This is a genomic window from Pseudomonadota bacterium (assembly GCA_039818985.1).
Lineage (GTDB): Bacteria > Pseudomonadota > Alphaproteobacteria > Sphingomonadales > Sphingomonadaceae > Alterisphingorhabdus.
The window spans coordinates 453,829-511,499 of record JBCBSU010000002.1 but is presented as its reverse complement, the minus strand read 5'-3'; the positions used below and the strand labels follow the sequence as shown (position 1 = coordinate 511,499).

54 protein-coding genes and 1 tRNA gene (2 of these 55 only partly in view) are annotated in these 57,671 nt (G+C 59.4%); 28 read left to right on the top strand and 27 right to left on the bottom strand.

Going from position 1 to position 57,671, the window contains the following annotated elements:
* A protein-coding gene (locus AAFX04_14185) for a metalloregulator ArsR/SmtB family transcription factor (protein MEO1046584.1) crosses the window boundary here: on the bottom strand, positions 1–70 show its beginning. It extends 299 nt beyond the left edge of the window; the window shows 70 of its 369 coding nt (coding positions 1–70); it begins with the start codon at positions 68–70; its stop codon lies beyond the left edge, outside the window.
* Between the two features lie 164 nt (positions 71–234).
* The gene (locus AAFX04_14180; GenBank protein MEO1046583.1) at positions 235–1,584 is read right to left on the bottom strand and encodes a DcaP family trimeric outer membrane transporter; all 1,350 of its coding nucleotides are present in this window, start codon (positions 1,582–1,584) and stop codon (positions 235–237) included.
* 219 nt (positions 1,585–1,803) lie between these two features.
* On the opposite strand from AAFX04_14180, the gene acs reads away from it, so the two are divergent.
* Positions 1,804–3,819, top strand: a complete 2,016-nt coding sequence (acs, locus tag AAFX04_14175) for an acetate--CoA ligase (protein ID MEO1046582.1) — start codon at positions 1,804–1,806, stop codon at positions 3,817–3,819.
* A complete protein-coding gene (locus AAFX04_14170) occupies positions 3,816–4,460 on the top strand; it encodes a response regulator transcription factor (protein MEO1046581.1) in 645 nt (214 codons plus the stop codon). The genes acs and AAFX04_14170 overlap by 4 nt, the downstream gene beginning before the upstream one ends.
* A gap of 12 nt (positions 4,461–4,472) precedes the next feature.
* On the opposite strand, the gene AAFX04_14165 is transcribed toward AAFX04_14170, so the two are convergent.
* The 6 genes from AAFX04_14165 to AAFX04_14140 form a co-directional block, all read right to left on the bottom strand.
* Entirely contained in the window at positions 4,473–7,931 is a 3,459-nt protein-coding gene (locus AAFX04_14165) for a PAS domain-containing hybrid sensor histidine kinase/response regulator (protein ID MEO1046580.1), read from the bottom strand.
* A gap of 170 nt (positions 7,932–8,101) precedes the next feature.
* Positions 8,102–9,877 (bottom strand): sodium:solute symporter family protein, encoded by a 1,776-nt coding sequence (locus AAFX04_14160; protein MEO1046579.1) that lies wholly within the window; start codon positions 9,875–9,877, stop codon positions 8,102–8,104.
* A gap of 11 nt (positions 9,878–9,888) precedes the next feature.
* Positions 9,889–10,182: a DUF4212 domain-containing protein gene (locus AAFX04_14155; GenBank protein ID MEO1046578.1), complete on the bottom strand. Its 294-nt coding sequence runs from the start codon at positions 10,180–10,182 to the stop codon at positions 9,889–9,891.
* Positions 10,183–10,319: 137 nt separating this feature from the next.
* Positions 10,320–11,012, bottom strand: coding sequence for an exonuclease domain-containing protein (locus tag AAFX04_14150; protein ID MEO1046577.1), 693 nt, complete (start codon positions 11,010–11,012; stop codon positions 10,320–10,322).
* Positions 11,009–12,802, bottom strand: coding sequence for a DUF294 nucleotidyltransferase-like domain-containing protein (locus AAFX04_14145; protein ID MEO1046576.1), 1,794 nt, complete (start codon positions 12,800–12,802; stop codon positions 11,009–11,011). The genes AAFX04_14150 and AAFX04_14145 overlap by 4 nt, the downstream gene beginning before the upstream one ends.
* A gap of 172 nt (positions 12,803–12,974) precedes the next feature.
* Positions 12,975–13,871 (bottom strand): CoA ester lyase, encoded by an 897-nt coding sequence (locus tag AAFX04_14140; protein ID MEO1046575.1) that lies wholly within the window; start codon positions 13,869–13,871, stop codon positions 12,975–12,977.
* A 135-nt stretch (positions 13,872–14,006) separates the two neighbouring features.
* Between AAFX04_14140 and AAFX04_14135 the strand changes: the two genes are divergently transcribed.
* Entirely contained in the window at positions 14,007–14,675 is a 669-nt protein-coding gene (locus AAFX04_14135) for a putative 2OG-Fe(II) oxygenase (protein MEO1046574.1), read from the top strand.
* Between the two features lie 321 nt (positions 14,676–14,996).
* On the opposite strand, the gene AAFX04_14130 is transcribed toward AAFX04_14135, so the two are convergent.
* A complete protein-coding gene (locus AAFX04_14130; GenBank protein MEO1046573.1) occupies positions 14,997–15,410 on the bottom strand; it encodes a hypothetical protein in 414 nt (137 codons plus the stop codon).
* An 83-nt stretch (positions 15,411–15,493) separates the two neighbouring features.
* On the opposite strand from AAFX04_14130, the gene AAFX04_14125 reads away from it, so the two are divergent.
* A complete protein-coding gene (locus tag AAFX04_14125; GenBank protein ID MEO1046572.1) occupies positions 15,494–16,546 on the top strand; it encodes a tetratricopeptide repeat protein in 1,053 nt (350 codons plus the stop codon).
* Positions 16,547–16,602: 56 nt separating this feature from the next.
* Here AAFX04_14125 and AAFX04_14120 read toward each other — a convergent pair.
* A tRNA-Gln gene (locus AAFX04_14120) sits at positions 16,603–16,676 on the bottom strand.
* A gap of 362 nt (positions 16,677–17,038) precedes the next feature.
* On the opposite strand from AAFX04_14120, the gene AAFX04_14115 reads away from it, so the two are divergent.
* From AAFX04_14115 to AAFX04_14090, 6 genes are all read left to right on the top strand, one after another.
* Positions 17,039–18,115, top strand: coding sequence for a Ppx/GppA phosphatase family protein (locus AAFX04_14115; protein MEO1046571.1), 1,077 nt, complete (start codon positions 17,039–17,041; stop codon positions 18,113–18,115).
* Positions 18,116–18,119: 4 nt separating this feature from the next.
* On the top strand, positions 18,120–18,803 hold the full coding sequence (locus AAFX04_14110; GenBank protein ID MEO1046570.1) for an RlmE family RNA methyltransferase: 684 nt from the start codon (positions 18,120–18,122) through the stop codon (positions 18,801–18,803).
* 294 nt (positions 18,804–19,097) lie between these two features.
* Positions 19,098–20,720 carry an NAD(P)/FAD-dependent oxidoreductase gene (locus AAFX04_14105; GenBank protein MEO1046569.1) on the top strand — a complete coding sequence of 541 codons (1,623 nt, stop codon included), beginning with the start codon at positions 19,098–19,100 and terminating at the stop codon, positions 20,718–20,720.
* A gap of 39 nt (positions 20,721–20,759) precedes the next feature.
* Positions 20,760–21,191 carry a GtrA family protein gene (locus AAFX04_14100; protein ID MEO1046568.1) on the top strand — a complete coding sequence of 144 codons (432 nt, stop codon included), beginning with the start codon at positions 20,760–20,762 and terminating at the stop codon, positions 21,189–21,191.
* Positions 21,192–21,205: 14 nt separating this feature from the next.
* Positions 21,206–23,002, top strand: a complete 1,797-nt coding sequence (locus tag AAFX04_14095) for a hypothetical protein (GenBank protein ID MEO1046567.1) — start codon at positions 21,206–21,208, stop codon at positions 23,000–23,002.
* A gap of 43 nt (positions 23,003–23,045) precedes the next feature.
* Positions 23,046–23,414 (top strand): VOC family protein, encoded by a 369-nt coding sequence (locus AAFX04_14090; GenBank protein ID MEO1046566.1) that lies wholly within the window; start codon positions 23,046–23,048, stop codon positions 23,412–23,414.
* 3 nt (positions 23,415–23,417) lie between these two features.
* On the opposite strand, the gene msrB is transcribed toward AAFX04_14090, so the two are convergent.
* From msrB to AAFX04_14070, 4 genes are all read right to left on the bottom strand, one after another.
* On the bottom strand, positions 23,418–23,927 hold the full coding sequence (msrB, locus tag AAFX04_14085) for a peptide-methionine (R)-S-oxide reductase MsrB (GenBank protein ID MEO1046565.1): 510 nt from the start codon (positions 23,925–23,927) through the stop codon (positions 23,418–23,420).
* Positions 23,928–24,021: 94 nt separating this feature from the next.
* On the bottom strand, positions 24,022–25,335 hold the full coding sequence (locus AAFX04_14080; GenBank protein ID MEO1046564.1) for a cytochrome P450: 1,314 nt from the start codon (positions 25,333–25,335) through the stop codon (positions 24,022–24,024).
* A 139-nt stretch (positions 25,336–25,474) separates the two neighbouring features.
* Complete coding sequence (locus tag AAFX04_14075; protein MEO1046563.1) at positions 25,475–26,719, bottom strand: ABC transporter permease; 1,245 nt, start codon at positions 26,717–26,719, stop codon at positions 25,475–25,477.
* On the bottom strand, positions 26,716–27,675 hold the full coding sequence (locus AAFX04_14070) for an ATP-binding cassette domain-containing protein (GenBank protein MEO1046562.1): 960 nt from the start codon (positions 27,673–27,675) through the stop codon (positions 26,716–26,718). Before AAFX04_14070 ends, AAFX04_14075 begins: the two co-directional genes overlap by 4 nt.
* Positions 27,676–27,845: 170 nt before the next feature.
* Here AAFX04_14070 and queG point away from each other — a divergent pair, with 170 nt between their 5' ends.
* The 3 genes from queG to dapD are packed head-to-tail and all read left to right on the top strand — an operon-like array spanning position 27,846 to position 30,679.
* Entirely contained in the window at positions 27,846–29,015 is a 1,170-nt protein-coding gene (gene queG / locus AAFX04_14065) for a tRNA epoxyqueuosine(34) reductase QueG (GenBank protein ID MEO1046561.1), read from the top strand.
* A gap of 50 nt (positions 29,016–29,065) precedes the next feature.
* Positions 29,066–29,776 carry a pyrimidine 5'-nucleotidase gene (locus tag AAFX04_14060; GenBank protein ID MEO1046560.1) on the top strand — a complete coding sequence of 237 codons (711 nt, stop codon included), beginning with the start codon at positions 29,066–29,068 and terminating at the stop codon, positions 29,774–29,776.
* A gap of 51 nt (positions 29,777–29,827) precedes the next feature.
* Complete coding sequence (dapD, locus tag AAFX04_14055) at positions 29,828–30,679, top strand: 2,3,4,5-tetrahydropyridine-2,6-dicarboxylate N-succinyltransferase (protein MEO1046559.1); 852 nt, start codon at positions 29,828–29,830, stop codon at positions 30,677–30,679.
* A 193-nt stretch (positions 30,680–30,872) separates the two neighbouring features.
* On the opposite strand, the gene AAFX04_14050 is transcribed toward dapD, so the two are convergent.
* The 10 genes from AAFX04_14050 to AAFX04_14005 all read right to left on the bottom strand — a co-directional run bounded on the left by AAFX04_14050 (position 30,873) and on the right by AAFX04_14005 (position 37,590).
* A complete protein-coding gene (locus tag AAFX04_14050) occupies positions 30,873–31,571 on the bottom strand; it encodes a cell wall hydrolase (GenBank protein MEO1046558.1) in 699 nt (232 codons plus the stop codon).
* A gap of 177 nt (positions 31,572–31,748) precedes the next feature.
* Positions 31,749–32,093 carry a DUF1491 family protein gene (locus tag AAFX04_14045; protein MEO1046557.1) on the bottom strand — a complete coding sequence of 115 codons (345 nt, stop codon included), beginning with the start codon at positions 32,091–32,093 and terminating at the stop codon, positions 31,749–31,751.
* Positions 32,094–32,131: 38 nt separating this feature from the next.
* Positions 32,132–32,611 carry a PaaI family thioesterase gene (locus tag AAFX04_14040; protein ID MEO1046556.1) on the bottom strand — a complete coding sequence of 160 codons (480 nt, stop codon included), beginning with the start codon at positions 32,609–32,611 and terminating at the stop codon, positions 32,132–32,134.
* A 13-nt stretch (positions 32,612–32,624) separates the two neighbouring features.
* Positions 32,625–33,077 (bottom strand): PTS sugar transporter subunit IIA, encoded by a 453-nt coding sequence (locus AAFX04_14035; protein MEO1046555.1) that lies wholly within the window; start codon positions 33,075–33,077, stop codon positions 32,625–32,627.
* Positions 33,078–33,257: 180 nt separating this feature from the next.
* The gene (raiA, locus tag AAFX04_14030) at positions 33,258–33,836 is read right to left on the bottom strand and encodes a ribosome-associated translation inhibitor RaiA (protein ID MEO1046554.1); all 579 of its coding nucleotides are present in this window, start codon (positions 33,834–33,836) and stop codon (positions 33,258–33,260) included.
* Between the two features lie 32 nt (positions 33,837–33,868).
* Complete coding sequence (dnaQ, locus tag AAFX04_14025) at positions 33,869–34,606, bottom strand: DNA polymerase III subunit epsilon (protein MEO1046553.1); 738 nt, start codon at positions 34,604–34,606, stop codon at positions 33,869–33,871.
* Positions 34,607–34,623: 17 nt separating this feature from the next.
* Positions 34,624–35,286 (bottom strand): dephospho-CoA kinase, encoded by a 663-nt coding sequence (coaE, locus tag AAFX04_14020; GenBank protein MEO1046552.1) that lies wholly within the window; start codon positions 35,284–35,286, stop codon positions 34,624–34,626.
* A complete protein-coding gene (gene aroE, locus AAFX04_14015) occupies positions 35,283–36,119 on the bottom strand; it encodes a shikimate dehydrogenase (GenBank protein MEO1046551.1) in 837 nt (278 codons plus the stop codon). Before aroE ends, coaE begins: the two co-directional genes overlap by 4 nt.
* Positions 36,116–36,712 (bottom strand): nucleoside triphosphate pyrophosphatase, encoded by a 597-nt coding sequence (locus AAFX04_14010; protein MEO1046550.1) that lies wholly within the window; start codon positions 36,710–36,712, stop codon positions 36,116–36,118. Before AAFX04_14010 ends, aroE begins: the two co-directional genes overlap by 4 nt.
* On the bottom strand, positions 36,709–37,590 hold the full coding sequence (locus AAFX04_14005) for a pyruvate, water dikinase regulatory protein (GenBank protein MEO1046549.1): 882 nt from the start codon (positions 37,588–37,590) through the stop codon (positions 36,709–36,711). The genes AAFX04_14010 and AAFX04_14005 overlap by 4 nt, the downstream gene beginning before the upstream one ends.
* A 350-nt stretch (positions 37,591–37,940) precedes the next feature.
* Between AAFX04_14005 and hemE the strand changes: the two genes are divergently transcribed.
* The 4 genes from hemE to AAFX04_13985 all read left to right on the top strand — a co-directional run bounded on the left by hemE (position 37,941) and on the right by AAFX04_13985 (position 41,731).
* A complete protein-coding gene (gene hemE, locus AAFX04_14000; protein ID MEO1046548.1) occupies positions 37,941–38,981 on the top strand; it encodes a uroporphyrinogen decarboxylase in 1,041 nt (346 codons plus the stop codon).
* A 73-nt stretch (positions 38,982–39,054) separates the two neighbouring features.
* Positions 39,055–39,495, top strand: a complete 441-nt coding sequence (locus tag AAFX04_13995; GenBank protein ID MEO1046547.1) for a CopD family protein — start codon at positions 39,055–39,057, stop codon at positions 39,493–39,495.
* Positions 39,496–39,714: 219 nt separating this feature from the next.
* On the top strand, positions 39,715–40,971 hold the full coding sequence (gene rho / locus AAFX04_13990; protein MEO1046546.1) for a transcription termination factor Rho: 1,257 nt from the start codon (positions 39,715–39,717) through the stop codon (positions 40,969–40,971).
* A 28-nt stretch (positions 40,972–40,999) separates the two neighbouring features.
* Positions 41,000–41,731: a YjbE family putative metal transport protein gene (locus AAFX04_13985; GenBank protein MEO1046545.1), complete on the top strand. Its 732-nt coding sequence runs from the start codon at positions 41,000–41,002 to the stop codon at positions 41,729–41,731.
* 14 nt (positions 41,732–41,745) lie between these two features.
* On the opposite strand, the gene AAFX04_13980 is transcribed toward AAFX04_13985, so the two are convergent.
* From AAFX04_13980 to AAFX04_13970, 3 genes are all read right to left on the bottom strand, one after another.
* On the bottom strand, positions 41,746–42,204 hold the full coding sequence (locus AAFX04_13980; protein MEO1046544.1) for an aspartyl protease family protein: 459 nt from the start codon (positions 42,202–42,204) through the stop codon (positions 41,746–41,748).
* On the bottom strand, positions 42,179–42,427 hold the full coding sequence (locus tag AAFX04_13975; protein MEO1046543.1) for a hypothetical protein: 249 nt from the start codon (positions 42,425–42,427) through the stop codon (positions 42,179–42,181). The genes AAFX04_13980 and AAFX04_13975 overlap by 26 nt, the downstream gene beginning before the upstream one ends.
* A gap of 87 nt (positions 42,428–42,514) precedes the next feature.
* Positions 42,515–43,210 (bottom strand): dienelactone hydrolase family protein, encoded by a 696-nt coding sequence (locus tag AAFX04_13970; GenBank protein MEO1046542.1) that lies wholly within the window; start codon positions 43,208–43,210, stop codon positions 42,515–42,517.
* Positions 43,211–43,297: 87 nt separating this feature from the next.
* Between AAFX04_13970 and AAFX04_13965 the strand changes: the two genes are divergently transcribed.
* From AAFX04_13965 to AAFX04_13915, 11 genes are all read left to right on the top strand, one after another.
* A complete protein-coding gene (locus tag AAFX04_13965) occupies positions 43,298–43,621 on the top strand; it encodes a DUF6489 family protein (protein MEO1046541.1) in 324 nt (107 codons plus the stop codon).
* Positions 43,587–44,927 (top strand): tRNA uridine-5-carboxymethylaminomethyl(34) synthesis GTPase MnmE, encoded by a 1,341-nt coding sequence (gene mnmE, locus AAFX04_13960; GenBank protein MEO1046540.1) that lies wholly within the window; start codon positions 43,587–43,589, stop codon positions 44,925–44,927. Before AAFX04_13965 ends, mnmE begins: the two co-directional genes overlap by 35 nt.
* Positions 44,928–44,995: 68 nt before the next feature.
* Complete coding sequence (locus AAFX04_13955; GenBank protein MEO1046539.1) at positions 44,996–45,892, top strand: aminoglycoside phosphotransferase family protein; 897 nt, start codon at positions 44,996–44,998, stop codon at positions 45,890–45,892.
* Between the two features lie 89 nt (positions 45,893–45,981).
* Positions 45,982–47,829, top strand: a complete 1,848-nt coding sequence (gene mnmG, locus AAFX04_13950; GenBank protein MEO1046538.1) for a tRNA uridine-5-carboxymethylaminomethyl(34) synthesis enzyme MnmG — start codon at positions 45,982–45,984, stop codon at positions 47,827–47,829.
* Positions 47,830–47,834: 5 nt separating this feature from the next.
* Positions 47,835–48,491: a 16S rRNA (guanine(527)-N(7))-methyltransferase RsmG gene (gene rsmG / locus AAFX04_13945; protein MEO1046537.1), complete on the top strand. Its 657-nt coding sequence runs from the start codon at positions 47,835–47,837 to the stop codon at positions 48,489–48,491.
* A gap of 64 nt (positions 48,492–48,555) precedes the next feature.
* On the top strand, positions 48,556–49,341 hold the full coding sequence (locus AAFX04_13940) for a ParA family protein (GenBank protein MEO1046536.1): 786 nt from the start codon (positions 48,556–48,558) through the stop codon (positions 49,339–49,341).
* The gene (locus AAFX04_13935) at positions 49,338–50,330 is read left to right on the top strand and encodes a ParB/RepB/Spo0J family partition protein (GenBank protein ID MEO1046535.1); all 993 of its coding nucleotides are present in this window, start codon (positions 49,338–49,340) and stop codon (positions 50,328–50,330) included. The genes AAFX04_13940 and AAFX04_13935 overlap by 4 nt, the downstream gene beginning before the upstream one ends.
* 256 nt (positions 50,331–50,586) lie before the next feature.
* A complete protein-coding gene (locus AAFX04_13930) occupies positions 50,587–51,084 on the top strand; it encodes a DUF4402 domain-containing protein (GenBank protein MEO1046534.1) in 498 nt (165 codons plus the stop codon).
* 243 nt (positions 51,085–51,327) lie between these two features.
* Entirely contained in the window at positions 51,328–52,155 is an 828-nt protein-coding gene (locus AAFX04_13925; GenBank protein ID MEO1046533.1) for a molecular chaperone, read from the top strand.
* A 90-nt stretch (positions 52,156–52,245) separates the two neighbouring features.
* Positions 52,246–54,990, top strand: a complete 2,745-nt coding sequence (locus AAFX04_13920; protein MEO1046532.1) for a carboxypeptidase-like regulatory domain-containing protein — start codon at positions 52,246–52,248, stop codon at positions 54,988–54,990.
* Between the two features lie 351 nt (positions 54,991–55,341).
* Positions 55,342–57,671: the beginning of an AMP-binding protein gene (locus AAFX04_13915; GenBank protein MEO1046531.1), read on the top strand. Its footprint extends 3,130 nt past the window's final position; only the first 2,330 of its 5,460 coding nucleotides appear in the window; its start codon is at positions 55,342–55,344; the stop codon falls past the right edge of the window.

The window sequence follows — 57,671 nt, the reverse complement described above, 5'->3', positions numbered from 1 at the left end:
GCTGGCCGACATTATGACGGCTCCGGTAAAGTTCTTCGAGGATTGCGATCCGGTCGGGATGGCCGATCAGCCGGAAAAATGTCCCGAGTTCCCTGGCAACAATATGACGGCTGGGAATGGTCCTTCTCCCTTGGCTCGACCGCGTCCGCCGAGAATCTTCCTCACGGAGCCCCGGCGGCCTTTTATGGGCCCAGCCTAGACCGCATTGGCGGCTTTGCCTAGCGCGCTATCACGTCAGAAACTATATTGTGCCGACACCTGAATCTTCTGCAGATTGCCCGACAGGCCATTTTCCAGCTCGCGATCGGCGATCAGATACTCGATACCGAGATTGAGCGGTGGCACCGGCGAATAGACAAGGTTGATGAAAGCATTCCAGCTCTGGTCGGTCACGCCATCGGTGGTCAGGTTGATCGGATTGTCAGCCTTGAAATAGCTGCCGGCAATGGTGGTGCGGATGGTGTCGGTCCAGAAATGACGATAGGCGGCAAAGCCGGAATAGGTGCGGATCGGCTCCAGTGTGCCATCGGGCCGCACAGCCGCATCATTGACAATATTGAGACCGATATAGCGTCCAACGCCATCGCCATAGGTACCCATGAAGCGCAGATCGTCGCGCTCGCCAATATTGATCTTGCCCGACAGGCTGATGCCATAGCCAAAAGCGCTATCCGAGGGCAGATTGAACACATCCGGGCCGACGCTGAGTGTACGGGCAATCCCGGCTATGGTCAGACGGCCCCAGTCCTGGGTATAATTATAGCGCAGCACAAAATCAGGCAGTGTATCATCATTGCCGATCACGCGTGCGCCGGTGGGGCTGGTGATTGTGGTTTCCGGTTGCTCGACAGCGATCTGCAGCCCGCCCTTGGTATAGCGGATCAACGGCTGACGGTCGAAGGTGGTGCCTGGGGTGACACCGATAAAGTCGAGCGTCTCGGGCAGAGCACCGACATCCTGAAAAGTCGACCAGGTCTGGCCCAGCAGCCATTCGTCATAGGTTATGAACGCCTGACGGACGCGCGGTATGAAGCTGTTGGAAATGCGCTCATTGCCGCCTGCAGTGACCATGAAATCCAGCTCGATAACCGAAGACAGCTTATGGTCATCACCGACATCGGTCGCGGTCTTGAAGAAGAACCGCGTCTGGCGAATGTTGAAATCCGTGTCGAAGCCCGATGCCTGACCACCGACCGGGATCAGCCCGGGTATCAGAAAATCGCGTGCGATGCTGCTCGACGGCACGGTGCCGCCGCTCGTCCGCTCACTGATCGCATCCATTTTGACATAACCGCCATAGGTTACCTGGGTGTTGCCAATGGCGAAACCGTCGCGCCCGTCATTGCGATTGGCGATCAGCTTGTCATTGACCTCGATAATGCCCTGCTCCACCGCGTCGGTGCGCTCGGCAAGCTCGCGAGTCTCCTCGACCGCCTTTTTCGCTTCTTCCATGACCTCACGGTCTTCCTGGCTGGCGACTTCTTTTTCATCCATCCGCTCAATCAGGGCGCCGACCAGCGCCTCGAGGCGATCCAGACGCTCCTCGATATCCGAATCCTGCGCCTGGGCGACCGTCGGGGTCATGCAGGTTGCGGCCATCAACAGGCCATATGTCATTGTTTTTATGCTCTTTGGCATATCTCTGTCCTCCCCTACAAGGTTCGGACGAATAGGCCATAAGCGCAGCCCGTGATAAATTAGCCAATGGTCTATGCGACGAAGGTCTGAGTCGCGCTTGCGCCGCGCTTGGCGCATAATCGAAACCATGTCATGTTCTGCACATAGGCCGAGGGAGAAGACGCCATGAATGCACCCAGTCCCGCTCTGAGCGAAACCCCAAATCCGAGTGAAGCTGGCGCTGCCAATGCCGCCGAAGCGCCGGTTGCGCGACCGCAATCCGACCCAACCCATTGCACCGCCGAACAATATGACGCACTCTACGCCCAGTCGCTGAGCGACCCGGACAGCTTCTGGATGGAGCAGGCCAAGCGGATCGAGTGGTTCACCGCGCCAACCAAAGCCGGCAACTGGTCATTCGATCCGGTGACAATCAAATGGTTCGAAGACGGCGTACTCAATATCTGCCACAACTGTGTCGACCGGCATGTCGAAGCGGGCAAGGGCGGCATCGATGCGCTGATATGGGAAGCCGATGAGCCGGGAACGGTGCGGCGGCTGACCTATGCCGAGCTGCTCAGCGAAGTGCAGCGTTTTGCCAATGTCCTGAAAAAACTCGGCGTCAAAAAGGGTGACCGCGTCACCCTGTATCTGCCGATGATCCTCGAGGGCGCCATCGCCATGCTGGCCTGTGCCCGTATCGGCGCGGTCCATTCAATCGTCTTTGGCGGCTTTTCACCCGAGGCTCTGGCCGGACGGATCGTCGATTGCGACAGCCGCTTCGTCATCACCGCCAATGAGGGCCTGCGCGGCAGCAAGAAGGTTCCGCTCAAGGCCAATGTCGATGCCGCATTGGCGGAGCATGCCGGTGATCAGCATGTTGAGGCAGTGCTGGTGGTGCAGCATACCGACAGCGATACCGCCCTGGTCGAGGGCCGTGACCATATATACGCCGATGTTGCGGCCACGGTTGACGCCGATTGCCCCTGCGAACCGATGAACGCCGAGGACCCGTTGTTCATCCTCTATACCTCGGGCTCGACCGGCCAGCCAAAGGGCGTGTTACATACCACCGGCGGCTATGCCGTATGGACCGCCACCACCTTCCACTATGCATTTGATTACCAGCCGGGTGAGATTTACTGGTGCACCGCCGATATCGGCTGGGTCACCGGACACAGCTATATAGTCTACGGCCCGCTGCAGAACGGTGCCACCAGCCTGATGTTCGAAGGCGTGCCCAACTATCCCGATGTCAGTCGCTTCTGGGATGTCTGCGAACGGCATAAGGTCAATATCTTCTACACCGCGCCAACCGCAATCCGTGCGCTGATGCGCGAGGGCGATGCGCCAGTGGAGAAGCATGATCTGTCGTCGATCCGGCTGCTCGGCAGCGTCGGCGAACCGATCAACCCGGAAGCCTGGCGCTGGTATCATCGCGTCGTCGGCAAGGAGAACTCGCCGGTGATCGATACCTGGTGGCAGACCGAGACCGGCGGCATCATGATCACCACTCTGCCGGGCGCGCATGACATGAAGCCGGGCAGCGCCGGGCGACCATTTTTCGGCATTTCGCCGCAGCTGGTCGACAATGATGGCGATGTGCTCGCCGATGAGCATATTGGCGGCGCCACCGAAGGCAATTTGTGCATCACCGCCAGCTGGCCCGGCCAGGCGCGCACTGTCTATGGCGATCATGAGCGCTTCGAGCAGACCTATTTCACCACCTATAAAGGCAAATATTTCACCGGCGACGGCTGCAAGCGTGACGAGGACGGCTATTATCGCATCACCGGCCGTGTCGATGACGTGATCAACGTCTCGGGCCATCGCATGGGCACTGCCGAGGTAGAAAGCGCGCTGGTGCTGCACGACAAGGTCGCCGAGGCTGCCGTCGTCGGTTATCCGCACGACATCAAGGGCCAGGGCATTTACTGCTATGTTACGCTCAATGCTGGCGAGGCGATGGACGAGGAACTGGCCAAGGCGCTCAAGGCCCATGTGCGCAAGGAGATCGGCCCGATTGCGACACCGGACCATATCCACTTCACTCCCGGCCTGCCCAAGACCCGCTCGGGCAAGATCATGCGGCGGATATTGCGCAAGATTGCCGAGAATGACTATGGTTCGCTGGGCGACACATCGACGCTTGCCGATCCCGGCGTTGTCGATACCCTGATCGAAGGACGCATGAACCGGTGACGCAAACGGTCCTGATTGCCGATGACCATCCGCTGTTCCGCGCTGCGATGCGGCAGGCGGTCGAGCAGATATGGTCCGATACCGCCATTATCGAGGTCTCCAATGTCGCTGCAGCGCGGCAGGAGATCGACAAGCAGCTACCGCTGCTGCTGCTGCTCGACCTGCATATGGAGGACAGCGATGGCCTCAGCGCGCTGCTCGACTTTCGCCAGGACTTTCCCGCCATGGCAGTGGCGGTGGTATCGGCGAGCGAGGAAAGCCGCGTATGGCAGGCGGCGCGCAATCTCGGCGCCGCCGCCTTCATCCCGAAATCGGCCGAGCTCGGCAGCATGCGCGAGGCGCTGGCGGCGGTGCGCGAGGGCGATATCTGGTTCCCGGAAATGGATGCGACCATCGACGCCGCCGAAAACGAGGAATTGCTGCGGCTGGCCAGCCTGACTCCGGCACAGCGGCGGATCCTCAATCATCTGACCAAGGGGCTGCTCAACAAGCAGATCGCCTATGAAATGGATATCAGCGAGGCGACAGTAAAGGCGCATATCACCGCGATTTTCCGCAAGCTCGGTGTGGTCAACCGCACCCAGGCGGTGCTCGTCGCCGGGCGGCTGGTGGTCGAGCAGCCGGTCACCGCGTCGCAATAGTCCGAAAAATCGCTATTCGGCGGCCTGGCACTGCGCCTGCGCCGCATTGGCGAATTGCTGGCTCAGCCAGGCGCGCAAGGCGATGGGCGGCACCGGCTTGAGCAACCGGTCCGAACCGATCCGGTGCGCTGCAGCGGCGGTTTCGGCACTGTCCTCGGCGGTAATCAGCAGCACCGGCGGATGGTAGCCCCAATGGCTCACCAGCTCGGGCACCAGCACGTCCCCTGTCAGGCCATTATCGAGCTGATAATCCATGATCAGGATATCGGGGCAGGGTTGCTTCAGCGCCTCCTGCCTGCCCCCGACTGTGGTTACCGCATGGCCCCAGCGCGTCAGCAGGGCGGATAGAGATTCGCGCGCCGCCGGGTCATTATCGACGCACAAAATATGATGCTGTGCCTGTGTTCCGGCGGGTTTCAGGCTGGTGCGCAAGGTTTTTGCCAGGGCACCGCGATCCTGCTGCGGTTCGCCCTTATGCTCCAGGTGCAGCGCAAAACGGCTGCCGCTGCCCGGTTCTGATTCCAACGACAATTGGCCGCCGAGCATCGGTGCGATCCGGCGGGCAATGGCCAGGCCGAGGCCCAGCCCCTCGCCATCGGAACGGGCAATCTGCTCGAACTCCTCGAAAATCCGCTCCTGTTCCGCCTCGGCAATACCCGGACCGGTGTCGCACACCTGTATCTCGGCAACACCTCCCGCACGACGACGCACACCAACGATGATGCGGCCGCTATCGGTATAACGAATGGCGTTGGTGAGCAGGTTCTGCAGCACAGACAGCAATAGCCCGCGGTCGCTTTCGACCATCAGCGAACAGGGCATGACCCTCAGCTTCAGGCCCTTGGCTTCGGCCGGGGCCTGATAGGCGGCTTTCAGCTCATCGAGTACATCCTGCAGCGCAAAGGTCGACAGCTTGGCAGTCATCTGTCCGCCATCGAGACGCGAAATATCGAGCAGGGCGCGCAACAGCCGGTGCGCCGTCCCGATCGAGCGGTCGATCTGGTCGAGCAGCGCCAAGGCATCCTTGCCGCCACCGGGATCATCCGTTGTGCCGCCATGACCGACATCGTCGCGCGCTGTCAGATCCTCGCGCAGCGCCGATCCGAAAAGCCGGGCGGCATTCATCGGTTGCACCAGATCATGGCTGGCCGCAGCCAGGAAACGTGTCTTTGAGCGCGTCGCCTTTTCCAGCGCCGCATTGGCTTCGGTGAGCTGCTGCGTCCGTTCCGCAACCTTCGCCTCAAGCGCCTGTTCGGCACGACGGTCGGCGGTGATATCAGTATAGCTGGTGACATAACCGCCCTCGGGCGCAGGATTGCCCTGGATGCGAAGGATCCGGCCATCGGCCTGTTCACGCTCCTGAAAATGCCGCGTCCCCTGACGCATATAGTCGATGCGCTTGTCCACCTCGCGGGTGATGTTGGCGCCATCGACGCCATTCTGCTCCAGATTATAGCGGATCAGATCCGCAATCGGGCGACCGACCACCGACAGATCATCGGGCAGGTCGAACATCGAGACATAGCGCTCATTCCATGCCACCAGCCGCATTTCACGGTCCACCAGCGCCACGCCCTGATCGATATTCTCGATCGCTATCTGCAACAGCTCGCCACTGAATTTAAGCTTTTGTGATGTCTCACCGAGCAACGCCAACACCTCTTCGGGCGGTAGCGGTTCGCCATCGAGCACCGACTGCATCAGCGTCGCTGCCGAGGCTGAGCCCAGCACCCCGGCAATCTGGCGCTCGGCCATGCGCACCAGCGGTCCATCAGCCGGATCGCGATCGGCATAGAACTGGCCATGCGCATCGCGCATCGCGGACAGCGCCTCATGAGTGCGCTCAGGACCAACAAACTGGCGCAGCAACAGCCGGATATCGGCGACCCGCAGTTGCGATTGCTCTGCCACCGCCTCGGGCAATTCCGGGCCGGTGGCGAAGGCCACGGCCTGGGCACGGTCGACCACGGTATCGCGCGCCAGCAGCGAAACCGCGACATAGAGCGCCACATTGAGGCCGGTGGCCAGCACCACGCCCGAAACCAGCGGATCGGCATGAATGGAAACCGGTGGTGACCAGCCGCTGAGCGATGGCAGCAACAGCAGCACCGCCCAGGCGACGAACCCCCCAGCCAGACCGGCGAGCATGCCCTGGCGCTTGCCACCGCGCCACAAAAGGCCCCCGACCAGTCCGGGCATGAACTGGGTCACCAGCGCGAAGGACAATGTGCCGAGGCTCGCCAGCAAAGCCCCCTGCTCGACCACCAGATAATAGCCATAAGCCAATACCAGCAGCACCAGCATGATGACCCGGCGCAAAGGCTGCACCGCAGTGGCGATGCGGCTGGCGCGCATATTGCTGTCACGCACCGAACGCAGCATCACCGGCAGCACCAGATCATTGGCGATCATCCCTGACAGCGCCACCGTGGAGACGATGATCATGCCGGTAGCGGCGGAAATGCCACCGAGAAATACAAACAGCGCCAGCGCCTCGGCGCCCTCGGCCAGCGGCAGCGTCATCATGATCATATCGGGCGCCGCCATCGCACCGGGGAGCAAGGTGAGGCCGGCCATGGTGACCGGGATCACCGTCAGGCTGATCAGCAGCAAATAGAGTGGAAACACCCAGCGTATCGGTCGTCGCGGTGCATCATGCGGTGCTTCAACAACGGTCATGTGAAACTGGCGCGGCAGGCACAGCGCCGCCGAAGCTGCGATCAGCGTTAATATCGCAAAGCGCGCATCGATCTGGTCGAGGGTGAAGATTGTGCCGAAGCTGCCACCGCTTGCCACAGCGACCAACGCTGTTCGGTCTGTCGAGAATAGCAGCCAAAGGGCAAAACCCGCCATCGCCACCAGTGCCAGAAGCTTGACCAGCGATTCAATCGCAATCGCCGCGACAAGGCCGCGATTCTGGTCGCTGATATGCGCCCGTCGGGTACCGAACAAAATGGCGAACAGCGCCATCACCACCGTCACCGCCAGCACCAGCACATCGGTGGGCAGCAGCCGGGTCAACATGGTCCCCGGCGCCAGCGCGGTCAGCGCATCGCCAACCGATTTGAGCTGCAGTGCCATATAGGGCAGCGCACCGATGGCGGCAATCAGCGTCACGGTGGCGGCTACGGTGGGGCTCTTGCCGTAACGGGCCGCGAGAAAGTCGGCGATCGAGGTGCTATGCTGAGCCTTGGCGACGCGCAGCGTCTGGCGGATCAGGCCATAGCCCAGGGTGAACAGCAATATCGGGCCGAGATAGATGGGCAGGAACTGCCAGCCCGAGACCGCAGCCGAACCGACCGCACCGAAAAAGGTCCAGCTTGTGCAATAGACCCCGATCGACAGAGCATGGACCAGCGCCACTCTGTGATCGGGCTGCCTCAGGGCATCGGAACGGTCTTCGCGATGCGCCACCCAGAACAGCGCCGCGATATAGGCTGCGGTCAATGATAGCGCGACCCACAGGATCATGCCGGACACCCTTTCCCCAAATCAGCCGGCGCTCATTTTGCGGCACCGGTTCTGACATGGTGACCAAGCCTAAACGCTGCGGCACGCAAAGAAAAGGGGCACCCGAAGATGCCCCTTTACGCGACCCGGGGAGATACCGGGATCAGGGTTTGAACCCTGGGTCATGGCCATCAATGTGCGTGTGCATCTCCGGCACCGCGCGGTACCCTGATCGAGTCGATCAGCTTGCGCACTTCCAGCGGCGGTGAGTCGGTCATCCGCGACACCGCAATCGCGATGGCGAAATTGACCAGCATGCCGATCACGCCGATGCCTTCGGGTGAGATGCCGAACAACCAATAGTCGGCAGTATTCAGATCGGGCGCTACGAATTTGAAGTAGACAATATAACCGAAAGTGAACACCAGACCGCTGACCATGCCGGCAATCGCGCCTTCCTTGTTCATGAACTTCCAGAAGATGCCCATGAAGATGGCCGGGAAAAGCGACGCCGCAGCAAGGCCAAAGGCAAAGGCGACCACCTGCGCCACCCATCCGGGCGGATAGATGCCGAGATAGCCAGCCACTATGATAGCCGCGGTCGCAGCGACCCGCGCGGCCAGCAGCTCGCCCTTCTCGCTGATCTGCGGTCGGAATGTCGATTTGAGCAGGTCATGGCTGATCGATGACGAGATCACCAGCAACAGCCCCGCCGCAGTCGATAGCGCCGCAGCGAGCCCGCCGGCAGCGACCAACGCCACCACCCAGCCGGGCAGATCGGCAATCTCCGGATTGGCCAGCACCATGATGTCGCGGTCGACATAGACCTCGTTGGCGCTGTCGCTGTTGGCGGCATTGGCCACCAGCCGCTCACCCGATGCCCCGGTTTCGCCGGTGAATTCGGGTTTGCCGGCAAAGGCATCGCCTGCCTCATAGGTCATCACGCCATCGCCATTCTTGTCCTGCCATGCGATCAGGCTGTTCGCCTCCCAGTTGCGGAACCATTCGGCGCTTTCGCTATATTCGACATTGTTGACGGTCTCGACAAAGTTGAGCCGGGCAAAGGCACCGACCGCCGGGGCCGTGGTGTAAAGCAGGGCGATGAATACCAGCGCCCAGCCCGCCGATTTGCGCGCATCCGATGCCTTGGGCACGGTGAAGAAACGCACGATCACATGCGGCAGGCCAGCGGTACCGACCATTAGCGCCATGGTGATGCAGAATATATCGATGGTCGCCTTCGACCCGTCGGTATAGGCCCCGAAGCCCAGATCCTGCAGCACCAGATCGAGCTTTTGCAGCACATACATCCCCGACCCGTCATTGACCTGGCTACCCAGGCCGATTTGCGGGATCGGGTTGCCGGTGATCAGGAAGCTGATGAAAAAGGCCGGAACCATATAGGCGAAGATAAGCACGCAGAATTGCGCCACCTGGGTGTAGGTGATGCCCTTCATGCCCCCGAGCACGGCATAGACGAAGACGATCGCCATGCCGATGATCACACCCATGGTGATGTCGACATCGAGAAAACGCGAGAACACGATCCCGACGCCGCGCATCTGGCCGGCAATATAGGTGAAGCTGATAAAGATCAGACAGATCACCGCGACCACCCGCGCCGCCTTGGAATAATAGCGCGTGCCGATGAAATCGGGCACGGTGAACTGGCCGAACTTGCGTAAATAGGGCGCAAGCAGCAGTGCCAGCATGACATAACCGCCGGTCCAGCCCATGAGATAGACCGAGCCGTCATAGCCGAGAAAGGCGATGAGGCCTGCCATCGAGATAAAGCTGGCCGCGCTCATCCAGTCGGCGGCGGTGGCCATGCCATTGACCACCGGGTTTACGCCGCCACCGGCGACGTAAAATTCCTTGGTCGATCCGGCCCGGGTCCACAGCGCAATGCCAATATATAGCGCGAAGGAGAGGCCGACAAATATATAGATCAGGGTTTGCGTTTCCATCGGTCCCCTCCTCAGTCGTCGAGATCATATTTGCGTTCGATCTGCTTCATCCGGACGGTGTAGAAGAAGATCAGCGCGATAAAGACGTAGATCGCGCCTTGTTGCGCGAACCAGAAACCAAGCGGGTAACCACCAAGCGAAAACTGGTCGAGAAACGGGCGGAACAATATGCCGGCACCGAAGGAGACGAGGAACCAGATTGTCATCAGCGATATCAGCAGGCGGATATTCTCCTTCCAATACGCCGCTTCATTGGCGCTGGTATCGCCATCGCCCTGCTGTGTTTCATCGTCATTCTCTGCCATATTACCCTCCCGCTTTATTGGCATTGCCGATCACGCATCGGGCGCTATCCGGCTTATGCTTGGGTCAAAGGCTAGCGACTTTCGTGACCAGCGATAGCGAGACTTTGGTATGAGATGCGCTGACAGCAGAGACGCGGCTACCAGCGGATCAGCTCGGCCAGCGACACCCTGTCGCGCCGGGCCGCGGCAATCTGGGCCAGCAGCAATTCGCCCGATGCCATCGCATCGACCAGCCCGTCATGCGCGTGATAGGCGGGCAGTCCATGACGTGCGCGCAGCGTGCCGAGGCGCAGACCGTCATGGGTGCGCTCGCGCGGGAACCAGCGCATTTCGATATCCATGGTGCAGATGGCCGGCAGCAGCAACGGTGCGCCGAAAACGCGGCGGCAGGCCGCATCGAGAAACGCCTGCTCGATCACCGCATTGTGCGCAACGATCACCGCGCCGCCCAGCAACGGCAGCAGTGCTGCCAGCATATCCGCTTCGCTGCTGCCCTTCTGTGCCGCGTCATCGGTGATACCATGAATCACCACGCTGGATGCACGCAGATCAGACTGTGCCGAGATGCGCAGCCGCTGCGCCGTCGCCAGCCGCACGGCGCCATTGCTGAGCGCGACCCAACCGGCTTCGAGCAACATGTCGCTGCGCGCATCCAGTCCATCGGTTTCCAGATCGATGGCGATCAATGGCGCGGACTGCCAGGGCACATCCATGTCGGGCGGCCCGGCGGCGTAATAATCGGCAAGCGCAGAACCCGATGCCGCCCGATGCGCTGTTTCAGCCGCCTTTTTCCAGCGCCGCATCCAGCGCCAGCGTGCGTCACCGATCATGTAATCGACCCGGCATAGCGGCTGCGCAACGCATCGAGCCGGTCGCGTATCAGCTTGAAGGCATCTTTGAGATGCGTCTGTTCGAACTGCGACAGGTTTTGCGGGTCGAGCTTGTTGTCCGGTGTCTTGCCTGCTCCCACCTGCCGCGCCTGATGACGGATGCGCACCTCGCGGATAAAATCAAAGGCATCGCTGACATTGGCGACGATCGCGCTTTCAAACCCCTGGCGTTCGCGCAACGCCGCCATGCGTGCATGGGTGTTGACCGCTTCCAGCCGCTCGGCCAGCGCATGGCAACGCACCAGATCGATCACCGGGTTGATCGCCTGCGCCTTGAGATCGAGGACCCGGCCATGCACTGCATCATCCTTGAGCAGGAAATTGCGGAAGAAACCGAGTGGGATTTTGGTTGCCGCCGCGGCGCGGGCAACAAAAGAGAGGAAAATCCTGTTCTCTGCCGCACGCGCGAATACCCGCCGTCGCAGCCCGTCGACCAGCGCCACATCGCCGGCAAGCGCGCGCATGTCGAAAAAAATGCCCGAGCGCATCACCGCATCGGGATCGGGCGCGTCGATCCAGCCGTTGAAAATGGCTTCCCAGCCGGCGACATCGTGACGCCATGCGCTGTTGGTCGCCATAATATTGCCCGGACAATAGACATAGCCCGCTTCATGCAGCCCGTCGCAAAGCAACTGCGCCACTGCGGAGAAATATTCGTCATGCTGCGCCGGGTCATAACCGTCACCAAAGACAAAGCCATTATCCTGATCCGACCCCAGCGACTGTTCATTGCGGGCCAGCGATCCGAAGGCGACCAGCGCATAGGGCACCGGCGGGGGCCCGAGCTTCTCCTCGGCCAGCTGCAATAGCTGGCGATGTGCGGTTTCACCGATCGACGAAGTGAACCGCGCGACATGTTCGGCATCGACCCCTGCCTCGACCAGTGACGCAAAACAGGCCGGCAGTCGCGCCGCCGCCTGGGCGACATCATGCGCATTACGCGCCAGCCGTACTTCGCCGGCAATATGCAACGCATCGGCACCAAGCCGTCCCAATATGTCGCTGGCGCCGACGATACCGATCAGCTCGCCGTTCGGATCGGTGACGGGAAGATGGTGGATATGCCGATCCATCAGCGTCAGCAGTGCGCCGAGCAGCGGATCCTGCGATGATGCGGTTATCGGATCGGGCGTCATCACTTCTGACAAGAGCGTATCGGGATCGCGCCCGGCGGCCAGCACCCGCGCCCGCAAGTCACTGTCCGAAACAATGCCGACCAGAGCTTTGTCATCGAAAATCGGCAGGGTGGTGACATTTTCGCGCGTCATCATTTGCGCCGCATCGAACACACTCATCGCCGCCTGCGCTGTCACCAGCCGGTCGCGGCTGATCAGGTCGCCCATGCGCGCCTGGCTGTGCGGCGAGATTTCCGCACCGCCATTGTCTTCGCGCAGCGTTCGCAGCGCGCGCTTGAGGCGCAACTGGCTGTCGGCAATGCAATAGCGCTGCAATGGCGGATGCGCCGCGTGCAACGTCAGAAAGCAGTCGCCATCGACCTGATAGATCAGGCTGTCTTCCAGCGCCTGTACAGCGTTGCGGGTAATGCCCTCGGCAAGCAGCGAAGGATAGCCATAGCATTCCCCCTCCCCCAGCCGGGCGTGCATCATGTCGCCATCGAGCCGCAGCTCGACCGCACCGCTGCGAACGATGCTGAGTTTGTCATTGGACTGGCCGGCGATGATGATGTCGCTGCCCTTACGGAAATAGCGCACCTCTATGGCGCGTGCCATTTTCGCCTGTGCCTCATGCGGCAACAGCGAAAACGGCTCATGCTGAGCCAGAAACCCGGTTATCTCGGCTAGCTCGGTCAGCGGCCGCCTCCTCCAGTCACGGTTTCAGCATAGGCTGATCGTGCCAGCGATGCCATGCGACTTTAGCCGTAATGGCGCGGCCGCGGCTTATCTATCCCCGCGCCACGATAGCCTCGGCCTGCGCCACCAGTTGCTCGGCTTCGGCGAGATGTAGCCGCTCGACCATCTTGCCGCCGAGCCGGATCACGCCCTTGCCGGCATTGTCCGGATCGGCAAAGGCGGCGATAATCGCGTGCGCGCCGGCCAATGCATCGGGATCGGGGGCGAAAATGCGATTGCAGGGGGCAATTTGCGACGGGTGGATAAGCGTCTTGCCATCGAAACCCAATAGCCGCCCCTGCACCGCCTCATGTTCCAGCCCTGCAGCATCGCCAATAGCATTATACACGCCGTCCAGCGCCACCAGTCCATGTGCCCGCGCCGCCATCACCAATGTCGACAGCGCCGTACGAAACGCTGTGCGTTCGGCATCGGCGGTGACCCGCATCTCCTTGGCGAGATCGTTGGTCCCGGCGACCAGAGCGGTCAGCGGCACCTCGCGCGCCATGGCGGCAATGTCGCCGAGCGCCAATATCGCCGCCGGTGTCTCGATCATCGCCCACAGCGCCATGCCATCGGCGACACCCATGGCCTGCATGCTCTCCGCAAAGACGCGCACATCTTCCTCGCTATCGGCTTTGGGCAGCAGCAGCGCATCGACGGGCAACGTCGCCGCCAATGCCAGATCATCGGCAAACCATTGCGTGGCGCGGCCATTGACCCGCAGCACCAGTTCGCGATGACCATAGCCCGCATTGTCCGCAAGCGCCGCCGCCAGCGTTTCGCGCGCTGCGGCCTTGGCATCGGGCGCAACCGCATCTTCAAGGTCGAAAATCACTATATCGGCATCGAGGCCGCGCGCCTTTTCCAGTGCCCGGGCATTGCCCGCCGGCATATAGAGCGCGCTGCGACGCGGGCGATGGTCATGGGCGGCTAGTGTATCGGCCATGCGCCACTTCTGACCCGCATAAACAGCGCGGTCAATCGAAAGCCGCACCACCGCACCAGCAAGGTCAGGGTTAAACCAAAAGTTAAACGCTTGTCGTTAATCCGTTGGTGAGGATGCGAGTTGAGGAAAATGCCCATGACCCATATGTCGCCGATCGAGCTGCCCGGTCTGATTTCATTCGAGCAAGACCCGTTTGCCTATTACGAACCGTTGCTCTCGGTCGGGCATCTGCGCGTTCCGATTGGCCGCGATCTCGACAATGAAGCCATTACCAAGGCAGTGGTGGCCAAGGAGGCTGACCGCCGCTCGACCGATATCAACGACACCAAGTCGGAAGACTCGCTGCTCCCCTATGACCATCCGGAAGTGGCAAAGCTGCTGCGCCGTATTGATGCCTTTATCCGCCGGATGAATCCGCATTTCGAGGATCTGGACGACTGCGAGACCTGGGGCCATATCCTCAATCCGGGTCAGAATACCGATTATCACACCCATATCCGCGATGACTGGCCCGATGGCGTGTCCTGGGTCTATTATACCAATTATCCGGAAAATAGCGGGGCCATCGTCTTCGTCCTCGACGCAGTGGCACGGCGCAACCATGTGCAGCTCGAGCCGGAAGTCGGCACATTGCTGCTTTTCCCCTCCTATGCGCCGCATTACACAAAGCGCAATATGAGCACCGAAAAACGGGTGTCGATCAGCGGCAACCATTTCCCACATCCGAAAAAGGCGGAGAAATTTCAGAAATACGCCGAAACCCATATCACGCCCTATGCACATATGCTGGGTATCTGGACGTAACGGCATGTATGTCGGAATTTTTGACAAATCGGTGTGTCTGCGCAAAGCCATTAACCCTTCTGAGCCCAGGAAATCCGGGATTTTCCTGACTCTGGCATGGCACATGCTTTACCCTTACACATGCGGAACGAGTTAAGTTCTGCACCGAACCGGCAATGATGAAAAAGGGCGTGCAATGAAATACGCAAAACTCACCAAGGCTGTTGCGATCGGCTCAATGATGGCGGTCAGCGCGGCTGGCACCATGGCGGCAACCACCGAAACCGCTCATGCCAAAAGCACCACCAAAACCTCGAAGAGCAGCTTCTTCTTCGGCGGTGGCTATGGTTGGTCGAAGAGCAGCAAATGCAGCCGCTGGTCGCGTAAATGCGGCTCAAAAAGTTCTTCCGGTGGCTCCAAAAGTTCTTCGGGCGGGTCAAAAAGTTCCTCGGGCGGATCGACCAGCACCAGCACCGGTGGATCGACCAGCACTTCGAGCTCGACCAGCACCAGTACCGGTGGCTCAACCAGCTCGACCTCGACCGGCGGTTCGACCTCGACTTCGTCGTCGACCAGCACCAGCTCGAGCACATCAACCTCGACCAGCACCAGCACGGGCGGTTCTTCGGGTGGTTCGACCGGCGGCACACCGGTTCCGGCACCGGGAGCATTGCTGCTCTTCGGTCTGGGGGCAGGCGGCCTGGTCGGCGGTCGGCGACTGCTGAAGAAAAAGCGCGACTGAGCTTTTTTCGCCATACCAATAATCACAAGGGGGCCGGATCTGTGTTCGGCCCCCTTATTTTATGGATTCTTCATCAAATCGCGCTATCCATAGATGCATGATTGCGTCGACCAAAGAACGCCCTGCCCGCCTGGGAATTTTGCGACTGGCGCCACTGTTTTTGACGGCAGCTATCGCCGGCTGCGGCACCGGTGCACCGCCATCAGATATCGGCGATGCCCAGACGGCCTTTGCCGACAGGGACTTTCGCACCGCGCGTATCCATCTGCTCAACATACTCGGCGAGACACCCGATAGCGATGCCGCCAACCTGCTCTATGCCCGCACCATGCTGGCGCTGGGCGATGGCATTGCGGCACAAGCTGCGGTGGCGAAGATTTCCGATACCGGCATCGACGCCGCCAGTCGTGCCGCCCTGAGGGCACATGGCGATATTGTACGCGGTCTGCCGCAACAGGCGATAGACCGGATCGAGGCAATAGACCCGGACCAGCGCGGCGGCCAAGGCTATCGCATGCTGCTCTGGGGGCATATGGAAAATGACAGCATTGATGACCATCCCGAGCTGTTCGCCGAGGCGCTGGAGCGGCATGACGACAATGCCGATATCCATGCGCTGGTCGGACGCCATGCGGTGAATCTGGGCGACTGGGACATTGTTCGCGAGGCGATGCAGGCGGCATTGGATCGCGACGCTGGCAATTATGAAGCGCTGCTTCTCAAGGCCGAAGTCGAAATCCATGACGATGATCTGGAGGCTGCCAGATCCACCTATGCCGATCTGGCAAAGCGCTTCCCGAATCACGCCGTCCCGCTGGCCAATATCGCCGGGCTGGAGATTGATGCCGGCAATTATGATGCAGCGGCGCAAGTCATCACCGATGCCGAAACCCAGCATCCGGGCTTCGCCTTTCTCCAATTCCAGAAGGCGCGCCTCGCCAATGCCCAGGGTGATTATCGCCGCGCCAATGATATATTGCAGGCAATGCCCGACTATATCCATGACTATCCGCCGGGTCTGGCGCTGTCGGCGGAGATTGCCGAAAAGCTGGACAACCGCGAAATCGCCATCGCCCGGCTCGAACGACTGCTCGCCATTGTGCCCGATGACGACGCGGCGAGGGAAAAGCTGGAAACGCTGCAGCTATAATGGGCAACCAATTGCCTGCGCAGATGCGTATGGTGCCGTGATAGCGAGAAGAAGGCTGGATGCCCCGCGAGGATTCGAACCTCGATTGACGGAGTCAGAGTCCGTAGTCTTGCCATTAGACGACGGGGCAATGGAGGCGGCCCACTATCGCGTGCGTTTCGGCCTGTCAAGCCGTCGCCATCGCGATTGCAGCACCAGACCCGGCAAAATGGTTGCGGGAATCCGTTCGAGCGGCTAGGCTCAATAGCAAGTGGAGGTGGTATTTTCCACCCTGATAACAGCAGAGTATAGGCCATGGTGGAGCGAAACACGCCCATGGCATCCGAGGCCAGCCATGACGGCGCGCGCAATATCGAAGACGGGCCGGGCGACACGGATGCAGAGCTACAAAACGGGAAAGCGTCACAATCCCGGACCCATAATAATCGGCAGCATAGCAATGGCGACGCCCGTCCGGCGGCTGCCCATGGCCAGCTTGGGCGGCCGGGGCCGATGCCCAGGCCAGCCAGGGCCCGGCGCGCCTATGCCGCGATTGATCTTGGCACCAATAATTGCCGCCTGCTGATCGCCAAGCCCGCCGGTGACAGCTTTGTCGTCGTCGATGCCTTTTCGCGCGTTGTGCGCCTCGGCGAAGGGCTGGCCACCAATGGCAGGCTGAGCCAGCAGGCGATGGATCGCGCCGTGGCGGCGCTCTCGGTCTGTGCCGACAAGCTGAAGCGTCGCAATGTCTGCCTAGCGCGCTCGGTCGCCACCGAAGCCTGTCGCCGCGCCGGCAATGGCGAGGAGTTTATCGAGCGGGTGCGCCGCGAGACCGGGATCATGCTCGACATTATCAGCGCCGAGGAAGAGGCGCGGCTGGCGGTGCTGGGCTGTCATATCCTGCTCGAACCGGGTCAGGGTCCGGCGCTGATCTTCGATATTGGCGGTGGCTCGACCGAGCTGGTGCTGATCGACACTGATGGCAATGCGCCTGAAATCCGCGACTGGGTCAGCGTGCCATGGGGTGTGGTATCGCTCACCGAAAGCGTACGGATAGACAGCTGCAGCGAAGCCAGCCGCATTGCCGGATATTCCGCCATGCGGACCCGGGCGCTGGAGAGCTTCAGCGAATTTGCCGAGCGCCTGCCGCATAATGCCGGTGACAGCTATCGCATGCTGGGCACCAGCGGCACGGTAACCACATTGGCGAGCCTGCATCTCAAACTGCCCTGCTATAACCGCGCGGCCATTGACGGCCTGATCGTGCCAGCAGAATCGATGCGCGAGATCAGCCAGCGGCTCGGCGCCATGCATGTCGATGAACGTCGCGATGTGCCGTGTATCGGTCATGAGCGCGCCGATCTGGTGATTGCGGGCTGCGCGATATTGGAAGCAATTCTCGATATCTGGCCCGCCGAACGGCTGGGCGTGGCGGATCGCGGCATCCGCGAAGGGATATTGCGCGCGCTGATGGCGACCAATGCGGTACCTGCCCGCAGCACCGGGCAGCGCAAGCGCGCCGCCAATGGCAAACCGCCACGCAATCGCGCATCCGGACGCGCGCGCCGCCGTAACGCCAAAAAGGGGTAAGCGCATGACACGTTCGGGAAAGCGTGGCCGCGCCGATTCGGAAAAGCGGCTGCGCAAAAATCGTGGTCGCAAGGAATCCTCGGCGCGCTGGCTGACCCGCCAGCTCAACGATCCCTATGTCAAACGGGCCAAAGCCGATGGCTATCGATCACGTGCCGCCTATAAGCTTGCCGAACTCGACGAACGCTTCAATTTTGTCCGCCAGGCACGCCATGTTGTCGATCTCGGCATCGCACCCGGTGGCTGGGCACAGCTGGTACGGATATTATCACCCAAGGCAGAAGTGGTCGGTATCGACCTGTTGCCCACCGAGCCAATAGAGGGCGTGACGATATTCGAGCATGATTTCATGGCGGACGACGCGCCGGAGATGATCAGCCAGGCGCTGGGCGCGGCGCCCGATCTGGTGCTCTCCGATATGGCGGCAAATACGGTGGGCCACAAACAGACCGACCATCTGCGCACCATGGGGCTGGTCGAGGCGGCGGCGGATTTCGCGATCGAAAATCTCGCACCCGGTGGTGCCTTTGTCGCCAAGGTCTTTGCCGGCGGCACCGATAGTGCATTGCTGGCCAGGCTCAAACGCCATTTCACCAGCGTCAAACACGCCAAGCCCCCGGCCAGCCGCAAAGGCTCGTCCGAATGGTATGTAATTGCCCAGAAATTCAAGGTTGGTCCGAACGGATAGATAGTGGTGTACTCCTTCGGCTTCGCCTCAGGCGCCGCACCGGCCCGCACCCCCACCCGGCCTCCCAACGCATAGTAATCTGGATTGGGAGGCCGGGTGGGGGTGCGGGCCGGTGCGGCGATTTCCCGTAAGGGAAATTCGGACAAGCAAAATACACAGCCAAAGATCAGACAGATGTAAAAACGGCAATGCATTGCCGCAAAAACCAAATTCATAACGCCGCGTTAACCATCTCTTAGAAGTTTTCCTTCACTCCCTTGGTCAACCCCGGATTGGGAGCAGGGAGCAAAAGAGATGACCGCCAGCAAAAATACCCAGAATAGCGTCGATGTCGCCATTATCGGTGCCGGTCCCGCCGGCCTGACCGCAGCCTATCTGCTCAGCAAGAAAGGCTATTCGGTAACGGTAATCGAAAAGGACGAGAAATATGTCGGCGGCATCAGCCGCACCGTCGAATTTGACGGCTATCGTTTCGACATTGGCGGCCACCGCTTTTTCTCGAAGAGCCAGGAAGTGGTTGATCTGTGGAACGAGATCCTGCCGGATGACTTCATTCAGCGCCCGCGCATGAGCCGGATCTTCTATGAGGGCAAATTCTACAGCTATCCGCTGCGCGCTTTCGAGGCGCTGTGGAATCTCGGCATCTGGCGGTCGACATTGTGCATGGCAAGCTATGCACGCTGGAAGCTGTTCCCGAAAAAGGACGTGAAGAGCTTCGAGGACTGGGTGGTCAACCAGTTCGGCTACAAACTCTACTCGATCTTCTTCAAGACCTATACCGAAAAGGTGTGGGGCATGCCGTGCGATGAAATGTCGGCGGACTGGGCAGCGCAGCGCATCAAGGGTCTGTCGCTGTGGAACGCGGTAACCGACGGTCTGAAGCGCTCGCTCGGCCTCAATAAAAAGCCCAATGACGGACAGGAAGTCAAAACCCTGCTCGAAACCTTCCGCTATCCGCGGCTTGGCCCGGGCATGATGTGGGATGCCGCACGCGATTTTGTCGAAGACAAGGGCAACAATGTGATGATGGGCCATGCCCTCAAACAGCTCGCCCAGGATGCCGATGGCAATTGGCGTATGTCCACCGATTCCAGCGATGGCGGCACGGTGATAACCGCAAAACATGTCATCAGCTCGGCGCCGATGCGCGAACTGTCGGCACGTATCCATCCTTTGCCGGAGTCATCGCTCGAGGCGAAAAAGCTCAACTATCGTGACTTCCTGACCGTCGCACTGATGGTCAAGTCCGAAGACCTGTTTCCCGATAACTGGATCTATATCCATGACGACCGGGTCCAGGTCGGCCGGGTGCAGAATTTCCGCAGCTGGTCGCCCGAAATGGTGCCGCATGACGATATGGCCTGTGTTGGCCTCGAATATTTCTGTTTCGAGGGCGACGGCCTTTGGTCTTCGAGTGATGATGAGCTGATCGAGCAAGCCAAGCGCGAAATGGCCATTCTCGGCCTGTGCCGCCCCGAACAGGTGGTTGGCGGCGCGGTGGTGCGTCAGGAAAAGGCCTATCCGGTCTATGACGATGAATATGAGGCCAATGTCGAGACGATGCGCGCCGATCTGGAAGCACGCTATCCGACGCTGCACATGGTCGGCCGCAACGGTATGCACCGCTACAATAATCAGGACCATGCGATGATGACCGCGATGCTGACGGTCGAGAATATCGCTGCCGGTGAGCGGGTCTACAATATCTGGAATGTCAATGAAGACGCCGAATATCATGAATCTGGTGATGAAGGCGCCGAGCGCATGCTGACCGAAGGTCAGAAGATTGCGCTGCAGTCCGAACGTGCGGTGCCGCAGAAAGTCGATGGCGGACGGATTGCCAGCGGCAACGCGGCAAGCGGTGATGATGATAGCGACAAAACCGGTACCGATCCGAAAATCCGCCGCGCAGCCTGAAAAGCTTCAACCGCTGCGTGATGACCAGACGGGGGCAGTATGAACAAGATGCAGCAGCTATGGACAGCATGGATCACGCGCTTTGGCGGTGCCACCGTAGTACGCTATGGCGCGGTGAGCGTCGTCGCGCTGGCCGCCGATATGGGCAGCTTCCTCGGGTTTCTGGCTCTGGCTGTACCAGCAACTGCGGCGGCGGCGCTGGCTTATTGTATTGGCATAGTGGTGCACTGGCTGCTCTCCAGCCGGTTGGTTTTTGCCGAACGCGTTGCTGATCGCGGCCTGCGCCGGACCCGGCAAAAGGCAATGTTCCTTGCCTCGGCATTGATTGGCCTCGGCCTCACTGCGCTGATCGTGTGGACTGCTGATGCCTCGGGCATTGACGCGCGGATCGGCAAGCTTGTCGCCATCGTCATCAGCTTTGGCGTGACCTATGTGCTGCGCAACAGCATCGTCTTTCGCCACTGGGCATGATGGAAAGACAGATCATGACCATTCCCATGGGCGCCGATCGCCTGCCGCTCGGCATGGTGACGCTGGCATGGCTGGCGGTTTCTGCGCTGCTGCTGATCGTCAACTTCAGCGCCATCGCGACGATAAAATTCCCCGATCCCGATGACCTGTTGCGCCTGCTCCAGGTACGCGACTGGCTGGCGGGCCAGGGCTGGTATGATGTTACCCAATATCGCATGAACCCGCCTCAAGGCGGGCCAATGCACTGGTCACGGCTGGTCGACCTGCCGCTGGCACTGGTGATATTTCTGTTCACACCGCTGGTCGGCAGTGGGAACGCCGAGCTGGTGGCGCTGGTACTGGTGCCGTTGCTGACGCTGTTCGTGGTGATGTGGCTTGGCGCCCGGCTGACCGCCAGAATATCCGGCCGTGAGGCAGCAATGCTCGCCTGTTTCATGATGGTCATGATCGTTCCGGTGACCCATCAGTTGCGGCCGATGCGTATCGATCATCATGGCTGGCAGATCGCCCTGGCGCTGGTGGCGCTGGGCGCCTTGATCGACGGTAACCATAAACGCGGCGGTCTGGTTCTCGGCCTGGCGCTGGCTGGCTGGCTCAGCATCTCGATGGAAGGCTTGCCGCTGGCAGCGGCCTTTATGGGCTATTGCGCCATTTTATGGCTTATCGATCCCGAAGAACGTCACCGGCTGGCCAATGCCATGGTCGTGCTTGCTGGCGCCAGCGCGGCGCTGTTTGCCGCCACGCGTCTCGGCAGCAGCGATGCGCTGGTGCAATATTGCGACGCGCTGGCGCCAGTGCATATCGTCATATTCGGGTTCGGTGCACTGGCCCTGACAGGACTCGCATGGTGGAATCCGCAGCACCGGCTGCTGCTGATCACAGGATTTGCGGTCACCGGCGGCACTGCGCTGGCAATCCTCGCAACACAGGCGCCGCAATGCGCCACCGGGGCTTTTGCCGAACTCGACCCGCTGGTACGCGAATTCTGGTATGAGCGCGTCTATGAGGGCCTGCCTTTATGGCGGCAGACCGGTGTCGCCATAAGTCAGACACTCGCGCTGCCCTTATTGGCGATGGTTGCGGCCTGGCTACACTATCGTCAGCACGGTGACAGTTTTATCACCTGGCTTCACAGCGTGCAGGGCCGCCTGACCGTGATGACATTGGCAGCGCTGGCGGTGGCGATACTGGTCGAACGCGCATCGGCCGTTGCCAGCCTCTATGCCATGCCGCTGGCCGCGGGACTGGTCATGAACTGGTTGCGCAAGGTGCGTACAACGCAAAATCCGCTGCGGAGGGTTGCCGCGACTCTGGGCCTGTTCCTGATGGTCACACCCGGTCTTGTCATCGCACCAGCCTCGGCACTGGTCAGCGAGCGCGCAGCCAGAATAGAGCGCGTCACCAAAATCATAGCGGAGGCGGCGAAATGCGAACTGCCCGGCAATATCGCCGCGCTTAACGCGCTGCCACGGAGCAATTTCATGACGCCGCTCGATATCGGCCCGGCGCTGCTCTATGCCACCGACCATAATATTGTGGCCAGCGGCCATCACCGCAATGACGCGGCCATGCGCGATATTGTGCGTTTCTTCTCATCCGCGCCCGATGAGGCGCACAGCATCGCCCAGGAACGGAATATCGACTATGTCGCCTTTTGTGAGGGTCTGGCCGAGCCGAGGCTCTATGCCATGCGGCACCCGGAAGGCCTGATGGCGACACTGTCCGATGACGAAGTTCCCGCCTGGCTCGAACCGGTACCCTTTGCCGGGGCAAAGGGTCTCAGGGTGTGGCGGGTGCAGCCACAGCGCTGATATGCTACACCTCGTCTCTCAAGGGAAATGGGGGGAGGCAGATATGGCAAAGATCACCGGCCTGGGCGGCATATTCTACATTGTGAAAGATCCCGCAGCGACGCGCAAATGGTATGCCGATATGCTGGGGCTGGAGGGCGAATATGGCCCGCAACTCGACTGGTCGGAAGAAAGTGGCGACAAACCCTATTCATTGATCAGCCATTTTACCGATGGCGAATATCTCAAGCCCAGCGGCGAGCGCTTCATGATCAATTTGCGGGTCGACGATCTGCCAGCGTTTCTTGAGCAGCTCAAGGCCAAGGGTGTCGACATCCTCGGTCATAGCGACGAGGGCTATGGCGAATTTGCCTGGATCATCGACCCTGATGGCGTGAAGATCGAGTTGTGGCAGCAGAAAGCCGCACCCTGAGCTCTATTTCTCAGGCCGGAACTTCAGCGCCGCACCGTTGATGCACCAGCGTTTGCCGGTCGGCTTCGGCCCGTCATTGAACACATGGCCCAGATGCCCGCCACAGCGGCTACAATGGACTTCCGTACGCGGGATGCCGATCTTGTAGTCGGTGCTGGTGCCGATATTGCTGCGCACAGCACGGGTGAAACTGGGCCAGCCGGTGCGGCTGTCATATTTGTCGGCGGAACGAAATACCGGATAGTTGCACCCGGCGCAGACAAAGCTGCCTTTGCGTTTTTCCTTGTTGAGCGGGCTGGTAAAGGCGCGTTCCGTGCCTTCCTGACGCAGCACATAATATTGCATCGGAGTCAGCCGCTTTTTCCATTCGGTCTCGCTGCGGGTGATCGGGAAGCGTTTGCCCTTGGCAGAAGCGGGGGCCGCACCGACACCGATGCGCGTCACGCCGGAACCGGCCATGACAACACCGCCCGCAGCCAGTCCGGCCAATATATGTCTGCGTTTCATGGTCATATCACCTGCCTCTGCCAGATATAGTTATCCAGCATGATATTCGCCAGCGATGGGATCAGGGTTACAAACCGGCCACGCGTTCAATATCGGCGCCTCAATATTTGCTGAGCTTGACCGGAATGCTGCGATAGCCATGAACGAAACAGGCATGAACCCGTTCAATCGGACCGGTGACATCGACCTGCATCCGCCGTGCCGCCATTTCTTCCAGCAATACCCGCAACTGCAATTCTGCCAGACGCGCACCGACGCAGCGGTGAATGCCATAACCAAAGGAGAGATTGCGCCGGGCATTTTCGCGATCGACAATGATCTGGTCGGCATCTTCGAACACATCTTCATCGCGATTGGCCGAGATGTACCAGAGGATCAGCTTATCTCCCTTTTTGATCTCATGGCCGAACAGGTCGGTATCTTCCGTCGCGGTACGACGCATATGCGCCAGCGGCGTTTGCCAGCGGATAATCTCCTGCACAGCATTAGGAATAAGGTCCGGGTTCTGCTGCAGCCTGGCGCGCTGTTCGGGGAATTGATTCAAGCCATAGGCTACCGCCGACATGGAGTTGCGCGTGGTATCATTGCCACCCACGATCAGCAGCACCAGATTGCCCATAAACTCCTGAAAATCCATGTCATTCATGGCTTCGCTATGGATCATCATGGAAATCAGATCGGGTGTCGGCTCGGCGTTGACCCGCTGATTCCACAGCTGCATGAAATAACCACCCATTTCATAGAGAATATCGCGCCGCTTATCCTCCAGCTCTCTTGCACGGGTCAGTTCAACATCGCCGGCCCAGTCGGACCAGAAGGTCAGCAGGCGCCGGTCATCCCAGGGGAAGTCGAACAATATCGCCAGCATGCCGGTGGTCAGCTCGATCGAAACCTTATCGACCCAGTCAAATTCCTCATCCCAGGGCAGGCTGTCGAGCACTTCGCCGGTACGCTGGCGAATCTCGGCCTCCATCTCTTTCATCTTGGCCGGGGTAAATGCGGGCGCCACAGTGCGACGCTGGCCAGTATGCTTGGGCCGGTCCATGGCAATAAACATCGGCATTTCAAAATCCGAATCTTCGGGTGGTTCGGCGATGGTAATGCCGCCATTGCTGACATCGGAGGAGAACAGCTCTGGCAGTGCCTCGACATGCTGGATCACCTTATGCGAGGTGATGTTCCAATAAGGGCCGTAAAAGGAGTCTTCGACCTTGTTGATGGGTGCATTGACGCGCATTTCGGCAAAGGGCGCACGCCATAAATCTTTGGAATAGAGTTCGGCGCGACTGACATCTCGTGGATTGGCGTTTTCATCAAAGGACTGGGGATTGTCCTTATACCAGCTTTTCAGTGCCTCAACCGCGGTTGGGGATTTCGTAAGTCCTGACGTATCTATCGCTGCTTGGGTGGCCATGGGTCATTCTCTCCTGCAAAAGCAATGGGCTAAAACCTAAATGCGCCGCTGTTTCCCAGCGATCATCAGTTGCTTTTCGAGACCAGTCTGTCTGTATTGACAACATTGTCAATAGTGCCTGCTCATATTCCTGTTTTTGCTAGTCTTTTACCGTCGCCGCCGCTTTCCCAAAGCCGAGACTGGCAAAAAGACTCCCGCGGTTCTTGTTGCGCGGGCCGGACTTCATGACATTGCGGCGGAAGATCCCGGCACCGAAGCGGATGATCAGCCAGGCCCAGCCGATCTGCCAGCCCAGCGCCAGAACATGCTGCAGCACGTCGCCCTGCTGCGCCGCTCGTGCCAGCATGGCAAAGGGCGAGCTCAGCGGAAAAAGCACCGCCACCCATTCGATCAGCTCACCGGTCTTGGTCACCGAATAGGCGGCAAGGAAGAACACCAATACCTGGGTCATGGTCACCGGCATTGACAGCGTCTGCACCTCGCGCACCGTGGTGGCCAGCGCGCCGATGCCCAGGAAAAGCGAGCCAAGCAGTAGATACGCCATGGAGAAATAGACAAAGCCGAGCAGCAGGAACAGCGGCCATCCAACCGCCGGTGTCGGCAGTTGCGGTACGCTGTCCGAGAACAGCAGCAGACCGCCACCAATAAATCCCAACCAAACCGATATGCCTATCAGCGCCATGGCCAGCATCGCGAACAGCTTGCCAAGGAAAATCGAATCAATGGGAATGGCGGCGGCAAGGATCTCGATGATCTTGTTGGTTTTTTCCTCAACCAGATTGGACAGCACCATCCCGGCAAGCAGCATGGTCAGCAGGAACAGCAACCCCTGGGCCAGTTGTGCAGTAAAGCGCTGCTGCTGCTGCAACTGGCCACTCGAGGCCATCACTGTTTCTACTGTCAGCGACGGGCCGCCGGCAATGTCGCCCGACCGCGCATGGTCGAGCATCAGGTTGAGCTGACCCTGCCATTTGCCCGCAAAGCTCTCGGTTGCGGTCAGTATCGGCGCGTCCAGCCTGCCCGACAACACCGCATCGAGCCGATCGGCACCGCTGCGGCTATGGTCAAGCAGGGCATTAATCTGCTCTTGGCCACTGCCATCGGGAAGGATAGTGCGAACTCCCGGCAACCCGCGCGGGCCGATCTGCCGGGTCAGCGCCGCGTGCGCCATTTCGATCGCGGCGGCATCATCGCCCGACATGACAATCGCTGCCACCGGTTGGTCGATCTCGCGGGTGACCTGCTGGGTCAGGCCGCCTGCCGCCAGTCCAAGCCCGACCGGAAAAAGCGGGCCGAGCAGGAAGAAGAAAAACGCCTTGGAGAAGATGATCGCGGCAAAATCGCGTCGGGCGATGACCCAGGCGGCACGGATGGTCTCGTTCATGCCTCTTCCTCCTGTTCTATATCCATTTCGGCAGCAGCGGCCTCACCGGCAATGGCAACAAAGGCGTCATGCAGGCCGGGTCGTTCAATCGCCAGCGATTCAACCCCGGCATCACCCTCGACCAGCGCTTTCAGCAACGGCTCCACCCCGGTTTCAGGCAGGGTAAAATGCCAGAAATGGCCCTCGGGTCGGCAATCGGGGGGCAGCGCAGCGCGCCACGGTCCATCAAGGCTGCGCGTCTCCAGCCGGACCTGGGGCCGCAGCCGGTCACGCGCAGCGCTGACCTTGCCGGAAAATGGTATCCGGCCGCCGGCGATAATCGCCACATCCTCGCACAACCGCTCGGCATGAGCGATGACATGGGTCGAGAAAATCACCGTCACTCCGGCTTCGGCCTGATCGCGGATCAGCCGCTCGAGCTTGGCCTGGTTCAACGCATCGAGTCCGGAAAATGGCTCATCGAGCACGATCAGCTTGGGACGATGAACAATGGTGCCAAGCAGCTGCACCGTCTGTGCCATGCCCTTGGACAGCATCCGCACTTCCTTGTCAGCAGCATGGCCTAGACCCGCCTGTTCCAGCAGATAGCGTGCTCGCTCGCGGCCCTCGGCCAGCGGCAGGCTGCGCAGCGCGCCCATAAAGGCAATCGCATCATAGGCCTTCATCGCCGGATAGAGACCACGCTCCTCGGGCAGATAGCCGACATCATGCGCCGCATCGAGTGGCCGCGCCTTGCCGAGCAGGCGACATGCACCCGCATCCGGATCGATAATGCCCAAGAGCATCCGCAAGGTCGTGGTCTTGCCCGCGCCATTGGGGCCCAAAATCCCCAATATGCTGCCCCGGGGCACATGCAGATCGATTCCGTCGACAGCGCGGAAACCGTCAAAATTCTTGACAAGCCCGTGCGCCTCAATGGCATAATCCGGCACTGAAATATCCCTTTCAAATCGCATCGGGCCAACCCGTCCTGCGGGCCTAATCGTTTCCGGGCCAGGTGATCGGGCCAAAACTATGGTCGGGATAGCGAGGTAGCATGGCAGGCGGCAAGGAAAAGTTAAGCGGCCAGGAGCAGGCGGCGGAACCGGCAAAGGCACCCGCTTTGTCAGATGATTTTGTCACCCGAATGGCGGATGAGGCGAGACGCCTTGGATTTGCCGATATCGGCATCGCGCCTCCGGAACTGGAACCAGAAACCGGGAAGCGGTTGCACGACTGGCTCAATCATGGCCGCCATGGCGACATGCTGTGGATGGAAAACCGCAAGGACCAGCGCGCCCAACCGGGGACATTATGGCCCGACGTCCGCTCGATAATCATGCTGGGGATGAGCTATGCACCTGGTCATGACCCGCTCGACCATTTGGCACATAAGGATAATGGCCTGCTGTCAGTTTATGCGCAGGGCGGCGACTATCACAAACATGTCAAAAAGGCACTCAAGGCATTGGCCCGCTGGATGGTGCAGAACGCACCCGCTGCCGCACCGGACAACGGTGATGCCAATGATGTCGGGATCAAGGTATTTGTCGACACAGCGCCGGTGATGGAGAAACCACTGGCTCAACTTTCGGGGTTAGGGTGGCAAGGGAAACACACCAATATGGTTAGCCATGGCTATGGTAGCTGGCTTTTCCTCGGTGCTATCTATACCAGCCTTGAGCTGCCGGTTGATACGGCCGGGCGCGACAGTTGCGGCTCGTGCCGTGCCTGTCTGGATATCTGCCCCACCAATGCCTTTCCGGCGCCCTATCAGCTCGATGCGCGGCGCTGCATCTCCTATCTGACCATTGAGCATGCTGGCCATATTGCGCATGAATATCGCCATGCCATGGGGAATCGCGTCTATGGCTGTGACGACTGCCTCGCCATATGCCCGTGGAACAAATTTGCCGGCAGCGCCCAGCGCAGCCGCACCTTTCTGCCGCGCGCTGAATTTGTCAGCCCCGATCTCGACGCATTGCTGGCCCTCGACAAGGAGAGCTTTGCCATGATCTTTGCCGGATCGGCAATCAAGCGCTCGGGCCGCGATCGCATCGTGCGCAACGCCTGTATTGCTGCGGGAAACAGTGAAAATCCGCGTTATGCGGTGCAGCTGGCGGTGCTGACCCGGGACCCTGCGTCGATTGTTCGTGGCGCGGCAATCTGGGCGTTGCGGCAGCTTGATCCGGATCAGGCCGAGCATCTGCGTCGCCAACAGGAACCGGAAGAGAGCGATCCGGCGATCCGGCGCGAATGGTATGGCCAATGCCCCGAACAGCCAGCACTGGAAGCGCTTCCGGCTGATCGCGCCTGAATCATCGCACCGCCCTTGCACCCGCTGCATGTGCGCAATAAGGCGGGGCCATGGCCGCGCCGCTCTCCCATATCCGCCACTGGATCTTCGATCTCGATAACACGCTCTATTCGGCAGACCTCGGACTGTTCGATCTGATCGACGTCAAGATGGGCCGCTATATCTCTGAGCTGCTCGGCGTCGATAATGTCGATGCGCGAACCATCCAGAAGCGCTATTTTCGTGACCATGGCACGACGTTGGCCGGGCTGATGCACTTTCACGGCACCGATCCACACCATTTCCTCGAATATGTTCATGATATCGACATGTCGGCGCTCGACCCGCGTCCCGACCTTGCCGAACAGATCGCAGCGCTGCCGGGAGAGAAATATATCTTCACCAATGCCGATGCGAGCTATGCCGCGCGCGTGCTCGACCGGCTCGGGCTGGCCGCGCTGTTCAGCGATATTCACGATATCCACGCCACCACCTATCAGCCCAAGCCGCAACCGCATGCCTATGCCAGTCTGGTCGATCGGCTGGCAATCGATCCGGACCAGTCGCTGTTCTTCGAGGATATGGCCCGCAACCTGCTGCCGGCGAAGAAAATGGGGATGACCACCGTATGGATCGACAATGGCTCCGAGCTCGGAAATCACGACCATGATCCCGAACATGTCGACCTGCATGTCGGTGATCTGACCGAGGCGCTTGCATCGATTCACACAGCGATTAATCAGGACCGCAAGCAACCCGCGCCCGCGGTAACGCATGAATAACCCGCCCGCGACCTACCGCCACCAAGGCGGAAGCAAGAGGAAACCCAGCATATGACCGAGCAACACGCACATCTGGCCGAGGCCATCGACAAGGCATGGGAGGTGCGCGACACGCTGAATCCTGCCAGCCGCGGCGAAGAGCGTGATGCCGTAAACGGCGCGCTCGACCTGCTCGACAATGGTAGCGCACGCGTTGCCGAACCCGATGGCGCGGCAGGCTGGACCGTCAACCAATGGTTGAAAAAGGCGGTATTGCTGTCCTTCCGGCTCAACGACAATACGCTGATCGAAGGCGGGCCGGGTCACGCGACCTGGTTTGACAAGGTCCCGTCGAAATTTGCCGGATGGGGCCAGAACCGCTTTCGCGAGGCCGGATTCCGCGCGGTGCCGGGCGCGATCGTCCGCGCCGGTTCCTATATCGGTAAAAATGCTGTGCTGATGCCGAGCTTCGTCAATATCGGCGCCTATGTCGATGAAGGCACCATGGTTGATACCTGGGCCACTGTCGGAAGCTGCGCCCAAATCGGAAAGAATGTCCATATTTCCGGCGGTGCCGGTATTGGCGGTGTGCTCGAGCCGCTTCAGGCCGGACCGGTGGTGATAGGGGACGGCGCGTTTATCGGCGCCCGGGCCGAAGTGGCCGAAGGGGTACAGGTCGGCGAGGGGGCCGTGCTTTCCATGGGCGTCTATCTCGGCGCATCGACCAAGATTGTCGACCGTGCCACCGGCGAGATCCATATCGGCAAGGTCCCGCCCTATGCCGTGGTTGTGCCGGGGTCGCTGCCCGGCAAGCCACTGCCCGACGGCGCACCCGGCCCGTCGCTCTATTGCGCGGTGATCGTCAAGACCGTTGATGCCCAGACCCGGTCCAAGACCGGGATAAACGAATTGTTGCGCGACTGAATATCCTCCCCGCTTGCGGGGAGGGGGACCGTCGAAGACGGTGGAGGGGCCTATCCATTTAGCACAGCCCCACCAAGCGGAGACACCCCTCCGTCAGCGCTACGCGCTGCCACGTCCCCGTCCCGGGAGGACAAAAGAGCGGCGCCGGTTTCCCGTCGCCGCCCTTTTGGTAATCTGTGGGCCTATCGCTCGCTCAGCGATAGAAAATATGGTTGTCGATCTGGGCAACCCGCCTCAGCCGCCAGCGCGGATTGACATAGCGGGCATGGAAGAACAGCGCGCCTTCGGCGCCGCTTTCCCAGGCATTGCTGTCGGCAATCATCGCAATGGCGCGGGCATTGGCCCAGGCATCGCTGCCGGTGCGGATGCGTGGCATGCTGCCACCGCGCACGAAAGAGAATTGCTTGCGCTGATAGACTACGCCGCAATAGCTGTTCGGGAAACGCGATGATGCGGCTCGCGCCATGACAACACGGGCAACCGCGAGCTGGCCTTCAAGCGACTCACCCTTTGATTCGAAATAGACTGCACCGGCAAGGCAGCGCATCTGCTCGTTCAGCGGGGCATTCAGATCCTGCATCGCGACCAGCTCACCCAGGCTGGCTGCGTCGGTAAGCACAGCCTCGGTTATCTGATCGGCCGGGACATAGTCCTCGGGCAATGGCTGCACGATCTCTGTCGATGCCGGATCGGCTTCGTTGTCTTCAGTCCGGGACTGTTGCGCCATGATATCGGCATTATCGTCTACGGTCGCTTCGGTTTCGGGAGCCTGCTGCTCCTGAACCGAGTCAACGATCTGGTCATAGGCCAGACCGACATCTTCTGTCATGAGGACAGAAATGGTCGACGCGGTGATCGCCACCGCGCTCGCGAATTTCAATATTCTACTCATATCTCAAATGTCTGTGCGGTTGACGCGTCCTGTGAAGCTATCATGCCGTGGTTAATATTCTCAATTAACCATTCGTATAACTTCGACGGTCCCCCGTCTGCGCGCTTGCCTGTGCCTCTGTGCACAGCTGCCTACGCTTTTCACGTGCGGGGCCACATAGCGCTGATGTGACAAGTGTCAACCAATAGATTGCAGCAGGACGACCAAACGTTCCGCATCCGCGATATCCAGCTCGACCAGCCACAAATCGCGGTCCCGGTCCATGCGGCGAGCAAGATAATCCTTATATTCCTGAATGTTATCCGGATTTTCCTGGCGGATTTCCAGCCATTCTCCCGGTCCGTCAAATCCCGGCATTTGTTCAAATAGGGCAGGATTTCTGCCATTTTTCAACTGTTGCACCAAAAGCGTGCCGGAGACCGGGTCGCCTTTTTTCAGAACCATGGCAAAACCACCTTCGGCCTCGACCGACTGGCGCAATGCGCGCACCCGGACATGAGTCGCGAGTCGCGGTTCAAGCATGATTCGGCCCTTGGATGGTGATCCTACTGTTCTCCGATTTACTGATGATAGCCATCAAGGCTGCTCAGCTCGATATGCGAGCGCATGAAAGTGCCGGTGCCGCGGGCAATTTCCTCGCCCTCTTCATCAACCAGGCGTGATTCCGCCACCAGCACCCGACGCTTCCCCGATACCCAATGGCCCTCGGCGCGCACCCGGCCTTCGCGCACCGGCCGGGTAAAATGCAGGTTGAAAGCGGTGGTCAGCAGAAACCGGTCACTGACAAGCGAGTTGGCGGCATAAAAGGCAGCATCGTCGAGCATCTTGAAATAGACGGTGCCATGTGCAGCGCCAGCGGCGTGATAGAGCCCAGGGGTGACCGCGAAATCGATAACTGACCGGCCGGTTTCAATGATTGTCAGCCGCGAGTCGAAAAGGTCGTTGACCGGAGCGCTGGCGTAAAGCGATTCAAGTGAACGGAAATGCGCAGCGGCTCCCTGTTCGGCTGCACCTCGCTGATTATCATCGGATTGCGCCATGTCGAACAGCCAGTCAGGCAGCGTCGCGCCGGAGTTGTTCACCCAGCAAGGCATGGATGGCATCCAGCTCGCGCGCGCCGCGCACACGGCTCACCAGAGCATCGTCACGCATCAGACGTGAAATATGTGCCAGCGCGCGCAGATGATCGGCGCCGCCTTGCTGCGGTGACAGCAAGGCCCAGACCAGATCTACCGGTTCAGCATCGACCGCACTATAATCAAGCGGCTGATCGAGCTGCACGAACAGCCCCACGGGCCGCGATATACCGTCAATGCGACCATGCGGGATGGCGATACCACGACCAAAGCCGGTGCTGCCTATCGCTTCGCGGTCCATCAGCACTGCATGGCACAGTTGGCTGTCGACGCCATAGACATGCGCCAACTGCTCGCTGATGATTTCAAAAAGCTGCTTTTTGTCGGCAACGCGCAGACCGCTGACGATCGCTTCGCTGTCAAACTTCATGGCATGATTATTCTGGTGCATTTCTGTGTCCAAAGACCCGCATCATGGCCAGCCATATGGCGGCGTGCTTATCTCTTACCTGCCCTGTTTGCGCTCACATTGGCATTTGTCGCTATCGGCAATCCATAGGGATTCGGCCCTGCGGCATCAAAACCGCGACGAAAAGCTATGTTTCCGGCGCTAATTCTGGGGTTCGACCCAGCCTATTGTTCCGTCGGCGCGGCGATAAACCATATTATGCGCGCCAGTGCCAGTGTTTTTGAACAACAGCGCCGAGGTGTTGCGCAAATCAAGCATCATCACCGCGTCGGATACCGAGGCTTCAGGTATGTCCACCTTGGTTTCGGCAATGATCAGCGGCGCATCGGCGCTATCATCAACCACCTCTTCATCATCGCCGTCACGCGGTTCGATGACACTGTAGGCCGCTTCATCCATGCGCGCGGCGTGCTGCATCTTTTCATGCCGATCTTTCAACCGGCGCATATAGCGTCGCAACTGCTTCTCGATCTTGTCGGCAGCCTGGTCGAAGGCCGGATGCGCCTGTTGGTCCTGAGCCGATCCTTTGAGAATCAGGCCCTGCATCACATGCATGACGATATCGACAACAAAACTTTCATGCGGCCCTTTGCTCAACGTCACATGCGCCGAAATTGCCTTATCGAAATATTTGTCGACAATCGCGCCGAGCCGGTCTTCGACATGGGTCTGCAAAGCTGAACCGGTGTCCACCTGATGGCCTGAAACGCGAATATCCATAATCCTGTCCTAACTTCTTTTGTCTTCTGGTCTCATTCTGCGGTCGGTGCATCAGCGCGCATTACGATATGGGCCTCGAGCTTCGCCCATAGCGGCTGGTCGATTTTGTCGAGAAAAGCGCGATGACGTTCGCGCTCGGCATCACTGGCATGATGCGGACGCGGCGGACGCACCGGTTTTGTCGGGCAAGATGTTGCGGTCAAGGCGGTGTCGACGGGTGCTTCTGCCGCACTGTCGAGGCCAAGGCCGATCTGACGGCCGCCGGTGAGCTCGATATAGACCTGGGTCAGCAGTTCCGCATCGAGCAGCGCGCCATGCTTGACCCGCTGACTGCGATCAATGCCGTAGCGGGTGCATAAGGCATCAAGCGAAAGCTTGGCCCCGCTATGTTTGGCCCGGGCTATGGCCAGGGTGTCGACCATCCGGTCATAGGATACCGGATCATGACCGGCCCATTCCAGCTCGGCATTGAGAAATTTGAAGTCGAAAGCGGCATTATGCGCCACCAGATCGGCATCACCGATAAATGCCAGCAGCTCTTCGGCCTTGCCGGCAAAAAGCGGCTTGTCGGCAAGAAAGGCATCGCCCAGACCATGCACCTCTTCCGCTGCGGCGGACATGGGTCGCTCGGGATTGAAATAACAGTGGAAAGTTCGCCCGGTCTCGATCCGGTCGATCATTTCTATGCAGCCAATTTCGACCATCCGGTCGCCGCCATTGAGTCCCGGTTCGAACCCTGTCGTTTCGGTATCGAAAACGATCTCGCGCATAAAATCCCTTCTGCTCCCTATATATCGGCCTGATCATCGCGTTGTGCAAGCATTTGCATCAGTTCCTCCACCAGCTGATCGACCGCGGCGGCGGTTTGTTCCAGTGTCATACCGGTATCGATGACATGGTCCGAACGCGCACGTTTCTCGGCATCGGGCAGCTGCAGCGCCAAAATCCGCTCAAATTTCTCCGCGCTCATGCCGGGCCGGGCCAGCACCCGGGCGCGCTGGACATCACCGGGGGCGGATACTGTGACGATGGTATCGACAGAGTCGGCACCACCCTTTTCGAACAGCAGCGGGATATCGAACAACACCAGCGGCGCATCGCCATTGTCAGCAAAGAAACCCGCGCGCATTGCCGCCACCGCCGGATGGATGATCGCTTCGAGCTTGGCCAATTTCTCGCTGTCGCCAAACACCGCGGCACCCAGCTTCTGCCGGTCGACATGGGCTTCCTCGCCACGGCCAATGGTGGTGCCGGGAAAGGCTGCTTCTATGGCACTGACCAGCGCACCACCTGGTGCCTGAAGGACATGTACAGCAGCGTCAGCATCAAATACCGGCACGCCGGCATCAGCAAACATTGCCGCGACCGTCGATTTACCCATGCCGATCGAGCCGGTCAGGCCGATGATGTGGGGCCGTTTCGGCGCAGCGCTCGGCATATTATCGCTCATGCCAGCAGCCTTTGACGCAATTCTGCTTCGCTGTCAGCCGGTACCGGTACGCCGAAAAACAACTCAAAGGCCAAAGCTGCCTGCCCGATCAACATCGACAGGCCATCGATGGTTTCCAGCCCGCGCGCCCGGGCTGAGGCCAGCAGGGGTGTTTCCAGCGGTGCATAGACCAGGTCATAGACGATGGCGTCATCCGCCAGGCGGTCAAGATCCCATTCGGGCAGTGCTTCGAAACCGGTCATACCGAGTGGGCTGGCATTGATCACCAGATCGACGACCGGCAGCGGTGCACCAAAATCCATCACTTCGCCCTTTATCCCGAGGGCGGACAGCATCGCCATCGCCTTGAGCGGTGTCCGGGCTATCAGCGTGACGGCACCAATGCCCGCCTGTTTGAGCGCGAACAGCACCGCCCGCGCCGCGCCGCCTGCGCCGATAATGACGGCATGGCGTCCGCTAAGGTCGGTAAGAGACAGCGGGGTATAAAAGCCTGCAGCATCAGTATTGGTCGCGACAAACGTTCTCTCTTCTTCCGCCCGGAAGATAGTGTTCGCCGCGCCGATACCCGATTTCACCCCGCCACGATCCTCGACATGATCCAGTATCGCAAGCTTGTGTGGAATGGTGACATTGCAGCCGCGCCAATGCGGATCCTTCCGCCGGGCGGCAATATAGGCCTCGAGCTCATCGGCGGTGACATGACAGGCCTGATAGCTGGCATCGAGACCTAATGCCTCAATCCAGAAGCGATGGATCAGCGGTGACTTGCTGTGCCCGACGGGATCGCCAATCACTTCGGCAGTTGGCCGGTCAAACTGTATATCGAATGTCATGACGCCATGATTCCTCTGTCGCGCAAAAATCCGAGCAGCGGCAATAACGGCAAACCGAGTATAGCAAAATGGCTGCCATCAATTCGTGCCATCAGCTGCGCTCCCACAGCCTCGATCTGGTAGCAGCCAACCGAATGACGAATATCATCCCAATGGCTGGCAACATAATCCGCAACATAATCCCTACCGAGAGGGCGCATGGTCAGCTTCACGCTTTCCAGCGCGCGCCATATCGGCTCGCCATTTTCCGCGATTACCGCAGCACTGTGCAGCCGATGCCGCTGGCCTGACATGCGTTGCAGGAACGTGACGGCCTCTTCAGGCGACTGTGCCTTGCTCAACAGCGTGCCATCGGCAAGTTCCAGCGTCTGGTCCGCTCCCAGGACCAGCGCGCCCGGTTGTATCAGCGACTGTTTGCGCGCCTTGGCTTCGGCCAGCGCATCGGCAATGTCGCGCGCACTCATATTCTGGTCGAGCAATCCCTGTTTCAGTGCGTCCTCATCGATATGCGCCGGTCGCGCGGTAAAAGGGACACCCGCAGCGCATAGCAGCGCAGCGCGCGTTGCACTGCCCGAAGCGAGAACCAGGGTCACGCGCTGTCCTTTTGCGCCGATGACGAATCCTCATTGCGCGCCATTGCACGATCATTGACCAGATTGATGATGGCCGCGGCGGTCTCCTCAATCGAACGCCGGGTCACATCGATCACCGGCCAACCCTGATCGGCAAACAGACGACGGGCATAGCGAATCTCTTCCTGCACCGCATCGCTGTCGACATAGGCTGTCTCAGGCGCCTGGTTGAGCGATAGCAACCGGTTACGCCGCACCTGTACCAGCCGGTCGGCATGGGTAGTGAGACCAACCACCAGTGGATAGTGCAGATGGAACAGTGCATCGGGCGGCGGCGACTCGCGCACAATCGGGATATTCGCCACCTTGAAGCCACGATTGGCAAGATAGATCGATGTCGGGGTTTTCGACGATCGCGATACGCCGGCGAGAACAATATCGGCTTCCTCCCAATTTTCCCATGCGACCCCGTCATCATGCGCAATGGTGAACTGGATCGCCTCGACCCGGGCAAAATAGGCGGCATCGAGAATATGCTGGCGACCGGGCCGTGCCTGGGCTTGCTGGCCAAGCAGATTGGACAGAGCATCGGTTACCGCGTCGAGCGCCGGGACAAAGGGCAGACCGAGCCGACGGCATTCGCGCTCCAGCTTGCGCCGGATCGACGGGTTGACCAGTGTGAACAGCACCAGACCCGGATTGGCCGCTACTTCGGTCAATATGCGCTCCAAATGGCTTTCCGAACGCACCATTGGCCAGAAATGCTTGATGATCTCGACGCCATCAAACTGCGCCAGTGATGCCTTGGCGATATTCTCCAATGTCTCGCCGGTGGAATCGGACAGCAGATGCAGGTGCAACTGCTTGGTCACCGGTCTGGATATTGGCTGTTCAGCCACGGCTGTTCCTTTCGGCTATCGCGCCCATATATTCGGCTTATTGCCATCGCATAGCGGCATGATCGCGTCATGCCCAATCACGGCATGGCTCTCGGGAAAGCCTGTGCACAAATCAGCGGACAAATCGCAACACCCTTTTGCTCCCCGCTAACAGGAAATTTCTCCCTGCACTTGTCCACATCACGATCGGTCAATCCACAGCCTGTGTAAAATGCGGACAACCATAACGACTCATTTGCCACCGGGTGAATCCGGTCTGTCAATCTGTGCGCAAATGTTGCAAGGAACATTTATCCCGGCTTTCTTCTCACCAACTATCATCATCCAAGATTCTCTATATAAAGAATATTATGACCAAAGATGCACTTATCGTGAGACAGCTCAAGGGCGAGCGAACCGATGCACGGCCGATATGGCTTATGCGTCAGGCAGGGCGCTATCTGCCCGAATATCGTGAACTCAGGGCGCAAAAAGGCGGCTTTCTCGAGCTGGTCTATGACAGCGAAGCGGCAGCGGAGATTACCATCCAGCCGATCCGCCGTTTCGGCTTTGATGCAGCCATCCTGTTTGCCGATATATTGAACATCCCGCATGCCATGGGGCAGGATCTGGCCTTTCTGGCGGGCGAGGGACCGCATCTGAGCCCGAAAATGGTCGATCATGACCTGGCAGGTCTGGAAGCGGTGCCAGAGCGTCTCAATCCGATCTATGAGACCGTACGCCGGGTGCGGCATATGCTCGACCATGATTATGACGAGGAACGCGCGCTGCTCGGCTTTGCCGGATCGCCCTGGACGGTGGCCACCTATATGGTCCACGGGCAGGGCAGCAAGGATCAGGCCGAAGCAAGGCTTATGGCCTATCAGGATGTTGCTGCGTTCAGTGCATTGATCGATGCGATAACTGCGCAAACGGTCGATTATCTCTCCGGCCAGATCGAGGCAGGGGTGGATTCGGTGCAATTGTTCGACAGCTGGTCTGGCACATTGTCGCCGGCGCAGTTCGAACGCTGGGTGATTGCGCCCAATGCAGCGATAGTCGGCGCGCTGAAACAACGGCACCCCGACACGCCGATTATCGGCTTCCCCAAGGGCGCGGGCGGCAAGCTTCCGGCCTATGCGCGTGAAACCGGGGTCGATGCGCTGGGCATTGATGAAACGGTTGATCCGGTGTGGGCGCATGCATCATTGCCGGCGGGCATGCCGGTGCAGGGCAATCTCGATCCGCTGGCGCTGCTCGAAGGTGGTGAAGCGCTGAACAGCGCGGTGGTGCATATTCTCGAGGCGTTTGCGGAACGGCCGCATATTTTCAATCTCGGCCATGGCATCATCAAGGAAACGCCTATTGCACATGTCGAGAAGCTGCTTACTCTTGTGCGTACGGAAGCATAATCTTTCGCAACATATCGGAGGTGAGCACCGGTTCTTGGTGCTCTGCAAACCTGCATAAAAATGCGAATCTATGATGGATATACTGGCATTGCTCTATGAATGGCTAAAAGCGGGACATCTGATCTTCGTCATCTTCTGGATGGCGGGGCTGTTCATGTTACCGCGCTTCTTCATCTACCACCAGGAAGCTGAAGCCGGTTCACGGGAAGATGAGCAATGGATCGAGCGGGAAAACCGGCTGCGCAAGATCATTCTCAATCCCGCTCTGATCATCGTCTGGCTATTGGGTCTGGCGCTGGCCTATTATACCGAGGCATGGCGGGATGGCTGGTTCCACGCCAAGCTGTTGGCGGTGCTGTTGCTGTCGGCCTATCATGGCTGGATGGTCGGCTATGCCAAGAAGCTGGCACGGGGCGAGCGTCCCATCGCGGGCAAAACGTTGCGGCTTCTCAATGAAGTGCCGGGGATTGCTGCAGCCATCATCGTCATATTGGTGGTTGTACGGCCTTTCTGACAGGCTTCACAAAGCTGCTTGCGGCAATGACCGATCGGTAAAAGCTATGCTGTTGCGCATCCTTGTCCGATTGACAGGACTCGTCGCAAAGCGTATTTAGTGCATAAGCCCATCCGGGTATCTGACGCCACTCCCCAAGATTAACCGCGTCACTGCACTCCATTATTCTCTGGCCGTTTCTTCAGGACAGACTCTCACTTTCAACTGGATCAATGCGTCATGCATCTTAAGGAACTAAAACAGAAAACACCCGCCGAACTCGTTTCGATGGCGGAAGAGCTGGGCGTCGAAGGCGCGTCGACCATGCGCCGACAGGACCTGATGTTCGGCATTCTCAAGCAGCTGGCCGAGGATGGCGAGCAGATTATGGGCCTCGGCACGATCGAGGTGTTATCGGACGGGTTCGGCTTTCTGCGTTCGCCGGAAGCCAATTATCTCGCCGGTCCCGATGACATTTATGTCTCGCCCAATCAGGTGCGTAAATTCGGCCTCAGAACCGGCGATACGGTCGAAGGTGAAATTCGCGGGCCGCGCGATGGCGAGCGCTATTTTGCGCTGACCAAGTTGACCCAGGTCAATTTCGAGGATCCGCAGGCGGTGCGTACCCGGGTCAATTTCGACAATCTCACCCCGCTCTATCCGGACGAAAAGCTGTCGCTCGATACGCTCGATCCGACGGTGAAGGACAAATCAGCACGGGTGATCGATATCATTTCGCCTCAGGGCAAGGGCCAGCGCGCTCTGATCGTCGCACCGCCGCGTACCGGTAAGACGGTATTGCTGCAAAATATCGCGAAGGCGATCACCGATAACCATCCCGAAGTCTATCTGCTGGTTCTGTTGATCGATGAACGGCCCGAAGAGGTGACCGATATGCAACGCTCGGTCAAGGGCGAGGTCATCAGCTCGACCTTTGACGAGCCGGCCAGCCGCCATGTGCAGGTCGCGGAAATGGTGATCGAAAAGGCCAAGCGTCTGGTCGAGCACAAGCATGATGTCGTGATCCTGCTGGACTCGATTACCCGTCTGGGCCGCGCCTATAACACCGTGGTGCCGAGTTCGGGCAAGGTGCTGACCGGCGGTGTCGACGCCAATGCACTGCAGCGGCCGAAGCGGTTTTTCGGTGCCGCGCGTAATATCGAGGAAGGCGGATCGCTGTCGATCATCGCCACCGCGCTTATCGATACGGGGAGCCGGATGGACGAGGTGATCTTCGAAGAGTTCAAGGGCACAGGCAACAGTGAGATCGTGCTTGACCGCAAGGTTGCCGACAAGCGCATCTTCCCGGCGCTTGATGTCGGCAAGTCGGGCACCCGCAAGGAAGAGCTGCTGGTCGAGAAGGATACGCTCAGCAAAATGTGGGTGTTGCGCCGCATTCTGATGCAAATGGGCACGGTCGACGCCATGGAGTTCCTGCTCGACAAGATGAAGGACTCCAAGACCAATGAAGACTTTTTCGACAGCATGAACCAGTAGCGGGAAGAGGCGTTACCGGATCAACATCATGGATTTTGTAACCCATCTGGCACAGGCTGGTTCGATGTTCGGCTATGGTTCCCTTAGTGAATTATGGCTGGCAATTGTCAATGATCTCAGCGGTTTTGGCTCGGCTTCCTCGCTGGCAGCCTTTGGCCAGGTGATATTGATCGACCTGGTGTTCGCCGCCGACAACGCCATCGTTGTTGGTGCCCTGGCTGCCGGCCTGCCGGCCGACCAGCGGCGCAAGGTAATCCTGATCGGCATCAGCGCGGCGCTGGTGCTGCGCATTGTCTTTGCCCTGATGGTCAGTGTGTTGCTCGGGATTGTCGGGCTGATTCTTGCTGGTGGCTTGCTGTTGCTCTGGGTGGCGTGGCGCTTCTGGCGTGAAATCCGCCAGATGGGCAGCGAATCCGTAGGGTCACCCGAAATTGCCGGCGATGAGGACAGCGGGCTCGCGCCCGCCAAGAGCTTCTGGGGCGCGGTGTGGGCGGTAACCGCTGCCGATGTATCGATGAGCCTCGACAATGTGCTGGGCGTTGCCGGAGCCGCGCGCGAGCATCCGGGCATATTGGTCATCGGCCTGTTGCTGTCGGTGGCGCTGATGGGACTGGCGGCCAATATCATTGCCAAATATATCGAGCGCTATAAGTGGATTGCCTATCTCGGCCTGCTGGTGATTATCTATGTGGCCTGCACCATGATCTATGATGGTTTTGTCGACCCGCAAGTCGGACTGATGCAGCTGGCGATGGGTTGAGCGGATTATGCCGATCAAGTGCTAAGCTTGAGTGAGAATTTTGCCTGTTTGTGGTCGAAGTTAAAAGATAGGTTCTTAAGAACATCAAATCCCAAAATCATATCGAAGTTGATATTTTCTTCCATATCAACAACCTCAAATGGTTGCTCGATACTAAAAAGGGATTGTTCTGTAATCTCTTCACCTTCGGGATCTATACGGTTGGTTGACCATATACCTATGCTCGCAAGATACCGGCCATGAGTTTTTGGGCCATGCAAGCTGGAAAACTGCATATGACCTATACGCGATAGTTTCTGCTGTGTGATTATGCGGCGTGACACCACACTTCTCTGAGCACCCGTATCAACAAGAGCACGATAGCTCTGTTGATTAAAAGACATCTTAAAAATATCTTCATGTAGAACAGGCTTTGTAATACTAACCTGAACAATCAGCCGATGTTCATCAAGCGTGCAATGCTGCACTAACATGTGAATAGAATCCTAAATCTTCGACTTTGTCATCAACGCATTCTACTGAGAAATTATTCTCACCATAGTGCTTAAGACCATCCTTTATAGCTTCAAGACTAGTCTGGAAAAAGCCCACGATCTTCTGATTATGGATCAAGGCATGCTGGCCGCGATGGTTGATAAGAAGATCAGAAAGATTCTGCTGAAACCAAGTGTAGTTGGTTGCCGTTTGGTCTGCCATATTAATTTCTCCGGAAAAATAATATAACAGAATCAGGACTCTACGTCATTACCTTATTTTCCTTTGTTTAGAGTCACTTGAATCACCTCATCCCAAATGCTCAGCAAAAAACGTCGCTGTCCGGCTATCGGCGAGCTGGGCGGCGTCTTTGTCGCGGCGTTTGCCGAACTCGGTGGCGAAGCCGTGGTCGAGGCCCTCATAATCGTGCAGCGTCACCCTGGGGTGGTCATCCAGACCCTCATGCATCGCCTTTTGTGTTGCCGCATCGACAAAGCCATCGGCGGTCGGGACATGCAGCATCAGCGGGTGGACGATGGCATGTTTCTCATGCAGCAGCCCGTCAATACCGACGCCATAATAGCCGACCGATGCATTGATGTCGGTGCGCGCTGCCGTCATAAAGGCGAGGCGGCCGCCAAGACAGTAGCCGACACAACCGACCTTGCCATTATCACTGCCCAGTTTCTGGCGCGCGAAATGGATCGTCGCTTCGATGTCTCTTATACCCTGATCCTGATTGAACTTGCCCATCCAGTCGAGCGCCTGATTGAACTCGCTTTCGATATCGGGGTCGAGAGCGATGCCCGGTTCGAGCCGCCAGAACAGATCGGGCGCGAGTGCCAGATAACCCGCTTCGGCCCATTTGTCGCATTTGCGGCGGATGCCGGAATTGACGCCAAATATCTCCTGAATAACGATAATCGCTGCCTTCGCAGGGGGTTGCGGCGTTGCCACATAGGCCCCGAAACTGGCATCGTCTGACAATGTGCTTATATTTTCCATATCTACCATGATCTGTCCTCTCATGCCCATTGATTGCCGCATCATGGATACAGGTTTAGCCATTGAATTGGCGCTGTCCAAGAAGCCATGTCCGTTCTATCATGGTCCTTTATCACCAACCTTTGGGAGAGCCCGATGAAAATGCATGTCGAACTCGATTGCACCCCCGAAGAGATGCGCCGACTGCTCGGCCTGCCCGATGTCAGCGAGGTCAACCAGGCCTATATCGATGGTATCAAGGATGCGATGCAGGGGGCAACCAGCCTCGAGCAGATGCAGAACCTGGTCAAGAACGTCGCCCCCATGGGGGAAATGGGGATGCGTTTTTTCCAGACCCTGATGCAGGCGGGGACGGGCGGCCTTGGCAATCGCAACGATGACGATCCCGACCCGGATACATCCAAAGACTGATTTGCCGAAAATGGCGGAGGATACGATATTCGCCGTGTCGAGCGGTGCGCCACCGGCTGCGATTGCGGTTTTTCGCGTCAGCGGCCCCGCAAGCGGCGCTGCGCTGGAAGCGCTTGCCGGATCGTTGCCCGTGCCACGTCGCGCAGTGCTGCGATCACTGCAGCATCCCGAGCATGGCGATATTCTCGACCGCGCGCTGATAGTGTGGTTTCCCGGGCCGGGTACGGCAACCGGTGAGGATTGTGCCGAGCTGCATTGCCATGGCGGTCGCGCTGTCATCGCCGCGGTGAGCGCTGCGCTGGCCACCATAGCCGGTTGTCGTGCCGCTGAAGCGGGCGAATTTACCCGCCGTGCCTTCGCCAATGGCGTACTCGATCTCGCCGAGGCCGAAGCGCTGTCCGACTTGCTGGCCGCCGAAACCGAACGCCAGCGCAAGCAGGCACTTGATCAGGCTGGCGGACTGCTTTCACGCCAGGTCACGATATGGCAGCAGCAATTGCTCCAGGCATCGGCGCAGGTTGAGGCGGAACTCGACTTTTCCGATGAGGATGATGTCGATCCCGCTTCACTGAAGCGGCTGCACACAATGGTTTCGGCGCTGCAGCGTCAGGTCGAAACGGTGCTGGCAATGCCGCCCGCCGAGCGGTTGCATGACGGCCTGCGCGTGGTTATTGGCGGGCCCCCCAATGCTGGGAAGTCGACATTGCTCAACCGGCTGGTGCAGCGCGAGGCAGCGATAGTCACCGATATTGCCGGGACCACGCGCGACATTATCGAAGCGCCGGTGACCTTGGGTGGCATGGCTTATATCTTCACCGATACCGCTGGTCTGCGCGGTGAAACGACAGACAAGGTTGAGACGATTGGCATTGACCGGGCGCAGCATGCGCTGGAACGCGCCGATATAATATTGTGGCTGGGCGACAGCAAAGACCGCCCTGACCATCCGGCAGTGATCGACATCGCCGCCAAAGCCGATCTCGAAGATGCGGCGGAACAGAAACCGGATGCCGATATCATGGTCTCGGCCAAAAGCGGGGAGGGAATGGCCACGCTGATTGCGCGGCTGACAAGGCTTGCCGAAAATCTGTTGCCGCCACAGGACCAGCCGGCATGGAATGCCCGACAGCGCAACCTGCTGCGCGACTTAGCCGATGCGCTGGAACGGGCACAGAAAACCGAGGATATGCTGGTCATTGGTGAAGAGTTGCGGCTGGCGCGACTGGCCCTCGACCAGATCACCGGACATAGCCATGTCGAGGACATGCTCGATGCGCTTTTCGGCAAATTCTGCATCGGGAAATAGTGATATGACGGTGCCATGCTTCGCATGGAACGGCAGCCTTATGTCGAGTGATTCAGGGATGCAAGTCAATGCCAGCTGAGCCAGAACCGCCCCGGTTGGCAGTGAGCGATAATGATATCAGGCTACTGATGGAAAAACAGTTTCCGCAGTGGAAAGCGCTAGATATCGAAAGAATTGAACCTGGTGGGTGGGATAATCACAGCTTCAGGCTTGGATCGGATAGGCTGGTGCGTTTACCGAGCGCGGAGCGCTATGCGTTTCAGGTGGCGCGTGAGCAGCAATGGTTGCCGCATTTGGCGCCGCATCTGCCGCTGGCCATTCCCGAGCCATTGGCCGAGGGTAGAGCATCGGCGATTTATCCCTGGCCCTGGTCGGTGCATCGCTGGATTGCGGGTGCCGTGCCACCACGCGATACTATTTGCCATCGCACGGATATTGCCCATATGCTGGCGCATTTCCTCATCGCTCTGCAGGGCGCACCGGTTGCCGATGCTCCGATGGATAACCCTTTTGGCCGCGGTCAATCGCCCCGGCTTTACGACGCAGCCGCACGCGAAGCGATAAACCGGCTGGTAGACTGGCTCGATGCCGAGCGTGCAATCGCTGTGTGGGAGCGGGCTTTGCTTTCCGACTGGCAGGAAGATCCCATATGGGTACATGGCGATATCAGTCTCGGCAACCTGCTCTGGGATGGTGATCAGCTGGTCGCGGTCATCGATTTTGGCAATATGGCGATCGGCGATCCCAGCTGCGATCTGGTGGCGGCATGGACCATCTTTGAAGCTGCGGCGCGCGAGACATTCCGTGACGCTTTTGCGCTGGATGCGGCCTGCTGGTCGCGGGCACGCGGATGGGCGCTATGGAAGGCGCTGATCACATTGGCTGCGATTGCGGACAAGCGGAGCGCGAAAGCGCTTGGCCAGTTGCGGATTATCGATGCGGTTATTGCCGATACGCCTGGTTGAAAGTGCCGAGTGTTTCACGTGAAACAGTTCCGATCCTGCTACGTATAGAGCTTTGACCCGTCGCCCCGGGTGATTTATAGGGCGCTCGCATGAGTCAGGCATTTGACATTATCGTGGTTGGCGGCGGCCATGCCGGATGCGAAGCGGCGGCTGTCGCCGCGCGCATGGGCTGTAGCGTGGCGCTGATCAGTTTCAGCCGCGACGGGCTGGGGGCGATGTCGTGCAACCCGGCAATTGGCGGGCTGGGCAAGGGTCATCTGGTGCGCGAGGTTGATGCGTTTGATGGTCTTATCGGTCGTGCCGCCGATGCTGCAGCGATTCATTACCGCATGCTCAACAAGAGCAAGGGCAGCGCAGTACAGGGGCCGCGAGTCCAGGCTGACCGCATGCTGTATCGTGCGGCGATCCAGCATATGCTGGCTGAACTCGAGACATTGACGATAATCGAGGGCGAAGCGGCAGAACTGCATATGCCCGGCGATAAGCTGGGTGGCGTGGTGCTCGGCGATGGCAGTGTGGTTGAAGGCGGACGCATTATCCTGGCTACTGGCACCTTTCTTGGTGGTCGGCTGTTTCGCGGCGATGAGCGCTATGAGGGCGGGCGTATCGAAGAGCGCGCCGCGACTCGATTGGCGGACCAGCTTTATGCCCGTCATCTGCCGATGGCACGGCTAAAGACCGGCACACCGCCACGCATTGATGGCCGCACCATCGACTGGAGCCGGCTCGAGGTGCAGCCCAGCGATGATGATGGCTGGACCATGTCGCCGCTCACCCGGGCGCGAAGCAATCCGGCCCTGTTCTGCGCTATCACCCGCACCAATCCGGCAGCCCATGACATTATCCGTTCAGGCCTTGATCGCTCACCGCTATTTGGCGGCGAGATCCAGGGGGAAGGGCCGCGCTACTGTCCGTCGATCGAGGACAAGATCCATCGCTTTGGGGATCGCGACGGACATCAGGTCTTCCTCGAACCCGAGGGACTCAACGATCATCTGATCTATCCCAATGGCATCAGCACTTCGCTACCGACCGACATTCAGCAGGCCATGGTCAATGCCATGGCGGGGATGGAGCGCGCGAAAATCGTCATTCCCGGCTATGCAGTGGAATATGATCATGTCGATCCGCGAGCGCTGGGCCACGATTTGCAGCTGGCGGCCCTTCCGGGTCTCTATTGCGCAGGGCAGATAAACGGCACCACCGGTTATGAAGAGGCGGCGGCGCAGGGGCTGGTTGCCGGTATGGCTGCTGCCTGTGCGGTGCAGGACAAAGACATGCCTCCACTCGACCGCGCCAACAGCTATATCGCAGTCATGATTGACGATCTGGTGCTGCATGGCGTCACTGAACCCTATCGCATGCTGACTTCGCGGGCGGAATATCGGCTGCGGCTACGCGCCAATAACGCTTCGGATCGACTGACGGCAATGGCTTTGCAAACCGGGTGCGTCAGGGAAGAGCGGGCGCACTGGTTTGGCGAGCGCGCTGCAACCAAGGTACGGATCATCGAGGCACTGGATGCGTCCATTGGCGCTGAAGCACTGATAGCTGCGGATATTGCGGTCAAGCGCGATGCTGGCAGGCAGAGTCTGTTCGACTGGTTGCGCTTCCCCAATATCCATCTCAACGATCTCGCTGCCATCCAGCCAGGACTGGTCTGTGATGCCGAACTGGCCAACGAGATTACCGAAGATGCACGCTATGCGCCCTATTTGCGGCGTCAGGACGCCGAATTGCGCGATATCCGCAACAATGAGCGGATCAGCCTACCTGATGATCTCGACTATGCGGCGCTGCCCGGCCTGTCCAATGAGATGATCGATCGTTTATCCGCTGCCCGGCCCGAGACTCTGGCCGCTGCGGGGCGCATTCGCGGGATCACCCCGGCGGCGCTATCGGCGATATTGGTGCATGCCAAGCGGCGTGCTGCCTGAGCTTTATGAGCCATCACAGCCCCGGGACATCAATAACCACGGATCCTGCCGCACATGACTGGCTGGTGCACGATCTGGGTGTTTCCCGTGAAAACATGGCGCGTCTCGAGATTTACGCCGATCTGCTGCGCAACGAATCCGCACAGCAGAATCTTATCGCACGCTCAACGCTCGACAGTCTCTGGGCACGGCATATCGTCGACAGCGCCCAATTGCTGTGCCACGTCCCAAAGGATCATAGCAGCCCGTGGCTTGATCTCGGCTCGGGACCCGGTCTGCCCGGGTTGGTGATCGCCATCTGCACTGGCCTGCCGACCATATTGGTCGAATCGCGGCGCAAGCGTGTAGCTTTTCTGGAGGTGGCGGTAGAGGCACTCGGTCTCACCAGGACGGTGAGCATTTACGGTGGGCGGCTTGAGACCATGCCCCGATGCGACGCCGGGATTATCACCGCGCGAGCTTTTGCACCGCTGCCGAAATTACTGACGCTGGCCGCGCGCTTTTCCACAGAAAACACCCTGTGGATTCTGCCCAAGGGCAAAAATGCGGTAAACGAACTGGCAGCCTTGCCAAGGAAATGGCAGAAGGTGTTTCACGTGAAACACTCGCTGACCGATCCCGAAGCCGGGATCATCCATGGTCGAGGCCAGATAAAGTCCTGATAGATCAGGCTCCGGGACCCGAATCAGGGGCTGGAAGGATGTATTCGCCAAGGAGCGCTGCTTAATGATCACCATTGCCGTCGCGAATCAGAAGGGTGGAGTAGGCAAGACCACGTCGGCGATCAATGTGTCGACGGCGCTTGCAGCGACCGGCTGGCGCACCTTGCTGATCGACCTCGATCCACAGGGCAATGCTTCGACCGGCCTGGGTGTTGCACTGAGTGATCGCAGCCGGTCGAGCTATGACGTGCTGACAGGCAGTGCAGATATTGCCGGTTCTGCGTTGCCGACCACCATTCCCAATCTGTCAATTGTCCCGGCAACTGTGGACCTGTCGGGTGCCGAGGTTGAGATGGTCGAGCTTGAAGACCGTACCGAGAGGCTGAAGAACGCCATTGCCGAAGGCACAACGCAGGATATCTGGGACGTTTGCCTGATCGATTGTCCACCATCTTTGGGCCTGTTGACGCTGAATGCGCTGGTTGCGGCGGACTCCCTGCTGGTGCCCTTGCAATGCGAGTTTTTCGCGCTCGAGGGGCTTAGCCAGTTGCTGCAGACGGTCGAGCGGGTGCAGCAGGTGTTCAATCCCGAGCTTTCCATACTTGGCGTGGTGCTGACCATGCATGACCGGCGCAATCGCCTGACCGACCAGGTCAGCGATGATGTGCGCGACTGTCTCGGTACCCTGGTGTTCGACACAGTGATTCCGCGTAATGTGCGCCTTTCTGAAGCGCCGAGCCATGGCATGCCGGCGCTGGTTTATGATCATCGCTGTGCCGGCTCTGCTGCCTATATTGCGTTGGCCAAGGAATTGATCGCCCGCCTGCCCGAAAGAAAGGTTGCCGCATGAGCGACAGGACAGACAGCAAGAAGAAAACGAAAAAGACGATAGCGGCGAAGCGGCCCAGCGGTCTGGGACGCGGGCTGAACGCGCTGCTTGGCGAAGCCCGGCCCGAGCGGCCTGTGGCACCCGATGGTGAGGCTGTCGGTGATGTATCGTTTGTCACTGGTGATGGCACTGTCAGCGATGGTCTGGCGCGGATCGCCATTGGCCGTATCAAGCCGCATCCCGATCAGCCGCGGCGCCATTTTGCCGATGCTGCACTTGATGAGCTGGCGGCGAGCATTGCGCAGCGCGGTGTGATCCAGCCGATCATCGTCCGCCCTGCATCCAGGGACGGCCATTATCAACTGGTGGCTGGAGAACGCCGTTGGCGCGCGGCGCAACGGGCAAGACTGCACGAAATTCCGGCGATTGTGCGCGATCTCGATGATGAACAGACGCTGGCCATTGCGCTGATCGAGAATATCCAGCGTGAGGACCTCACTCCGGTCGAGGAAGCGCGCGCCTATAAACAAATGACCGAACAGCAGCAGCTCAGCCCTGCCGACCTGGCGGAACTGGTCGACAAGTCACGCAGCCATGTCGTCAATATGATGCGGCTGCTGGCATTGCCCGATGCGGTGCTGGATCTGGTCGATGCGGGGCAATTGTCCATGGGCCATGCGCGGGCCCTGATCACCGCAGCGGCACCGGAAGAGCTGGCGCGGCGGGTGGTCAAACAGGGTCTGTCGGTGCGCGAGGTGGAGAAGCTGGTGCGCACCGGTACCGGCGCCGCTGACGGCAAACCCGGGCGGGGGCGGCGCGGCAAGGCTCTGGCGATGAACCAGACCGACTCGGATATTGCCGCTGTGGAGCAGCATCTTTCCGATCTGCTTGGCATGAAAGTCAGTATCAAGTCCGGCAAAAATGGTGTGTCAGGTGATATATCGGTGCGTTATTCGAGCCTCGACCAACTTGATCTTCTGTGCCAGCGCCTCTCTGGTGATTTCATCTAAATTACTGATTAAAAGAAATTAAATCCCTAATATATGGCCCGTGATCCGGCGTGCCATATCCCCTTTTGTGGTTAATGCCGCAAGGGTAGCGGCTAACTGCAAATCGTTAAATCCGGTTAACCATGATTTTCAGTAAAGGCTGAACGGCTCTTTGCCATAAGCGCTCGTGAATGGAGTGGGAATAGCCATTCGCACCGGGTGCATGTGGGCCCCGGCATTATCATATTCGCATCTTGCGATGTAGAAGGGACCAGAGATGAACAAGACAATTTTCAAAGCACTGACCGTATCCGCCGCTGCCATGGCTGCCATGGCCTCCACCAGCGCCCATGCCGATACGGCAGAAGCTGATGCCGTGGCACGTATCCTCCAGCAGGTAACTGTCGAATCTGACGGTTCGGCACTGAACTTCGGCACTGTTGTCGTAGGCGATAATGGCGGCGACGTCGAAATCGCTACCGATGGCAGCCTGAGCTCGTGCGATGCCAATCTCGTCTGTTCCGGCACCGTATCGGCCGCCGGCTTTGACGTGACCGGCACCCTGGGTGAGATTGTGAGCGTCACTGTTGATCCTTCGGTCACCCTGACCAACGATGATGGCGATACCATGACGGCATCGCTGAGCGCTTCGGATTCGACGCTGACCCTGGCCGGCGGTGACGGTTTCTCGGTTGGCGGCACGCTGACCGTTGCCGACAACCAGGCTGACGGCAATTATGACGGCACTTTCGAGGTTACCGTCGACTATCAGTAATGACTGAAATACATCGCTGGAAAACCATGTTTTTCAGTGCATAAAGCCTATAAAGGCGCCGGGTATATGCTCTATCCGGCGCCTTTTTTGCGCGCCGCTTCCGCTGTTGAAAGCTTCCTCCGACGCTGACCATCATGGTTAGCGAAATATCAACCATATTGCGCGATCACGGAATATGCGGGGTAATGGCAGGAACGGGAAATCCTCCATGCCCCAGGGACCAGAACTTCAGGGGATAATCATATGTTCCGCTCTTTTTGCGCTGCCTTGCTGTTTGCAGGGACGGTATTGGCAGGCAGCATCACATCGGCCCATGCCGCTGGCGGCGACTTGCTGGTGGCGCCGACCCGCATCGTCCTCGATGACCGGCGCGGCACCGAGGTTATCCTCAACAATGTCGGCGAAGAGGTAGCGACCTATCGCATTACTCTCGAGCTGCGTCGCATGACACCGGATGGCCGTCTTGACGAGGTCAGCAAGGCAGAGGCCAATGCGATCGAGCAGGCGGCGCTCAAGATGATTCGCTATGCCCCGCGCCGGGTTACATTGCCGCCGAACCAGCCACAGGCGATCCGCATCGGCATTCGTCCGCCGGCTGAACTGCCCGATGGCGAATATCGTGCGCATATGCTGTTTCGTGCCATTCCCGACGTCCAGTCGGTCACCGCCGCCAGCAACACCGACGTCGAGGGCCTGGCGATTGCGCTGACACCGATTTATGGCGTGACCATCCCGATCATCGTGCGCAAGGGACGTCTTGAAGCCACGGCGAGCATTGCCAATGGCCGCATCGAGCGCGGTGAAGACGGTCCGGCACTGGCTTTTGACCTCGCGCGCAAGGGGCAGGGCTCTACTTTCGGAGAGATCCGCGTCACCAAGCCGGGGCTGGATGAGCCGCTGCTGGTGGCGCGTGGTATCGCCGTCTACCCTGAGCTTGAAGGGCGCACGGTGCGCTTTCCTATCCCTGAAGAACTGGCTACGGCGATGACCGGCCCGGTTTCGATCGCCTATTATGAGGCATCCAATGCCGGGGGCGGACTGATCAGCAAGATAGATACAGTGCTGCAATAGTCCAGGTGCCGGGCTGAGTCGCTCTCGACCAGCTGAAACCATGACGACGTCATGACATCATATCCTCTCCAAAAGCGCCTATTTTTCAGTGTGATAGCTGCCGCGACAGCCTGTCTGTCCGCGGCTTTTGGCGCACCTGTCCAGGCACAGACGGCAGAGGAGCCGGCGACGGCGCAGTTCGCTATTGGCAACAGTGCCAGTGCAGCGGGTGCTGATAGCTGGCAGGCCAATGACGATGACTTTCTGCTGCTCGATATCCGTTCCGGCCAGTTTCGTCTGGGCGATGGGGTGCGTGGCTATGTCACCGACAGGGGTGTCTGTGTCGATTTTGCCGATGTCATCATGGCGCTCGATATTCCGGTGCGGCTCAACAAGAAGTCGCGCCGCGCAACTGGCTGGATTTTTGCCGAAGAGGAAATCCTGGTCGTCGACCGCGATCAGAATATGGTACAAATCATGAACAAGAGCCAGTCGCTCAATTCCGGTGATATTTACGATACGCCCGAGGGCTGGTGCATCGATACCCGCACCTTGTCGCGCTGGCTTTCGGTTGATCTAACGCCCGATCTTTCCAATGCGCTGCTGCTGTTGACATCGGAGCGCAAGCTGCCGTTCCAGCGCGCTGCCGAGCGCAAGGCCCGGGCGGCGAAAATCCGCCCGGTCAGGGATTTTGACCTCGCTGACCTGCCCCAGGCGGATCAGCCCTATTCTGTGTGGCAGACGCCGTCAGTCGATGCGGTGGTGTCGGTCGGAGGGTTGCGTGATGCCCAGCGCAATCGTGGCCAGTTTGATGTGCGCTATGAATTGTTTGCCTCGGGTGAAATCGGCAAAGCATCGGTCGATGCGCGACTGGCATCGGACAATGATGGTGTACCCAACAGCCTGCGCGTTCGCGCCTATCGTGCTGATCCGAGCGGCGAAATGCTCGGCCCGCTCAAGGCCACCCAGGTTGCGGTGGGCGATGTCGCCACAATATCGACGCCTTTGGTGGCGCAGAGCGTGATTGGTCGCGGTGCGCTGATCACCAATCGCCCGCTGCAGCGACCCGACACCTTTGACCGTACCAGTTTCCGTGGTTCGCTGCCTCTGGGCTGGGATGCCGAGCTGTACCGCAATGGCCAACTGCTGGCCTTCACCGAAAACCGCGCCGATGGCCGTTATGAGTTTATCGACGTACCATTGTTGTTCGGCGTCAATGATTTCGAAGTCGTGCTCTATGGTCCGCAGGGGCAGATCCGCCGTGAAAAGCTGTCACTGCCGGTGGGCCAGGACAGCATTCCGCCTGGCGAGACCTATTATTGGGTCGGCGGCAACCAGGCCGGGCGTGATCTGGTGACGCTGCGCGATCCGGTAGTGTTGCCGACACAGGGCTGGCGCGGCACCTTCGGGCTGGAGCACGGGATCGATGAACGGACATCGGTTTCCGCAGCGTTTCACAGCCTGCGGATATTCGGCAGGAGATCGAATATCTTCGAGCTATCGGGCCGCAGGGCCCTGGGAAAAGCACTGATCGACATTTCCGCAGCATCCGACGTGGATGGCAATGGCGCAATACGCGGCCAGTTTCTCGGCCAGTTCGGCCAGAGCTTTGTCCGCGCCGAGACCATATGGGGTAATGACGGTTTTCGCTCGGACCAGTTGCAGCAAAATGTCACCGGGCGGCAGCGGCTGTCGGTGACGCATTTCTTCAAGGCCGGAAAGGGTACGATCCCGGCCGAATTCGAGGCAGTGTACCGATCACGCAACACCGGAAACGACACGCTCGAAGTGTCATCGCGTCTGTCCTATGCGGTGCGCAATGTCTCGCTGACCAGCGAGGTGCAGTGGATTCGCAACACCAGCCGCTTTGGCCCCGATCCCGACGATATCGTCGATACTGCGCTGCTGGCCAATTTGCGGCTTGGCAAATTGCGGCTGCGCGGGGAATCACGCTTTCGCCTGTCACCCGATTCACGCTTCCAGTCAGCGACGCTGGTGGGCGAATGGCGCCAGGGCAGCCGTGCCAACTGGCGCGCCGAGCTGGGCTTCGATGCCGGAGCCAACCGCACCCGGATTGGCCTGGGCTATATTCGCCAGTTCGACAAATTCTCCCTGAACGGCAGTGTTGAGGCTGCGACCGATGGCTCCTTTGCCGCCGGTCTCAATCTGGCCTTCAGTCTTGGTCCCGATCCGCGCAATGGCCGGTTGCGCTTCAGCAATGAGCGGCTGGCAACCAACGGCCAGGTGATGGCCACGGTGTTTCGTGATCTCAATGCCGATGGCATCCGCCAGCGCAATGAGCCGCTCGAGGCGGATGTCGAGCTGACCGCCGGGCGTGCCGTTGCATTGACGCCGACCGATGATCGCGGCCGGGCATTGATCGACGGGCTGCAACCCTTTCAGCCGGTGCTGGTCGGGATCGATGCCGGTCGTCTGCCCGACCCCTATTTGCAGCCCGCCGGTTCGGGTGTGGTGGTCACACCACGCCCGGGTGTTGCGGCCCGGGTTGAACTGCCGCTGGTCGCCGCCGGTGAGGTCGACGGTACGCTGGTCAGCGCAGGTGGCGCCGGTATCGGCGGAGTCACGCTCGAACTGCTCGACGTAGAAGGCCGGGTACAGGTTAGAACCCAGACCGAATTTGACGGCTTCTTCCTGTTTGATCGTGTGCCCTATGGCCGTTACAGCCTGCGCATCGAGAAGCTCTCGGCTGATGCAATCGAGGCCGGCCAGGGCCTGCGCACCCCTCCCGTTGTGCTCGACGATGCCGAGCCGCTGGTCAATCTGGGCGCGGTGCGGATTCACGCCAATGCCCGCACCATCGCCGGTAATGGTGTCGAAACAGCCGGTCCGCAGTGATGGGCATGGTCTGCTTGGTGTTCAGACAAGGAATAAAATTTCTTCCGTTTTTTGTTTTTGGAACAAAAGCATCCCCCGTGCCGTTATCATTGTAACTTTGCGACAATCTGACTATGGTCCGAACTGGATCTTGTCATCATCCCGATAGAGCTGACGTTACAGCAAGCTGCCATTCCGGCACATCGCTAGCCGGAATGACTGCAGAAGGGGATGTTTGCGCAGCGCGGGAGGGAAAATTCATGGTCGGGAAAAATGGATAAGGTCGTGTCTGAAGCGAAAGAACAGCTGACGGCACAAAACACATCCGAGCCGCAGCAAAATCCGGTCGTCGACCATGCTGCATGGCAGGCGATGCGTGATGCCTGTGCTGCCGATCCAGGGGCGTTCCATGGCAATCGCGCCAAGCGCAATATCCACTGGCTGGCTGATAATGGCACCAGCAGCAAGGCATGGATATCATGGGACGATTCGGCCGGGGCGTGGCGCGGCTGGGACAGCGAATCGGGCGCAGCGGTGACCATTGATATGCGAGAGGAGTTTGCTCCCTGGAATCGCGCCTTTAATGACGATGACCCACCGCATTTCCGCTGGTTCGAGGGCGGGTTGACCAATGCTGCGTTCAACGAGGTCGACCGCCATGTGCTCGCCGGCCATGGTGATGAAACGGCCCTGATTTTCGAGGGTGATCGCTGGGATATGGCGCGCAATGACGGGCGCGGCGGGCCGGTCGATTGCTATCCGGTGTCGCGCAAGCAATTGCTGCTCGAAAGTGCCAAATGCGCGCTGGCGCTCAAGGCACTGGGGTTGAAGGCAGGCGATCGTATCGCGCTCAACATGCCTTCTGTTCCGGGTCAGATTTACTGGACAGAGGCGGCAAAGCGGCTGGGGATTATCTATACCCCGGTCTTTGGCGGTTTCAGCGACAAGACGCTGTCCGACCGTATCGCCGATGCTGGTGCGCGTGTCGTCATCACCGCCGATGGCTGTTATCGCAACGCCCAGATGGTGCCTTTCAAGACCGCCTATACCGATCCGGCGCTCGATAATTTCATCGCGGTCAGCGTCGCCATGCGGCTAATCGACGAAACGCTGGCCGAAGCCGGGCTGGGCGTCGATCAGGCCGCTGCCGAGACGATCAGTGCCACGGTTTCGGAATTGCTGACCGGAGAAGTTACGGTCGAGCGCTCCGATATCATGCGCGGTGTTGGTCGCGCGCTCGCCGAACTGGGACAATCGGGCGTGCTCAGCGTGCAACAGGCATCGAAGGTACGTATCGCCATTGCCACCGCGCTGGTGGAATCGCCCCCCCGGGTCGAGGCGGTGATCGTGGTGCGCCATACCGAGCAGCCCGACCTGATCTGGCATCAGCGCGACAGATGGAGCCACGACCTTACCGATGCGGCAGCGGAAACATTGCTGGCGGCAGCACGCAATGCCGGTTTTGCGGCGGTCAGCGAGGATGAATTGCTGGCGCTGCCCGATCCTGATTTCGTTCGCGCCATCTGGGCCAGCTGCCCACCCTTGCCGGTGGATGCCGAATATCCACTATTCGTCATCTATACCTCGGGTTCCACCGGCAAGCCCAAGGGCGTGGTTCATGTCCATGGCGGCTATGTTTCGGGAATCGCCGCGACCATGGCGGTGGCATTCGATGCGGCGCCGGGCGACACCATCTTCGTTGTTGCCGATCCGGGCTGGATCACGGGGCAGAGTTATCTGATCTCCGCCTCGCTCACCACCCGTGTCACCACTGTGGTGACCGAAGGATCGCCAGTTTTCCCGCATGCCGGGCGTTTTGCGTCGATCATCGAGCGTCATGGTGTCACCATCTTCAAAGCCGGGGCGACCTTCCTCAAGTCGGTGATGTCCGATCCGGACAATCTCGGCGATGTCCAGCGCTATGACATGTCGTCATTAAAGGTGGCGACCTTTTGCGCCGAGCCGACATCGCCCACGGTGCAGGCCTTTGCCATGCGCGAGGTCACGCCCTGGTATATCAACAGCTACTGGGCCACCGAACATGGCGGTATTGCCTGGACCCATTTTTACGGCAATGACGATTTCCCGCTCCGTGCCGATGCGCATACCTATCCGTTGCCGTGGATTTTCGGCGATGTCTGGCGCGAAGAGGCGGAGGGCATTGGTGATGATGCAGCGATGTTGCCGCGTGAGGCCGGTGATGGCGTGCCCTGGAGCCGTGCCGATGAAAGGGAAAAGGGTGAGATCGTCATCGCCTTGCCCTATCCCTATCTGGCGCGCACGATCTGGGGTGATGCCGATGCTGTTACCAATACGGATGGCGCGCTCAATCCCGGCTGGACCGGCGATGGGGACCGCTGGGCCGATACCTATTGGCGGCGCTGGCGTGGCACATGGGCCTATACCCAGGGCGATTTTGCCATGCGCCATGATGATGGCTCCTTCTCACTCCATGGCCGTTCCGATGATGTGATCAACGTCTCGGGCCACCGTATCGGCACCGAGGAGATTGAGGGGGCGATCCTGCGCGACAAGGCGCTCGACCCCAATTCACCGGTGGGTAATGTGCTTGTTGTCGGTGCCCCGCATCGCGAAAAGGGTTTGACCCCGGTGGCTTTTGTCACCCCTGTGGCAGGACGCAAGCTGACCCAGGAAGACCGCCGCCGCCTCACCGATCTGGTGCGTACCGAAAAGGGCGCGGT

Coding starts and splice junctions, on each gene's coding strand:
- AAFX04_14180 (MEO1046583.1), bottom strand. CDS start 1,584: ATGACCCCGACGGTCGCCCAGGCGCAGGATTCGGATATCGAGGAGCGT.
- acs (MEO1046582.1), top strand. CDS start 1,804: ATGAATGCACCCAGTCCCGCTCTGAGCGAAACCCCAAATCCGAGTGAA.
- AAFX04_14165 (MEO1046580.1), bottom strand. CDS start 7,931: ATGATCCTGTGGGTCGCGCTATCATTGACCGCAGCCTATATCGCGGCG.
- AAFX04_14160 (MEO1046579.1), bottom strand. CDS start 9,877: ATGGAAACGCAAACCCTGATCTATATATTTGTCGGCCTCTCCTTCGCG.
- AAFX04_14155 (MEO1046578.1), bottom strand. CDS start 10,182: ATGGCAGAGAATGACGATGAAACACAGCAGGGCGATGGCGATACCAGC.
- AAFX04_14150 (MEO1046577.1), bottom strand. CDS start 11,012: ATGATCGGTGACGCACGCTGGCGCTGGATGCGGCGCTGGAAAAAGGCG.
- AAFX04_14145 (MEO1046576.1), bottom strand. CDS start 12,802: ATGGCACGCGCCATAGAGGTGCGCTATTTCCGTAAGGGCAGCGACATC.
- AAFX04_14140 (MEO1046575.1), bottom strand. CDS start 13,871: ATGGCCGATACACTAGCCGCCCATGACCATCGCCCGCGTCGCAGCGCG.
- AAFX04_14135 (MEO1046574.1), top strand. CDS start 14,007: ATGACCCATATGTCGCCGATCGAGCTGCCCGGTCTGATTTCATTCGAG.
- AAFX04_14130 (MEO1046573.1), bottom strand. CDS start 15,410: ATGGCGAAAAAAGCTCAGTCGCGCTTTTTCTTCAGCAGTCGCCGACCG.
- AAFX04_14125 (MEO1046572.1), top strand. CDS start 15,494: ATGATTGCGTCGACCAAAGAACGCCCTGCCCGCCTGGGAATTTTGCGA.
- AAFX04_14115 (MEO1046571.1), top strand. CDS start 17,039: ATGCCCAGGCCAGCCAGGGCCCGGCGCGCCTATGCCGCGATTGATCTT.
- AAFX04_14110 (MEO1046570.1), top strand. CDS start 18,120: ATGACACGTTCGGGAAAGCGTGGCCGCGCCGATTCGGAAAAGCGGCTG.
- AAFX04_14105 (MEO1046569.1), top strand. CDS start 19,098: ATGACCGCCAGCAAAAATACCCAGAATAGCGTCGATGTCGCCATTATC.
- AAFX04_14100 (MEO1046568.1), top strand. CDS start 20,760: ATGAACAAGATGCAGCAGCTATGGACAGCATGGATCACGCGCTTTGGC.
- AAFX04_14095 (MEO1046567.1), top strand. CDS start 21,206: ATGACCATTCCCATGGGCGCCGATCGCCTGCCGCTCGGCATGGTGACG.
- AAFX04_14090 (MEO1046566.1), top strand. CDS start 23,046: ATGGCAAAGATCACCGGCCTGGGCGGCATATTCTACATTGTGAAAGAT.
- msrB (MEO1046565.1), bottom strand. CDS start 23,927: ATGACCATGAAACGCAGACATATATTGGCCGGACTGGCTGCGGGCGGT.
- AAFX04_14080 (MEO1046564.1), bottom strand. CDS start 25,335: ATGGCCACCCAAGCAGCGATAGATACGTCAGGACTTACGAAATCCCCA.
- AAFX04_14075 (MEO1046563.1), bottom strand. CDS start 26,719: ATGAACGAGACCATCCGTGCCGCCTGGGTCATCGCCCGACGCGATTTT.
- AAFX04_14070 (MEO1046562.1), bottom strand. CDS start 27,675: ATGCGATTTGAAAGGGATATTTCAGTGCCGGATTATGCCATTGAGGCG.
- queG (MEO1046561.1), top strand. CDS start 27,846: ATGGCGGATGAGGCGAGACGCCTTGGATTTGCCGATATCGGCATCGCG.
- AAFX04_14060 (MEO1046560.1), top strand. CDS start 29,066: ATGGCCGCGCCGCTCTCCCATATCCGCCACTGGATCTTCGATCTCGAT.
- dapD (MEO1046559.1), top strand. CDS start 29,828: ATGACCGAGCAACACGCACATCTGGCCGAGGCCATCGACAAGGCATGG.
- AAFX04_14050 (MEO1046558.1), bottom strand. CDS start 31,571: ATGAGTAGAATATTGAAATTCGCGAGCGCGGTGGCGATCACCGCGTCG.
- AAFX04_14045 (MEO1046557.1), bottom strand. CDS start 32,093: ATGCTTGAACCGCGACTCGCGACTCATGTCCGGGTGCGCGCATTGCGC.
- AAFX04_14040 (MEO1046556.1), bottom strand. CDS start 32,611: ATGGCGCAATCCGATGATAATCAGCGAGGTGCAGCCGAACAGGGAGCC.
- AAFX04_14035 (MEO1046555.1), bottom strand. CDS start 33,077: ATGAAGTTTGACAGCGAAGCGATCGTCAGCGGTCTGCGCGTTGCCGAC.
- raiA (MEO1046554.1), bottom strand. CDS start 33,836: ATGGATATTCGCGTTTCAGGCCATCAGGTGGACACCGGTTCAGCTTTG.
- dnaQ (MEO1046553.1), bottom strand. CDS start 34,606: ATGCGCGAGATCGTTTTCGATACCGAAACGACAGGGTTCGAACCGGGA.
- coaE (MEO1046552.1), bottom strand. CDS start 35,286: ATGAGCGATAATATGCCGAGCGCTGCGCCGAAACGGCCCCACATCATC.
- aroE (MEO1046551.1), bottom strand. CDS start 36,119: ATGACATTCGATATACAGTTTGACCGGCCAACTGCCGAAGTGATTGGC.
- hemE (MEO1046548.1), top strand. CDS start 37,941: ATGACCAAAGATGCACTTATCGTGAGACAGCTCAAGGGCGAGCGAACC.
- AAFX04_13995 (MEO1046547.1), top strand. CDS start 39,055: ATGGATATACTGGCATTGCTCTATGAATGGCTAAAAGCGGGACATCTG.
- rho (MEO1046546.1), top strand. CDS start 39,715: ATGCATCTTAAGGAACTAAAACAGAAAACACCCGCCGAACTCGTTTCG.
- AAFX04_13985 (MEO1046545.1), top strand. CDS start 41,000: ATGGATTTTGTAACCCATCTGGCACAGGCTGGTTCGATGTTCGGCTAT.
- AAFX04_13980 (MEO1046544.1), bottom strand. CDS start 42,204: ATGTTAGTGCAGCATTGCACGCTTGATGAACATCGGCTGATTGTTCAG.
- AAFX04_13975 (MEO1046543.1), bottom strand. CDS start 42,427: ATGGCAGACCAAACGGCAACCAACTACACTTGGTTTCAGCAGAATCTT.
- AAFX04_13970 (MEO1046542.1), bottom strand. CDS start 43,210: ATGGAAAATATAAGCACATTGTCAGACGATGCCAGTTTCGGGGCCTAT.
- AAFX04_13965 (MEO1046541.1), top strand. CDS start 43,298: ATGTCCGTTCTATCATGGTCCTTTATCACCAACCTTTGGGAGAGCCCG.
- mnmE (MEO1046540.1), top strand. CDS start 43,587: ATGACGATCCCGACCCGGATACATCCAAAGACTGATTTGCCGAAAATG.
- AAFX04_13955 (MEO1046539.1), top strand. CDS start 44,996: ATGCCAGCTGAGCCAGAACCGCCCCGGTTGGCAGTGAGCGATAATGAT.
- mnmG (MEO1046538.1), top strand. CDS start 45,982: ATGAGTCAGGCATTTGACATTATCGTGGTTGGCGGCGGCCATGCCGGA.
- rsmG (MEO1046537.1), top strand. CDS start 47,835: ATGAGCCATCACAGCCCCGGGACATCAATAACCACGGATCCTGCCGCA.
- AAFX04_13940 (MEO1046536.1), top strand. CDS start 48,556: ATGATCACCATTGCCGTCGCGAATCAGAAGGGTGGAGTAGGCAAGACC.
- AAFX04_13935 (MEO1046535.1), top strand. CDS start 49,338: ATGAGCGACAGGACAGACAGCAAGAAGAAAACGAAAAAGACGATAGCG.
- AAFX04_13930 (MEO1046534.1), top strand. CDS start 50,587: ATGAACAAGACAATTTTCAAAGCACTGACCGTATCCGCCGCTGCCATG.
- AAFX04_13925 (MEO1046533.1), top strand. CDS start 51,328: ATGTTCCGCTCTTTTTGCGCTGCCTTGCTGTTTGCAGGGACGGTATTG.